The sequence below is a fragment of the Rhodococcus opacus B4 genome (genome assembly GCF_000010805.1).
Taxonomy (GTDB): Bacteria; Actinomycetota; Actinomycetes; order Mycobacteriales; family Mycobacteriaceae; genus Rhodococcus_F; species Rhodococcus_F opacus_C.
In genome coordinates this window covers 5,265,065-5,322,735 of the sequence record NC_012522.1, presented here as the reverse complement: position 1 = coordinate 5,322,735, position 57,671 = coordinate 5,265,065, and the positions used below count along the sequence as shown (strand labels likewise).

Genomic DNA, 57,671 nt, shown 5'->3' with positions numbered 1-57,671 from the left:
CGTGACGATGCTGCGGAACGGCTTCGAACCGACCAGTTCCGAAGAACTCGCGATCGCGACCGCATCCCACGAGGGCGAGTCGGACCACGTCGAACTCGTCGAGCGGCTGCTCGCCCGGTACGGCCTCGACGAGGATCAGCTCCGCTGCCCCGCGGACCTGCCCTCCAACGAGCTCGCGCGCGCCGAACTGCTGGCCGCCGGTGAACTCCCCCGCCCGGTGTACATGAACTGCTCGGGCAAGCACGCCGCGATGCTGGCCACGTGCCTGACCGCCGACTGGCCGCTGGACAGCTACCTGGAGCCGACGCATCCCCTGCAGCTCGCCGTGGTCGAGACGCTCGGCTCGATCAGCGGCGACGTCGACGCCGAACTCGGCATCGACGGGTGCGGGCTGCCGATCGTCCCGCTGTCGCTGACACATCTGGCGCGGGCGTTCGCGCGGCTCGTCACCGCCGAGCCCGGCTCCCCCGAGCTCGCCGTCGCCGACGCCGTCCGCGAGCACCCGTATCTCGTCTCGGGTACCGGCAAGGACGACGCGCGCCTGATGCCGGTGGTCCCCGGGCTGATGACGAAGGCCGGCGCCGACGGGGTCTACGCGGGCGCGCTCCCCGACGGCTCGGCGTTCGCGCTGAAGATCGACGACGGTCACGAACGGGCCCGGTTGCCCCTCGCCGCAGCGCTTCTCCACCGGATGGGCGCCGAGTGGACCGAGGACCTGGCGGCCCTCGCATCGCAGCCCGTGCTCGGCGGCGGCGTCCGGGTGGGGACGGTCCGGGCAATTCCGGGAGTGTTCTGAAGGAGAAATACCGGCATCGGGGCAGCTCGCGACCTCGATGAGACTAAACAGACACCGGTTCGGGGTGTGGATGGAAGCGCGAGGGACTTTTCCACGCTAGAGTGTGGGGCAGGAACTTACACACTCAAACGGGGCCGCCAAATTCCCCAGGCCGCCCCGCGAAAGCGCGAGGGGGTCAGCCATGGGCCGCGGCCGGGCTAAGGCAAAGCAGACCAAGGTTGCACGCGAGCTGAAGTACAGCGTACCGACCACGGATTTTGACAGCCTGCAACGAGAGCTCTCAGGTGGGTCGTCCAACTCGCATCGGGACGAGGTCTTCGCTGACCAGCGTGCCGACAGGGAGGGTCACTCCCGGGAGGACGACGACGACTGGCGGCGCTGAGATCTGAAGACACAGAAATGAGGGGGAGCCGGTACCGGCTCCCCCTCATTTCCACATCTTCAGCCGGTCGGGGCCACTAGCTCGCCCCGTTCCGACAACAGCTTCCGACCCTAGAACCTCGGGTGATCGCCGGCGAGAATCGCGCGCTCGGCCGACACGTCGTGCGACTTCTTGATGCTTCCCAGCGTCCAGCAGTCGATGTGCCGCGCCGTCAGGACGGCCAGCGCACGATCGACGTCCTCGGGTGCCACGATCGCGACCATGCCGACGCCCATGTTGAACGTCTGCTCCATCTCGGCGCGCTCCACGCGTCCGCGCTGCGCGATCATCGCGAAGATCGGAGCGGGGCTCCACGTGCCGCGGTCGAGTTCGGCGACCAGGCCCTTGGGCATGACCCGCGCGAGGTTGTTGGCCAGTCCGCCGCCGGTGACGTGGCAGAACGTGCGCACGTCGGTCTCGGCGGCGAGCGCCAGACAGTCCTTGGCGTAGATCTTCGTGGGCTCGAGCATCTCCTCGCCCAGGGTGCGGCCGAATTCGTCGACGTGCGCCGTCAGGCTCATGTGATCGATCTCGAGCAGCACCTTGCGGGCCAGCGAGTAACCGTTGGAATGCAGTCCGGACGAACCCATCGCGATCACGACGTCGCCGGGACGGACCCGGTCGGGGCCCAGCACCTGATCGGCCTCGACCACGCCGACACCGGTCGCGGACAGGTCGTAGTCGCCGTCCGCCATCACACCGGGGTGCTCGGCCGTCTCGCCACCGAGCAGCGCGCAACCGGCCTGGATGCAGCCTTCGGCGATGCCGCTGACCAGTTCGGCGACCCGCTCCGGGACGACTCGCCCGACGGCGATGTAGTCCTGCAGGAACAGCGGCTCGGCGCCGCAGACGACGAGGTCGTCGACGACCATCGCGACCAGGTCGAGGCCCACGGTGTCGTGCTTGTCGAGTGCCTGGGCGACGGCGAGCTTGGTGCCCACGCCGTCGGTGGACGCCGCCAGCAGCGGCTCCTTGTAGTCACCCTTGAGCGAGAACAGTCCCGCGAATCCACCGAGACCACCGAGAACCTCGGGACGGCTGGCACGCTTGGCCAAGGGAGCGAAGAGTTCCACCGCCCGATCGCCTGCGGCGATGTCCACTCCTGCGGCGGCGTAGGACGCGCCAGGGCGACTTGTCGGATCCTCGGTCATGTGGTTGTTACTCCAGCCTTCTGTTGCTCGTCAAAATCGTGTCGGTCGGGCAATCGAGTGCTGTGATTGCGTCCTTACGGTACCGGAGTACGTTCTCCGGCCGGCTCCCGATGTACCGGCCTACGGCCGACTGAGGGCGTTCGCGTTGTCGTTCTCCCGCGTCGCGGGACCACCTGCCGCGCTCTCGAGCATTCCCTCGAGAACGTTCTTCCCGATCGACGTCTCCGTGGGGAGCGCGATGGGGTACGTGCCGTCGAAGCAGGCCGCGCACAGTCGCGACGCCGGCTGCTCGGTGGCCGCGATCATGCCGTCCGTGGAGATGTAGCCGAGGGTGTCGGCGCCGATGGAGCGGCGCACCCCTTCGAGCATCTCGTCGAAGCTGCCGGGTTCGCCGCTGCCGCCCGCACCGTTGGCGATCAGCTCGGCCGGGGAGGCGAAGTCGATGCCGTAGAAGCAGGGCCACTTGACCGGCGGCGACGCGATCCGGACATGGATCTCCAAGGCGCCGGCCTCGCGGAGCATCCGGATGAGCGCGCGCTGAGTGTTGCCGCGGACGATCGAGTCGTCCACCACCACGAGACGCTTGCCGCGGATGACTTCCTTCAGCGGGTTGAGTTTGAGGCGGATACCGAGCTGGCGGATCGTCTGCGAAGGCTGGATGAACGTGCGGCCCACGTACGCGTTCTTCATCAGACCCTGGCCGTACGGGATGCCCGACCCCTGCGCGTACCCGACCGCGGCGGGAGTGCCCGACTCGGGGACCGGGATGACGAGGTCGCCCTCGGCGGGATGCTCGGTGGCGAGGCGACGGCCGATCTCGACGCGGGTGGAGTGCACCGACCGTCCGCCGATGACGCTGTCCGGACGAGCCAGATACACGTACTCGAACACGCAGCCCTTGGGCTCGGGGTTCGCGAAGCGAGACGAGCGGACGCCGTCGGCGTCGATGGCAAGCAGTTCGCCGGGCTCGATGTCGCGGACGAACGACGCGCCGACGATGTCGAGTGCGGCCGTCTCGCTGGCCACGACCCAGCCGCGGTCCAGTCGTCCGAGGCACAGCGGGCGGATGCCGTGCGGGTCACGCGCCGCGTAGAGCGTGTGCTCGTCCATGAACGTGAGGCAGAACGCGCCGCGCAGCGTCGGCAGCAGCCTCATGGCCGCCTGCTCGATGGTGCTGTCCGCGGCGGCGTGCGCGAGGAGGGCGCCGACGACGTCCGAGTCGGACGTGGCGCCGCCGGGACGCTTGTCGTTGACGAGACCCGCCGCACGGGCGCGCTGCGCCAGTTCCGCCGTGTTGACGAGGTTGCCGTTGTGCCCGAGGGCGATGCCGCTGCCCGCGGCGGTGGTGCGGAAGATCGGCTGCGCGTTCTCCCAGGTGGTCGAGCCCGTGGTGGAGTACCGACAGTGCCCGACGGCGACGTGGCCCGGCATCGCTGCCAGGGTCTGCTCGTCGAACACCTGGCTGACCAACCCGAGGTCCTTGAACACCAGCACCTGCGAACCGTCGGCGACGGCGATGCCCGCCGCTTCCTGACCACGGTGTTGCAGAGCATAAAGCCCGTAGTAGGTGAGTTTCGCCACATCCTCTCCCGGCGCCCAGACGCCGAAGACTCCGCATTCTTCGCGGGGCTCGTTCTCGTCCTCGTCGGACGGGTTCGAGGTGAGGAGATTAGGACTGTGGACCGACAGATCGGCTCTGGTCACCGGGGTGCTCCCTGGGGATGGGCGTGTGAGGGGCAAGGTCAGTCTACGTGCCCGGCGCCGCTGCTTCGCCCACGGTGCCCTTCGAACCGGCCCGGCTCCCGGACGACGGGCCGGAAACAGATCAGTTTCGGAATCGGTCAGCACCCTCGAACCACAGGATCGAGCGGCCTGCGCGGCTGAGGCGACTACACGCGCAGCAGCGGCAGCCAGTGGGCGATCTCCCCGGCGCGGCTCCCCGACACCGACACCCCGCCGCCGGAGGTCGCGCCGTCGAAATCCAGCAGTCCCGTCACCAGCAGCAGCCACGTCCGGGGATCGGTCTCCACGACGTTGGGCGGGGTGCCGCGGGTGTGCCGGGGACCCTCGATGCACTGGACCGCGACAAACGGAGGCACCCGCACCTCCACACTCGACCCGGGTGCCACCTGCTCGAGCGTGCGCGCGCTGAGCCGGACCGCCGCGGCCAGCTGGGTGCGGGACGGCTTCTCCTCGGTGTCGCCGCGCAACCACGGACCGACCTCGAGTACGGCGGCCCTCAGTTCGGCGGGATCTACGGCTCGACGCGACGGCATCCGCTCAATCTACTGGGCGGGACCGCGCAGCTTCGGCGGCCAGCACCCCGCCGACGTTGACCGAAAGATGCAGCAGAGCGGGGGCTACGACGCTGCCACTGCGGCGTCGCAACCATTCGAACAGCCACGCGGAGGCACCGGTGAGCAGCACACTCGCGACGATCGGGTCGCGGGCGATCCGGGCCGCGCGCACGTGCCACAGCCCGAACGTCGCGGCGTGCAGGACGTCCGCCGCGGTGGGCGTCCAGCCGCGGCGGAGCATCGCGGACAGGACGCTGCGGAACAGCAGTTCCTCGTGCGCGACGGTCCCCACCGGGATCCGGAACCCGACCCAGCCCGCGACATCGCCGACGCGGTCGCCGGTCGGAACCTGCCTGCGCGCGGCGGGCACACCCAGCGCGATCGCGTATCCGGCGAGCGGGACCACCGACGCCGCGGCGCCGTACCGCAACCCGGACCGCACCGCCGACGCGGACAGACCGAGTTCGTCGACGCCGTACCCCGCGGTGCGGGCGGCTCCCACGACCGACAGTCCGAGCGCGCCGCCCGCGACGGCCCGCCCGTACGGGCCGAGCCCCGAACCGGGCAGCACCACGTTGTTCCACAGCACGGCCGCCGCCGCACCGGCCACGGAGGCGAGCCTGCTCACTTCTCCGGACCCTCTGTCCCGGCGAGGGATTCGAGGGTGGACCGGACGCGCTCGGTGTCGGCGGGCGTCCACCCCTCGGGCTGGGCCACCGTGATCCAGCCGTCGAGAACGAGCGTCCCGTAGTTGTGACCGTGCCCGTCCGGGACCCCGGCCGCGTTGGTGAGATCGGCGGACACCTGCCAGAACGTCACGAACGGAAACCACTTCATGGACGGTGACCGATCGTCGCCCGGTGGTTCCTTCAGCCAGTCGGGCCGGGTGAACGCGAGGTCGGGCGACCACCACACGACCGGATCGGACGGGTGCTGGACGTACAGGATGCGCGGCGACAACCACTCGCCGGTGTCTTCGACCATGTCGGCGGAGTCGTCGGCGAACCGCACCACCAGACCCGCCGCGTACTCGGGGTCCACCTCGGGAGTGCCGGGGTCGCGGCGCTGGATCAGCTGACCCCACAGCCGGTTCGAGTTGGGCGGGCCGACCCACAGCACGCCGTCGACGGTCTGCCGGATGTCGCTCAGTGTGTCGAAGGCGCCCTCCCCTGCCTGGGTGCCGAGGCTTTCGCCGTAGACGAGCAGCTTGGGGCGGGTAGCCTCGGGTTCCTGCAGCCACCGTTCGTGCACGCGGTCGATCAGCATCTTCCCCGCCTCCGCGGCCTTCTCCCGGTCGGCGAGGAACGAGATCCAGCTCGGCAGGAACGAGTACTGGCCGGCGACCAGCGCCGTGTCACCGTTGTGGACCAGCTCGATCGCCTGCGCCGCAGTGGGATTGACCCAGCCCGTGCCCGTGGTGGGGATGACGACGAGGACCTTGCGGGTGAACGCGCCGGTCCGCTCGAGTTCGTCGATGACGACGTCCATGCGTTCGTCCGGGTCCTCGGCCGTCTCGAGTCCGGCGTACACCCGGATCGGGTCCTTGGCCGGGGTGCCGTTGGCCGCCGTGAGTTCGTCGGCGTCGAGGCCACGGGACACGAAGTTCCGGCCCTCGTACCCGAGGGTGTCCCAGGGCGCCAGCGACTCCGGGCTGCCCGACTTCTCGGGATCGAGCGGCTGCTCGACGCCGTCGCGGGTGGTCGAATTCTGCAGGCTGAACACCGCATTCGTCGCGGCGTAGAGGCCGCGCATCAGGACACCGTCGACGAGCAGGAAGAACAGCACCGTCACGATGAGGATGCCGACGGTGGTGGCCGTCGGGATCGCGAGGTGCCACCGCCGGATGAGTCGCCCCGCGATCCACCGCACCAGTTCGCGCAGCAGCCGCCACACCGAGATGACCGAGGCGCCGACGAGCAGGCTCAGACCACCGGTGCGGATGTAGCCGGTGGTGGTGGTGCCCTCCGCACCCATCAGCGCGGCGAGTTCACGCTGCCACGCCGCGGAGTACGCGAGCATCACGAGACTGACCGACGCGCACGTCACCGTCACGAGTACGCGCAGGCCGGTGGACCACGGTTCCGGCAGCGGCCACCACGACCGGTCCCGCAATAGGTAGCGGCGCACCAGCCAGCCGATCGCGGTACCCACCGCGTAGCCGATCGCGGCGTTGATGCCGCCGATCAGCCCCTGGAACAGCCAGTCGCGGGGCAGCAGCGACGGCGTCAGCGACCAGCAGAAGAACAGCGTCGCGAACGCGATACCGGTGAAGTCGAGGCGAAGGAAACGCCAGGTCCGATCGAGTCGGGGACCGTGGAGGAGTGCAGGATCGACCAGCCGCGAGAGTTCCCGCGGCCCCCTGTCAACCCTCTCCAATGCCCCCGATTCGACCATTCATCACCCGAACAATGCCGGCAGAGTTCCCTCGAACGTCGTGCGCAGTTCGGCGAGCGAGACCGAGAACTGGCCCTGGACCTCGACGGAATCGGACCCTTCGTCGACCACACCGATGCGCACCCACGGGAGATTACGGGCCGTGCACATACCCGTAAAGCGAGTTTCCTCGGTGCGCGGGACCGCGACGAGCACACGGCCGGAAGACTCCGAGAACAGGGTGACGAACGGATCGGCGTCGTCGGGAAGCAGGATGCGGCAGCCGGTCTCCCCGGCCAGCGCGGCCTCGACGACGGCCTGCGCGAGACCACCCTCGGACAGGTCGTGCGCCGCGGAGACGAGGCCGTCGCGGGATGCCGCGAGCAGGATGTCTGCGAGCAACTGCTCCCGCTCGAGGTCGACCTTCGGCGGGACACCACCGAGGTGGCCGTGCTCGACCTGCGACCAGATGGACCCGTCGAACTCGTCGTTCGTGTCGCCGAGCAGGATCAAGGTCTCGCCCGGTTCCAGTCCGAGACCGGTGGGGATGCGCCGGTGCACGTCGTCGATGACGCCGAGCACGGCGACCACCGGGGTGGGGAGGATCGCGGTCGAGCCGGTCTGGTTGTAGAAGCTGACGTTGCCGCCGGTGACGGGGATGCCGAGCGTCGCGCAGCCGTCCGCCAGACCGCGCACGGCCTGCTGGAACTGCCACATGACGCCCGGGTCCTCGGGGGATCCGAAGTTCAGGCAGTTGCTGACGGCCTTGGGGGTGGCGCCGGTGACGGCGACGTTGCGGAACGCCTCGGCGAGGGCGAGCTGCGCACCCGCGTACGGGTCGAGCGCGGTGTAGCGGCCGGACGCGTCGGTGGCCAGCGCGATGCCGCGGCCCGTCTTCTCGTCGACGCGGATCACGCCGGAGTCGGCGTTCTCGGCGAGGACGGTGTTGCCGCGCACGTAGCGGTCGTACTGCTCGGTGATCCACTTGCGGCTGCACAGCGCCGGCGAGGCGATCATCTTCAGCAGCGTCGCCTTCAGCTCGTCGGCGGACTCGGGGCGCTTCAGGCCGGCGGTGGTGTTCGCGACCAGGGCGTCCTGGCTCGCGGGACGCTGCACGGGGCGCTCGTACACGGGGCCCTCGTGGGCGACGGTGCGCGGCGGCACGTCGACGACGGTCTCGCCGTGCCAGGAGATGGTGAGCCGGTCGCCGTCGGTGACCTCACCGATGTCGGTGGCGAGGACGTCCCACTTCTTGCAGACCGCCATGAACGCATCGACGTTCTCGGGGGTGACGACCGCGCACATGCGCTCCTGCGACTCGCTGGAGAGCACCTCGGCCGCGGTCATGCCGGTGGCCCGCATCGGGACCTGCTCGAGGTTGATGTGCATGCCGCCGTCGCCGGCGGCGGCCAGCTCGGACGTGGCGCAGGACAGACCGGCGCCGCCGAGGTCCTGGATGCCGACCACGAGCTTCGCGGCGTACAGCTCGAGACAGCACTCGATGAGCACCTTCTCGGTGAACGGATCGCCCACCTGCACTGCCGGCAGCTTCTTCCGTCCGGTGCCGGATTCGTCGCCGTCGAACGTCTCCGACGCCAGCACGGACACGCCGCCGATGCCGTCGAGGCCGGTGCGCGCACCGAACAGGATGATCTTGTTGCCGGCGCCGGACGCGAACGCGAGGTGCAGGTCCTCGACGCGCATCGTTCCGGCACACAGGGCGTTGACCAGGGGGTTACCGGCGTAGGACTCGTCGAACACGGTCTCGCCGCCGATGTTGGGCAGGCCGAGGGAGTTGCCGTAGCCGCCGACGCCGCGCACGACACCGTCGACGACGCGGCGGGTGTCGGGGGCGTCCGCCGCACCGAACCGCAGCTGGTCCATGACGGCGATCGGGCGGGCGCCCATGGCCATGATGTCGCGGACGATGCCGCCGACGCCGGTGGCCGCGCCCTGGTAGGGCTCCACGTAGGACGGGTGGTTGTGGCTCTCGACCTTGAACGTGACCGCCCAGCCGTCGCCGATGTCGACGACGCCGGCATTCTCGCCGATGCCCGCGAGCATCGAGGACCGCATCTCGTCGGTCGTGGTCTCACCGAAGTACCGCAGGTGCACCTTGGACGACTTGTAGGAGCAGTGCTCACTCCACATCACCGAGTACATCGCGAGCTCGGCCTCGGTGGGGCGCCGGCCCAGGATCTCCTTGATGCGGGCGTACTCGTCGTCCTTGAGACCCAGCTCCTTGAAAGGCTGTGCGACGTCGGGGGTCGCGGTGGCGGCGGTGACGGTATCGACCGGGTGTGCTGACACTGGAGGTGGGGTCCCTTCCCTACGGGAGTCAAGAGAGGCAAGCCGGGAGTCACGGTCGGCGCAAGCCGGGTGGCGACGAGCCGTACGTCAGTCTATCCGGCGGCTCGTTCCGGCACCGACCTGGCGCTCCCCGCCCCTCCCCGTCACGCCGTCGGTGTGAGGAAGGCCGCAAGGGCGTCGGAATAGGCCCGCACGTCACGCGCACCCATCAACTCCCGCGAGGAATGCATTCCCAGCTGCGCGGCGCCGACGTCGACGGTGCTCAGCCCCGTCCTGGACGCGGTGATCGGGCCGATGGTCGAACCGCACGGCAGATCGGCCCGGTGCACATACCGCTGGAGCGGCACACCGGCCTGATCGCAGGCGAGCGCGAACGCGCCCGCCCCGGCCGCGTCGGTGGCGTAGCGCAGGTTCTGGTTGACCTTGAGCACCGGTCCCCCGTTGACGGCGATGTGGTGGGCGGGCTCGTGCCGGTCCGGGTAGTTGGGGTGGGTCGCGTGCGCCATGTCGCCGGACGCGCAGATCGAGCCGGCCATGGTCTGCAGGAATTCCTCGCGCCCGCCGCCGCGGCCGAGGACGATCCGCTCGAGCACGGTGCTCAGCAGATCGGAGAACGCGCCCCGATCCGACATGCTCCCCACCTCCTCGTGGTCGAACAGTGCGAGCACCGGCACCTGGTCGCCGGGACGCTCGACCGCCGACAGCAGCGCCTGCGTACCCGCGTAGCAGGTGCCCTGGTTGTCGAGCCGCGGCGCGCTGACGAGATCCTGTTCGGTTCCGACCAGGGCGCTGGGCGCGAGATCGTGCGTCATCAGTTCCCACCCGAGCACCGCGTCGGCAGGCACCTCCGCCCGCTCGGCGACGAAGTCGATGAACGACCGGCGGTCGGCACCCACGCCCCACACACCGTTGAGGTGGCGCTGCGGGTCGAGGTGCACACCCTTGCGGTCCTCGGACAGGTGGATGGCCAGTTGCGGCACGCGCAGGATCGGTTCGTCGACGCGGACGAGCTTCTCCTCCACCGTGTTGCCGGCCCGCACGCTCAGCCGTCCGGAGATGCCCAGGTCGCGGTCGAGCCACGAGTTGAGCCACGCTCCGCCGTACGGTTCGAGCCCGACCAGCTGCCACCCTGCCGACGAGAGGTCGGGGTGCTGCTTGACGCGCAGGTTCGGGCTGTCGGTGTGCCCGCCGACGATGCGGAACGGCGCCGTCCGGCCCACCCCCTCGGTGCTCCAGGCGATGAGGGATCCGCCGCGCACCAGGAAGTACCGGCCGGGCTCGCCGGGCCACGAGTCGGTCTCGTGCAACTCGGTGAAACCGTTGCCGGTCAGCAACATCGACACCGTCGCGCACACATGGAACGGCGACGGTGACGCATCGACGAAGGTACAGAGTCCCTGGGCGTCGGCCCACGTGGTGGAAGGCATGGGGTCAATCATGCAGGACCCCCTGTCACGTGTGTGGACCCGAGACGCAGAACTGATTGCCGTCGGGATCGGTGAGCGTGACCCATCGGAAACCGCCCATCTCGTGCTGCGCGACCTCCGTTGCGCCGTCGGCACTCAGCCTGCGCACCTCACCGTCGAGGTCTTCGGACGCCAGGTCGAGGTGGATGCGGTTCTTGCCGGGAGTGGGATCTTCGACCTTCTGGAACGCCAGCTTCTGCGCGGAATCCGGCAGGGCGACGACGTAGAACCAGCCGTCGTTCTCCTGCTCGACCGTGCCCGCCGTCTGCTTCGCCCACCACTTCGCGAGCGGCCCCGGGTCGGTGGTGTCGAACGTGATCATGCCGAGTGTGAGTGCCATGCCCGCAGAGTAGACGTGACCACCGACACGTTCCGCGGATTCACAGGAACTCCTCGATGACCCGCACGGCGGCGTCCACGCCACCGGCAGAACGTAACTCGGCAGCGAGCTCGGAGCTGCGGCGACGGACCGGCTCGGCGTCGACCCGTTCGAGCGCGTCCCGGAGTTCGTCCGCGGTCACGTCCGAACTGTCCACGCGCACCGCCACTCCCGCGGCGACGAGCGCGTCGGCGTTCTCGAACTGGTCGGTGGCCTGCGGCGCGGCGATCATCGGGGTCCCCGTGAACATGCCCTCACTGGACCCGCCCATGCCGGCGTGGGTGAGGAACGCGTCGGCCTGCCCCAGGATGTCGAACTGCGGCACCCAGCGGTGGACCTCGACGTTGCCGGGCACCGTGCCGAGGTCGTCGACGTCGACGCGCTGCCCGATCTGCAGGACGACGTGCCAGCCGTCGAGGTCGCCGAACGCCTCGAGGCAGCGGCGGTAGAAGTCGGGGTGATCGGTGAACGCGGTGCCGAGCGAGACGAGCAGCACCTTGCCCGCGCCTGCCGGGCGCTCCCACCGGCCGTCGGCAGGCCGCCGGGTGGGCAGCGCCGGTCCGACGAACGTGTAGACGTCCTCGTTCACGCGGTCGGCGTTGGGCTGCATCGATTTCGCGATCAGCACCACCGCCCGGGCCGGGCGCCCGTAGAACTCGTCCGGGTCGGTCTCGACCCCGTTGTCCCGCAGCAGCTTTCCTTGCCGCTCGTACAGTGCCGCCCCGCGCGGGTCCGCCCGCATGGTGTCCACGAACGACTTCATGTCGTTCTCGTACCCGTCCCAGGCCACGTACGTCGGCGACAGTTGCACGATCGGCACGCCCCATTCCTCGGCGAGGACGCGGGCGGGACCTCCGGCGATGTCGTAGAGGAACAGGTCTGGGCGGTCGCCCTCGTACAGTCTGCGCAGTTGCGGCAGCATCGACTCGTACTCGGCCTGGAACAGCGTGAGGTGATCGATGGTGTCGCCGTCCCACGACTGCCCGGACTCGTCCGTCGCCCCCGCGGTGTTCACGCGCGGCAACGTCGAGGCGTACTCCTTGAATTCCGCCCCGGTGCTCTCGACGACGTCCTTCACGGCGGCGTCGTTGACATACGTCACGCGGTGCCCGCGCGCGACGAGTTCGCGGAGAATCTCCAGACTGGGGTTGACGTGCCCGGGCGCCGGAATGCTGACCATGGCGATGTGAGAGCGGGTCATCTTCATCCTTTCCGAGACGGAACGGTCCGTCTCGTTTCAGGATGGCACCCGACAAGGTACGAGTCAAGACGATACGTCTCGTCTGATCTAGGATCCGTTCATGCCGTCCACCGACAATCCCCGCCGATCCGAACGGTCCCGCGCCGCGATCCTGCAGGCCACACAGGAGCTGATCCGCGAACAGCCCTACGCGAAGATCAGCATCGAAGGCATCGCCGCGCGCGCGAAGGTCGGGAAGCAGACGATCTACCGCTGGTGGCGGTCCAAGGGCGCGCTCGTCGTGGACGCCCTGCACGAACAGAACGCGGCCGGCGCCCAGGAGGTCCTCGCCCTGCCCGACACCGGCGACCTCGCCGCCGACATGCGACTGGTCCTGCGCGCGACCGTCGACGAGTTCACCTCCCCCGACTTCGAACCGCTGTTCCGGGCGCTGTCCATCGAATCGCTGCAGGATTCGGCCCTGCAGGAACAGATCGTCGAACGGATCTACCGGCCGCAGTTCGAGTTCGTCGCCACGCGGTTCCGCTCGGCGCAGGACGCCGGGCAGATGCGGTCCGACATCGACCTCGCACTCGCCTTCGAGTTGTTCATGGCGCCGATGTTCTACCGCTGGCAGAGCGGAGCGCATCCCCTCACCCACGACCACGCGGACGCCGTCGTCGACCTGGCGATGCGCGCTCTCGCCCCCTGACGTCCGGGATCAGCGGGCGTCGTCGAGGAACCCGAAATCGCCGTCCGCCAGGTCCTCGACGTGGACGGCACGCCCGGACGCGTCCGCGAGGGGAATCTTCCAGTTCGAATACTGGGTCTCGTCGGTGCCCGGCTGATTCTGGACGCGGTGCTCCCCCACCAGATCGGCGAGTGCGACACCCGACAGCAGCGAGGGACTCCGGGCGATCAGCCGGTACAGCGCCTTGACGGTGTCGGGGATCGACGCGTCGTCCGCCAGCAATCCGCGGTCGCGCGCCAGTTGCAGTACGGCCTCGCGCTGGTGCGCGTCGTGTTCCTTCTCGAGTTCGAGGTCGCGTTCGAGGAGCCCGAGCCGCGACCGCAATTCGATGTGCTCGCCGGCGAGGTATCCGGCGGTCGGCGGAAGATCGTGCGTGGTCACCGATGTCAGGCACAGCGTCCGGTACTCCTCGGGCGGCGTCGGCCGCTCGCCGTCGTGCTCGAACCACAGGATCGAGGTCCCGAGGATGCCGCGCTCGGCGAGGTAGTCCTGCACCGCGGGTTCGAACACCCCGAGGTCCTCGCCGATCACCACGGCGCCCGCGCGCTCCGCCTCGAGCGCGAGGATCCCGATCAGCGCCTCGTGGTCGTACGTGACGTACGTTCCGTCTGCCGGCGTCTCCGCGTCGGCGGGGATCCACCACAGCCGGAACAGCCCCAGGATGTGATCGACCCGCAGCCCACCCGCATGCTTCAGCACGGTGCGCAGCATGTCGCGGTACGGGGCGTATCCCAGTTCGGCCAGCCGATCCGGCCGCCACGGCGGCTGATTCCATTGCTGACCCTGCTGATTGAAGTCGTCGGGAGGAGCGCCGACGGTAATACCCTCTGCCAGAGCCGTTCCCAGCGACCACGCGTCCGCACCCCCGCGCTGGACGCCGACGGCCAGATCGTGCACGATCCCGATGTCCATGCCCGCCGCGCGTGCCGCAGCCTGGGCGTCGGAAAGCTGCTCGTCGCATACCCATTGCAGCCACGAGTAGAACTCGATGCGCGGCGCGAGCTTACGCCGCTGCGCCTGCACCCAGTCGCTGTCGGGCGCACCGGCCTTCGTCGTCCATCGCGGGTCGTCGGGCGGTAGTTTCTCGGTGAGCGCGCACCAGGTCGCGAAGTCCCGCAGTCCGTCGCCCTCGACGCGGCAGAATTCCTCGAACGCGTGCTGCCTGCTCGGGCTGCGCTCGATCCGGAAGACCCGTTCGAGTACCCGGAGTTTGGCGCGGTACGACGGGTTGCGGGCGATCCGGTCGGGCCGGTCGTTCGCCCGCTCGAATCGCGCTGCGGCGTCGCGCATCCTCGCATGACGTCGGGTCGGGAGGTACGCCGTCTCCGGGATGTCCTCGACGCGGACGTACAGCGGGTTGACGTAGCGCCGGGTGGTCGGCAGGTACGGCGACGCCTCGATCGGCGGCCGGGGCTGCGCCGCATGCAACGGATTGACGAGAACGTAGTCGGCGCCGTGGACGGAACCGAAGATCGACGCGAGATCGGCGAGATCGCCGAAATCCCCCACACCCCAGGACCGGCGCGACCGGATCGAGTACAGCTGCGTGAGCACACCCCAGCGCCGGCGGTCGCGCAGATGGTCGGACGTGGACAACCGCGCCGGTGTCACCACGAGGGTGCACGACGAGGAGGTGGCCGAGGTCGACGCCCGCACCGTGTGCCATCCGCACGGGACCCCGGGCGGAACGGCGAACGTGGCACGGCCGATCAGCTTTCCGTCGACCTCGCGTGGATCGACCCACACCTGGAGTTGGCGGGCCCGGACGGTCCCGCCCGACTCCGTGTCGATGGTGACGTCCACGTCCGCGCCGTGTGGGACGTGGACCACGAAACGGGCCTCGGATCCGTCCGTTCCGACGACGACGGGCGGCAGCATCGACCGCCACGGCGCCACGTCGCACTCGAACAGGGCGCGCCGCACCTCGTCGTCCGTTGCAGCGGGAACGTCGAGCGCTGCGAGGACGCTGCGCAGGGTGTCGTCGCGGACGTCGTGCCGCCGCTGATCCCAGCCCCGGTACGACGTCGCCACCCCGTGCCGGGCCGCGAGATCACGCAACTGCTCGGTGTACGTCACCCGTCGATCGTGCCAGTTCGCTTCGGGTTCCGCGCGTCTTCCGGGCCGTCGCCGCGGCGGCCGGACCCGCCGGCGTGATTGGCGCCGCAGCGAGTGGGGTAACTGTTCGGTAATCAGACGCACGGCGTCCACGGTGAGCGCCCGGTGGCACTCCACCGGCGTACGCGGATGCGCCCGGCAACCGAGGAGTCTTCGATGCTGCTACGTCTTCCCGGAGTCTATCGCCCGCAACACGATACGCAGTTGCTGGCGGGTGTCCTGGCGGCGGAGCCACTCGGTCCCCACTCGCGGGTGCTCGATCTGTGCGCGGGAACCGGCGCACTGAGCGTGGCCGCCGCGGCGGCCGGTGCGGGCCGGGTCACCGCGGTGGACGTGTCGAGGCGGGCGGCGATCAGCATCAGGCTCAATGCGCTCGCCCGCGGGCACCGGATCCGGGTGATCCGCGGAGACCTCACCGAACACGTCCGCGAGAACCGGTTCGACGTCGTCGTGTCGAACCCGCCGTACGTCCCGGCACCTGTCGACACGGTGCCCGACCGCGGTCCGGCGCGCGCGTGGGACGCGGGAAAGAACGGACGGGCACTACTCGATCGAATCTGCTGCGAGGCACCCGAGGTTCTCGTTCCGGGTGGCGTCCTGCTGCTCGCGCAGTCCGTTCTCAGTGGGGTCGAGAAGACGCTGACGATGCTCGAGGAACAGAACATGTGCGTCGACGTCGCCGCGACGGCCGAAATCCCGTTCGGCCCGGTCCTCGTCGAACGGCGGGAGATGCTCGAACGGAGAGGGCTCATCGAGGCCGGTCAGACCCTCGAGGAAATCGTGGTGATACGCGCCGTCAAGTAGGCGCACCGTGGCGGCGCCGTGCGTTGCCTCAGGCTCGCACGGCGCCGATCGGATCAGGCGGAGATGACGCTGTCGAGCACGGAATAGAACATGCCGAGTCCATCGTCGCTCGGGCCGGTGAGGGCCTCGGTGGCGTGCTCGGGGTGCGGCATGAGGCCCACGACGCGGCCGTTGGCCGAAGAGATGCCCGCGATGCCGCGCTGCGAACCGTTCGGGTTGTCGCCGGCGTAACGGAACACCACGCGGCCCTCACCCTCGAGTTCGTCGAGGACGTTCGCCGAAGCCTGGAAGCGACCCTCGCCGGACTTGAGCGGGACGAGGATCTCGGCGCCCGTCTCGTAGCGGGACGTCCACGCCGTCGACGTGGCCTCGACCTTCAGCCACTCGTCGCGGCAGATGAAGTGCAGGCCCTCGTTGCGGGTGAGAGCGCCGGGCAGCAGCCCCGCTTCGCACAGCACCTGGAAGCCGTTGCAGATACCGAGGACCGGCATGCCGCCCTGCGCGGCCTGGACGACCTTGCCCATGACGGGCGCGAACCGCGCGATGGCGCCGCACCGCAGGTAGTCGCCGTAGGAGAAGCCGCCGGGGACGATGACGGCGTCGACACCCTTGAGGTCAGCGTCGCCGTGCCAGAGGCTGACGGCCTCGCCGCCGGCGAGGGTCACCGCGCGGGCGGCGTCGACGTCGTCGAGGGTGCCGGGGAAAGTGATGACTCCGACGCGGGCGCTCATGCTTCGACGCGCCTCACGGTCCAGTCCTCGATCACCGTGTTGGCCAGCAGGGCCTCGGCGATCTTCTCGAGCTGAGCGTCGTCGACACTGCCGTCGACCTCGAGCTCGAAACGCTTGCCCTGACGGACATCGGACACTCCAGCGAAGCCGAGCCGCGGCAGCGCTCCGACAATGGCCTGCCCCTGGGGGTCGAGAATCTCGGCCTTGGGCATGACTTCGACGACGACACGGGCCACGTGCTGCTCCTTGTTGTAGTGCGCGAGCCCAGAGTGGAACACCGGGCACCCCGAAGTTTACCGGGCTACCTGCCTGCGGTTCGCATCGGACGAAGGGGACGGGCCATGCATGCAGGCGCATACTCGAATTCATGCGATTGACTCACTTCGGCCACAGCTGCGTCCTCGTCGAGTTGAACGGTTCCACCATCCTCTTCGATCCGGGCAACTTCTCCCACGGATTCGAGGGCATCACCGGACTCGACGCCATCCTGGTGACCCATCAGCACCCCGACCACGTCGACCAGCAACGACTGCCCGCCCTCGTCGAGGCGAACCCCGGCGCGGCGCTGTACTCGGACCCGCAGACCGCGGCGCAACTCGGCGGCGCCTGGACGGGGGTGCACGCCGGCGACGAGTTCGACATCGGCGACGTGCACGTCACCGGCACCGGCGGGCGGCACGCGGTGATCCACCCCGACATCCCGGTGATCGACAACACGGCGTTCCTCCTCGGCGACGCCGCGAACCCGGCCCGGCTGATGCACCCCGGCGACTCCCTGTTCGTCCCGGAACAGAAGGTCGACGTGCTGGCCCTGCCCGCCGCGGCACCGTGGCTGAAGATCTCCGAGGCCGTCGACTACCTGCGCGCCGTCGCACCGCGGGTCGCGGTGCCGATCCACCAGGCGATCATCGCTAACGAGGCCACCGGCATCTTCTACGGCCGGTACACGGACATGGCGCCCGAGGGCACCGAGTTCCGCACGTTGCCCGGCGAGTCGAGCGTCGAGGTGGCCTGACGGCCCCGTGGGTCAGGCCGCACCGATCTGCGAAATCCGCCGCTCCCAGCGGTACACGTCGGGCCGCGCGTCGTGGTAGAGCGCGAGGTCGACGGCGTCGAGCATCGCCTGCCGCGGTCCCGACGTGCCCAGCTGCTTGGCGGTGACGGCGAGTCGCACCACTCCCCCGCGTCTGGCGGTGCGTCCGGAGCCGAGGACGAGGGCCCGGCACCACCACGGTTCGGCTCGGAATCCCTCCCCGATCCCCAGCACCCGGGACCGCACCGACGTCCCGCGTTCGAGGTCGTGGATGGCGGTCATGCCGGCGAGCAGCCGGAACCCGGCGGACGGCAGCGCCGCGACCGCGCCCTGCGACGCCAGCCAGCGCGGCGGGGCGAAGAGCCTGGTGCGCAGCCCGGTCTGTTCCATCACCCGGTCGGCCGCGAGCAGTCGCAGCCGCGCCTCGTGCTCGGGGAGCGAGGCGAACTCGGCCCGACGGCGCTTGGTGGCGGCCTGGTCGTATCCGTGCAGGACGACGGCGTCGCCCCGGGATCGGCGCGCGCGGAGCCAGTCCTGCGTCGCGGGGTCGTTGACCAGTCGATACTTGTCTTTCAGGCGTGGGGCGACGAGCAGCGACAGCGGCACGCCGCGTGCATCCATTTCCTCGGCGAACGCGGCCGCGGAGTCGCGCGTCTCGTCCTTGATCCCCGACACCGACACGATCAGCTGTCCGGTCATGAGCCCAGCGTGGCAGGTGAACGTGAACACGAGGCAAAGCTCGTGCGCCTTTCCGGTTGTGGGAGCTACCTGAAAGGCGCACGAGCGGCGGAGCCGCCTACTTCGGCAGGATCGCCTCGATGGCCTCGACGACCTCGGGGGCGTCGGGTTCGGTGCGGGGCCGGAACCGCTTGACGACGGTGCCGTCGGGTGCGACGAGGAACTTCTCGAAGTTCCACTGGATGTCGCCCGCGGCGCCTTCGGCGTCGGTGGTCTTGGCCAGTTCCTCGTAGAGCGGGTGCCGGTTCTCCCCGTTCACCTCGATCTTCTCGAGCAACGGGAACGTGACGCCGTAGGTGGTGGAGCAGAAGGTTTCGATCTCTTCGGCGGTGCCGGGTTCCTGGCCCATGAACTGGTTGCACGGGACACCGAGGACGGTCAGGCCGCGGTCGGCGTAGTCGGTGGCGAGCTTCTCGAGGCCCTTGTACTGCGGGGTGAGTCCACACTTCGAGGCGACGTTCACCACGAGGACGGCCCGGCCGTCGTACTCGCCGAGGGAGGTCGGCGTGCCGCCGAGTGTGTTGATACCGATGTTCTGAACAGGAGTCGTCATGCGCACCAACGTAGCCAACAAACCTCTGTGCGCCCAGGCTTCGAATCGCCCGGGCGCACAGCGGTTCACTTCGGAGGGGTGTCAGCTCTTCACGAGTACCCGCGGTTCTTCGGCGGCAGAGCTCTCGGTGACCTGCTCTTCGGCGGCGTCGCCGTGGCCGTCGTCGACCATCGTGGACTCGTCGAACGGGAGCTTGCCGTCGAGGACGGTGCGGACGCGCTCGTTGTCGATCGTGTTGGTCCAGGACCCGACGAGCAGGGTGGCGACGGCGTTGCCGGAGAAGTTCGTGACCGCGCGGGCCTCGGACATGAACCGGTCGATACCGACGATGAGGCCGACGCCGTCGAGCAGTTCGGGACGGTGGCTCTGCAGGCCGCCCGCGAGGGTGGCGAGCCCGGCGCCGCTGACTCCGGCAGCACCCTTGGACGCGATGATCATGAACACCAGCAGCGACAGCTGCTCGGGGAAGGACAGCGGCTGGCCCATTGCGTCGGCGATGAAGATCGACGCCATGGTCAGGTAGATCGCCGTGCCGTCGAGGTTGAACGAGTAGCCGGTGGGGACGACGACACCGACGGTGGTGCGCTCGACGCCGACGTGTTCCATTTTCGCGATCAGGCGGGGCAGGGCGGACTCGGACGAGGACGTGGCGAAGATCAGCAGGTACTCACGGGCCAGGTACCGGACCAGCTTGAAGATGGAGACGCCGGCGACCACGCGGAGCACGGATCCGAGGACACCGAACACGAAGATCAAGCAGGTGAGGTAGAAGCCGAGCATGAGAGTGGCGAGCTGGACGACGGCGCCGAGACCGGTCTGGCCGACGACGTTCGCGATGGCGCCGAAGGCACCGATCGGTGCGAGCCACAGGATCATCGACAGGATCTTGAAGACGAGCTTCTGCACGGAGGCGACACCGCGCAGGATCGGCTCACCCTGCTTGCCGAGGGCCTGCAGTCCGAAGCCGACGAGCAGCGCGACGAACAGGGTCTGCAGCACGCTGCCCTCGGTCAGCGCCGACATCAGCGACGTGGGGATGATCGACTGGAGGAAGTCCATGGTGCCGCCGGCGCCGTGGGCCTTCTCGGCGAGCGCCGCTCCGGTGCCCGCGGTGTCGGCGCTGATGTTCAGGCCGGAGCCCGGGTTGAGCAGGTTACCCACCACCAGACCGATTCCGAGCGCGACCGTCGACATGCCGATGAAGTAGGTGAGGGCGAGTCCGCCGACCTTGCCGACCTTCGCGGCGGCCTTCACCGATCCGATGCCGAGCACGATCGTGCAGAAGATGACCGGGCTGATCATCATCTTGATCAGGTCGACGAACATCGTGCCGAGCACGCCGAGCGACTTGCCGACTCCCGGAGCCAGCCATCCGACGAGGACGCCCGCGACGACGGCGACGATGACCCCCATGTACAACCAGTGTGTCCGGTCGCGCTTCTTGGTCTTCCCTGTCGCAGTACTCATGGGATTGTCCTCCAATTCGAGTGGCAAGCTGATCGGTGAGGCCGGCTAGTGACCGCGATCACGTCTTGGAAGAATCTTCTAAGCGATCGCTTGGCTGGTGAAGTTTGTGTTCATTACGTTCAGGAGAAATGCATTGCCGCACCATTCGCCGAGACGGCCCATGAGCGTCGCGAGGCAGCTCTTTCTCCTGCAGCTCGTGGTGTTGGTGCTGGTCATCGCGGCCGGGACGGCGCTGGCCATCGTCGACCAGCGCCGCGACAGCGACGAGACCACCCGACGGGCCGTCACCGCTGTCGCCACCACGCTCGCGCTGTCGGACGGCACGGTGGAGGCGTTGCGCTCCCCCGACCCGACGGCGGTGCTCCAGCCGCAGACCGAGCGGATCCGCACCGCGACGGGCACCGATTTCATCGTCGTGATGACGCCCGCCGGCATTCGGTTCACCCACACCAACCCGGAGCTGATCGGCGGCGTGTTCTCCGGGAACATCGAGCGCGCTCTCCGCGGGGAGACGTTCACGGAGACGTACGCCGGCTCGCTGGGACCCTCGATCCGGGCCGTGGCCCCGGTGTACGACGGCGACCGGGTCGCGGGCCTGGTGTCCGTCGGCGTCACGCGTGAGAAGATCGGCGACCAGTTCGCCGCCAGCCTGCCGACCATCTTCGCGGTCGCCGCGATCGGTCTGGCGGTGTCGGCGGCCGGCTCGTTCCTGCTGAGTCGGCGCCTGCGCCGTCAGACACTGGGGATGGCGCCGGACGAGCTGCGGCAGATGTACGAGCATCACGACGCCGTCCTGCACTCGATCGGCGAGGGCCTGGTGGTGCTCGGCCGCGACAGCGGTGACACCGCGAAGGCCGAAGTGGTGAATGACGAAGCGCGCCGCCTCCTCGATCTCTCGGAGGGCCCCGTCCCGGTGACCGCGCTTCCGGAGTCGCTGCGACAATCGCAGGACGACGATTCGCGGGACGAGGTGCACGTGACCCCCGACCGTGTGCTGCTGGTCAGCCGGGAGCCCGTGAAGTGGGAGGGGCAGCGCCTCGGGACGGTGCTGACATTGCGTGATCGCACCGAAATGCAAAGCATCATGGGCGAACTCGACTCGGTTCGCGGATTCGCGGAATCGCTGCGGTCACAGGCTCACGAATCGGCGAACCGTCTGCACACGATCATCACGATGGTCGAACTGGGCCGCTACGACGACGCGATCGCGTTCGCCACCGAGGATCTGCGGTTGTCGCAGGAACTGATCGACCGCCTGATGGCGGCGGTGCACGAACCGGCGCTGGCCGCACTGCTGCTCGGCAAGGTGGGGGTGGCCGCGGAGCGCGGAGTCGACCTGACCGTCACCGAGGACACCGCCCTCGGTCCCGTGGCGCCGCTCAGTGCGCGTGAACTCGTCACGCTGGTGGGTAATCTCGTGGACAATGCGATCGACGCCGCCCGCGGCGCGGCAGGATCCCCCGGAGAGGACGCGTGGGTGGAAGTGACGGTCCGTCAGGAGGATTCGACGATGGTGGTGCAGGTGGCCGACAGCGGGCCCGGCATTCCCGCCGACGAACTCGACAAGGCGGTCACGCGCGGCTATTCCACCAAGTCGGGTCAGCGCGGGCTGGGACTGGCGCTGGTCGCGCAGGTGGTGGCCCGGCACGGCGGGACGATCCACACGGAGCCGTCGCTCGGATCGATGCTCGTCGTCGAGATCCCGATCGAGGGAGCCGCCACGTGATCCGGGTGATGATCGTCGAGGACGAACCGCTCATCGCCGAGGCGCATCGCGCCTATGTGGAACGCGTGCCCGGCTTTTCGGTCCACACCGTCGTCCACGACGGCAGCGGGGCAATGCGCGCGGTCGCCGCCGCGAACGCCGGTGACGACCCCATCGATCTGGTGCTGCTCGATATCGGCCTGCCGGACGCGAGCGGACTCGACGTGGCCGCGGCGCTCAGCGGCGTGCGGCCGAGTCCCGACGTGATCGCCGTGACCTCGGCCCGCGACCTCGAGATGGTCCGGACCGCCGTGGCGCGCGGAATCGCGCTGTATCTCCTGAAGCCGTTCACGTTCGCGGCGTTCCGCGACAAACTGGAGCGGTACCGGGAATTCCGCGACGCGCTGCCCGCCGGAAGCAACGCGCTGAGCCAGCACGACATCGACCGGGCGATGTCTGCCCTGCGCACCTCTGACGAGCGCGCGGCGTCCCCGAAAGGCGTTGCACCCCAGACCCTCGATCACGTCGCCGCCTGCGTCCGTGAGGCGGCCGGGCCGTTGACGGCGGCCGAGGTGGCGGCCGGGATCGGGGTCTCCCGGGTCACGGCGTGGCGGTATCTCGAACGGCTCGCCGACGACGGGGTGCTCACCCGGCACACCGAGTACGGCCGGGCGGGGCGTCCCCAGGTTCGCTACGCGCTGCGCTGACTCCCGCGCCGACCCGAGAAAACCCGCCCCCGACGGTTGTGACCTGCATCACATCGGTGGACGATTGAGGAGAGTCACCTCCGGCTCGTAGTCACTCAGTCAAGGACCGTCACAATGTCTAGCAGAATTGCCACCACACTCGCCGCGATCGCATTGACCCTGTCACTCGGCACCCTCGCTGCCCCCGCAGCCGTCGCCGCACCCGCAGCCCCGTCACCGACACCGGCGGTCGGTTCCATCGCGGTCTGCCTCAACCTGCCCCTGGGGTCGGCCAGCATCAGCTTCTGCATCTGAGCCCGGCGAGACGGAAAGCGGCCTGACAAGCCGACTTCCGCTCCACCCGCCGACGCGAACCACACGCCGAGATCGGACCTCGGCGCGGGTGGCGCAGTACCTAGTTGCCGATCGTGTCGAGCACCCAGGCGAATTCGAACGCTACTTCTTTCCACTTCTCGTAGCGTCCGCTGACGCCGCCGTGCCCGGCGCTCATCTCCGTCTTGAGGAGAAGCGGCGAGTCACCGGTCTTGGTGGCCCGCAGTTTGGCGACCCACTTCGCCGGTTCGACGTACAGCACCCTCGTGTCGTTGATGCTGGTGATCGCCAGGATCGCCGGGTAGTCCTTGGCCTCGACGTTCTCGTACGGGCTGTACGAGCGCATGTATTCGTAGACCTCGGCGTTCTCCAGCGGGTTGCCCCATTCGTCCCACTCGATGACGGTCAGCGGCAGCGACGGGTCGAGGATCGACGTCAGCGGGTCCACGAAGGGCACGTTGGCGAGGATTCCGGCGAAGAGTTCCGGAGCCAGGTTGGCCACGGCACCCATCAGCAGGCCGCCCGCGCTGCCGCCGTCGGCGACCAACTGCTGCGGAGTTGTGCGTCCGGTGTCGATCAAATGCCGTGCGCTCGAGACGAAATCGGTGAAGGTGTTCTTCTTCGTGAGCGTCTTGCCGGTCTCGTACCAGTGTCTGCCCATCTCCCCGCCGCCGCGCACGTGAGCGACCACGAACACCACGCCGCGATCGAGCAGCGACAGCCGGGCGACCGAGAACGCCGGGTCCATGCTGGCCTCGTACGAGCCGTACCCGTAGAGGAGCGTGGGGGCGGGCACGTCGGTGCCGTTCGTCTTGCGCCGGACGATCGAGAGCGGGATGCGCGTCCCGTCGTCGGCGACCGCCCAGTCGCGCTGCTGCTCGTAGTTGTCCGCGTCGAAGTCGCCGAGCACCGGTTGCGACTTGCGCAGGGCGAGTTCCCCCGTCGACAGCACGTAGTCGTACACCTGGCCGGGCGTGATGAACGACGTGAACGCCATCCGCAGTGTCGGCTGCCGCCATTCCGGATTGGCGCCGAGCCCGACGCTGAAGAGTTCCTCGTCGAATTCGATCTCCGTGAACTCGCCGTAGCCGTCGTCGCCGAGCGGCCAGACGGCCAGCCGGGTCAGCGCTTCCCGGCGGTAGCCGAGCACCAGGTGATCGGCGAACGCGTCGACCTCCTCCAACCGCACGTCGGAGCGGTGCGGGATGAGGATGGTCAGCGACGACGGGTCGGACACCGGCGCCTCGGCGAGCACGAAGTTCTCGGCCTTCTCACCGTCGACGACGTCGTTGTGCATGATCAGGAAGCGGTCTTCGCCGGCGACGACAGCGTGCTCGACGCCGTACTCGACGCCCTCGCGCCGCGGCAGCACCACCCGGAACTCGCCCTCGGGATTCTCCGATTCGAGCACCCAGCCTTCGCTGGTGATCTTCGACCCCACCCAGATCATGAGGTACTTCTCGCTGCGGGTGGACCCGACCGACACCCAGAACCGCTCGTCGGGTTCGTGAAACACGGTGACGTCCTGCGCGCGGTCGGTGCCGAGCTTGTGCCGCCACACGGTGTCGGGGCGCCAGGATTCGTCGACGGTGAGATAGAAGACGTGGCTGTGGTCGATGGCCCAGGTTGCGCCGGGCGCGGTGTCGGGGATCTCGTCAGGCAGCAGTTCCCCGGTCTCGAGGTTCTTGAAGCGCAGCGTGTAGCGCTCGTCGCCGACCACGTCGGTCGAGTACGCGAGGAGCGTGCCGTCGTGACTGAGGGAGAAGGCGCCGACGGAGAAGAAGTCGTGACCCTCGGCCTCGGCGTTGCCGTCGAGCAGAATCTGCTCACCGGGAAGTTCGACGCCCGGGGTCAATTCCGGCGGAGTCCAGTCGTCGGCGCCCGCGATCGGGGAACGGCACTGGACGCCGTACTGCTTGCCCTCGATGGTGCGGGCGTAGTACCACCAGTCGCCCATCCGGGTGGGAACCGACATGTCGGTTTCCTGCGTGCGGGACTTGATCTCCTGGAAGATCTGGTCCCGCAGCGGCGCCAGATGCGCGGTCTGCTGCTCGGTGTACGCGTTCTCGGCCTCGAGGTACGCGACGACCTCGGCGTCTTCCTTGGCGCGCAGCCACTCGTACTCGTCGACGAACGTGTGTCCGTGGTGGACCCGTTCGGTGGCGACCTTCTTCGCGACCGGCGGGGTGAGCTTCGCGCCTTCGGTGGTCATGGTTCAGCCCACCCAGTCCGCGAACGACAGACCCGAGATCCGCTCGTACGCCTCGATGTACCGCGCGCGGGTCGCCTCCACGATCTCCGCGGGCAACGGCGGCGGCGGGGTGTCGGAGGCCCGGTCCCAGCCCGATTCGGGGCCGGTGAGCCAGTTGCGGACGAACTGCTTGTCGAAGCTCGGCTGCACCTTCCCGGCCTCGTAGCCGTCGGCGGGCCAGTACCGGGACGAATCGGGGGTGAGGACCTCGTCCGCGAGAATCAGGTTGTTCTGCGCGTCCAATCCGAATTCGAGTTTGGTGTCGGCGAGGATGATGCCCCGGTCCGCGGCGAAGTTCGATGCCCGGCCGTAGACGTCGAGGGTGTCGTCGCGCAGCTTCACGGCCAGGTCCTGACCGACCTTCTCGACGACGGCCTCGAAGCTGATGTTCTCGTCGTGCTCGCCGAGTTCGGCCTTGCGGGCGGGCGTGAAGATCGGGTCGGGAAGCTGGCTCGCCTCCACCAGGCCCTCGGGCAGGGCGACCCCGCAGACCGCGCCGGTCTCGTTGTAGTCGATCAGCCCCGAGCCCGTGAGGTAGCCGCGGGCGACGCACTCGACAGGGACCATGTTCAGCTTCCGGACCACCAGCGCGCGGCCGAGGACCTCTTCGGGGATCCGGCTGTCGTCGGGTTCGCCGGCGAGATGGTTGTTGCCGCCGAGGACGCCGAAGAAGAAGACGCTCATCGCGGTGAGCACCCGCCCCTTGTCCGGGATCGGGGTGCTGAGGACGTGGTCGTAGGCGGAGATCCGGTCGCTCGCGACCAACAGGAGGTGCTCGTCGTCGATCGTGTAGAGGTCGCGGACCTTGCCACCGGCCAGATGGGCGTATGAATCGAGTGAGGGGCGCACGGTGATCCAGCCTATCGGTCGGGCCGGACAGAGCGGGACGGGCACCGATCGGGGCCCGGAATAGCACCGCGACCCATGTCGTTAGCCTTGAAAGAGACTTCTGTGATCTGTAAGGCGACGGCGACGGGTGGGTAATGGCGACGGACACGACCCCGGTCGACGTCGGGTTCCGTTCGGAACGCGGACCGATCCTCGTGTCGCTGATGCTGACGACGTCGCTGGTCGCGCTCGACGCGACCATCATCTCCACCGCGGTGTTCACCATCGTCGGGGATCTCGGTGGATTCACACAGTTCCCGTGGCTGTTCTCGATCTACCTGCTCACCCAGGCCGTGTCGGTACCGATCTACGGCAAACTGGCCGACATCTTCGGACGGAAACCGGTGATGCTCCTCGGCATCGCCCTGTTCGGCATCGGCTCGGTGCTCTGTGGGATCGCGTGGAGCATGCCCGCGCTCATCGCGTTCCGCGCGGTACAGGGACTCGGCGCCGGAGCGGTTCAGCCGATGAGCATGACCATCGCCGGCGACATCTACACCCTCGCCGAACGCGCCAAGGCGCAGGGCTACCTGGCCAGCGTCTGGGGAATGTCGGCGGTGGTCGGCCCGACCCTCGGCGGCCTGTTCTCCGAGTACCTGTCGTGGCGGTGGATCTTCTTCGTCAACATTCCCCTGTGCCTGCTCGCGGCCGTGATGCTGATCCGCAACTTCGACGAGCAGCGGGTGCGCACCCGGCGGTCCGTCGACTACGCGGGCGCCGGCGTCCTGGCGGTCGGGGCGACGCTGCTCATCCTGGGCCTCCTCGAAGGCGGGCAGGCCTGGGCGTGGAGTTCGCCGATCAGCCTCGGAATCTTCGCCGCGGGATTCGTGCTCCTCATCGCCTTCGTCCTCGTCGAACGGCGCGCCGCCGAACCGGTGCTGCCGCTGTGGGTGTTCACCCGCAGGGTTCTCGCGGCCAGCAATCTCGTGTCGCTGCTGGTCGGGGCGATCGTCCTCGGCCTGACCACCTACGTCCCCACGTTCACCCAGGGTGTGCTCGGGACGGGCGCACTCGTGGCCGGGTTCGCGCTGGCCACTCTGACCATCGGCTGGCCGATCGCCGCGTCGCAGTCGGGTCGGGTGTACCTGCGCTTCGGCTTCCGCGTCACGGCCACCGCGGGCAGCCTGCTGGTCGTCGCGGGCACCGCCCTCACCCTGGCCCTGTCCATCGAGTCGGCTGTGTGGCACGTGGCGATATGCTGTTTCGTCATCGGCGGCGGCATGGGTCTCGTCGCGAGCCCGACGCTCATCGCCGCGCAGTCGAGCGTCGACTGGTCGGAGCGCGGCGTCGTCACGTCGACGAACATGTTCGCCCGGTCCATCGGCAGCGCCGTGGGAGTCGCCCTGTTCGGCGCCCTCGTCAACGCGCGACTGGGCGGCGACGACGATCCCGCACCTGCCGATCTGGCCGGCGCCCTACACCTGGTGTTCCTGGCCGCTCTCGGCGCAGCAGTCGTCCTCGTGCTCGCCGCGGCGGCGATGCCGAAGTCTGCCTCCGCAGCGGAGGCCGAGCCGAGCGCGCAGTCGGCGGTGAAGGAGTGACCGTGCCCGATCCGTGCCTCGACGTGCTCATCGCGTCGTATCTCGAGCCCGACCTCGTCGACAGGATCGCGGCCGCGGACCCACGGATTCGAGTGTCGTACGCCCCCGAACTGCTGCCCCGGCCGCGGTGGCACAGCGACCACGTCGGGGAGCCGCGCGAACTGACGGCCGGTGAGCACGACCGGTGGACGTCGATGCTGCAGACCGCCGACGTCATGTTCGATTTCGACTGGCGCCACCCCGAGCGCACGCTCGAACAGTCGCCGAATCTGCAGTGGATCCAGGCGACGTCCGCGGGTGCCGGTCAGCTGATCGAGAGGTTCGGGCTGTCGGACGCCCCGCTGACGGTGACGACCGCCGCGGGAGTGCACGCCGACCCCTTGGCGGAGTTCGCGCTCGCCGGCATCCTGCATTTCGCCCGCGGGCTGCCCCGGCTGATCGCGGACCGGCGCGACCGGACGTGGCGCAAGCAGCAGACGACCGAACTCGCGGGCCGTCACACCCTGATCGTCGGGGCGGGCAAGATCGGCTCGCGCACAGCGGAACTGCTCCGCTGCTTCGCCGTCACCTCGACCGGGGTGGCACGCACCCCTCGACCCGCCCCCGAACCGTTCGACACGACGACCACCACCGACCGGATCGCCGAGCATCTGCCCACCGCAGACATACTCGTCATCTCCTGCGCCCTCACCGAACACACGCGCGGACTGATCGGACCGCGGGAACTCTCCGCCCTCCCCGACGGCGCACTGATCGTCAACCTCGGCCGCGGCCCGATCATCGACGAAGATGCTCTCGCGGAAGCACTGTCGACGGGACGGCTGGGCGGCGCGGTCCTGGACGTCACGGCCACCGAACCCCTCCGGGACGACTCACCACTGTGGACGGCCGACAACGTCCTCCTCAGCCCGCACAGCGCCGCCAACGTGCCGTCGGAGAACGGGAAGATCGTCGACCTGTTCGTCGAAAACCTCGGACGCTACCTGTCCGGTGACACCCCGCTGATCAACGAATTCGACTTCGACGCGGGTTACTGACGGTCGCCGACCGGTACCGCGTCACGCACACTCGAGCCCCCGAATGCCAACCGGCGGAGCCGGACCCAGTCCACCGGCCGGGCCGGCGGGCGGACGCCTGGACGGTTCCGCGGGACCACCACCCGCAGCGCCCCGGGAGTGACGGTGCATCGTACGGGTGTGGGAATCACCAGCGCCTCGCCGTCGATGCCTGCGGGGATCTCGGGCACGTCCGCGTCGATGACGACCTCGCGCGCGGCTCGCTGGATCAGACCGGTCTGACGCGCACGACGCAGTAGTCCGACGGCCTGGCGCGTGCTGCTCACCGAAATCGTCACCACGCCGAGGGTGCCCCGATCGATACGGGGCCGACGTCCGAGACCGGCCAGATCCTGCATCTCGTACGGACCGTTGCTCACCAGCACGGCCTGGGGCCCGTCGACCGTCCTGTCGTCGAAACGCGCGAGGAGTCGTCCGCCGCGTTGCCCCGCGATCAGATCCGGGAGCATCCGCAGAGTCGTGCCGGTCTTGTCGTCGCGATAGGCGGGGCTCTGCACCACCTCGGCGTAGGCGCCGAACGAGGCGTTGTTGACGAAGGTTCGTTCGCCGACCTTGCCGAGGTCGATCCGGAGTTCGATACCGTCCGACAGTGCGTCGAGACACCGGGACGGATCGTCGCGATCCAATCCGAGATCCAGAGCGAAATGGTTGCGCGTACCCGCGCTGATCACCAGGAACGGAAGGTCGTGCTCGGCGGCGATACCTGCGACCAGGGCCTGCGTGCCGTCGCCGCCGGCCACCCCGAGCAGGTCGGCACCGCGTGCCACGGCGTCCCGGGCCAGCGCTTCGACATCGACCGTCCCCGGACCTTCGAGCAGGACCACCTCGGCCCCGAGTTCCTCGGCCCGCCGCTTCAGGTCGAACTTCCCGACCTTCCCGCCGCCGGAGTGGGGATTCATCACCAGGAAGGCACGTTTCGGTGGTGCGGACGGATGCTCGGGCATCGCCCAGTCGGCGCGATGACGGCCCAGGGCGGCGCGGGCACAGACGACGGCGAGCACGGCGAGCCCCGCGGCGAGCAGCACCACCCACAACAGCTGGGCGCGAACGAGAAGCACGAGCACGACGATCGGTGTCAGAATCAGCACGGCCAGCGATGTCCAGCGAAGCACGCCGCGGCTCGTGAGGAACCAGAACAACGCCGCGACCTCCACCACCGCGGCGCCCACGGCAACGAACAGCAGCGTCAGGGTGTGCAGCCCGGCGAACACCACCAGCACGGCAACCGAGGCGAAGATCGCCAGGAACGCGGCCCGGGCCAGCCAGCGCCGGCGGGCGCTCTCGGAGTCCGCAGAGCTCGTCTCGTGGAGTGCCATGCCGCCACCTCGCCGTCCTCGGGTGTCCCTCCTTCAGTATTCACCCGCCGCACCGCCGACCGGGGGTGATTCGGAGTCGGTGGCGCTGCGCGCACATCACCGTCGGTCGGCCGTAGATTCACACGGATCCCGGACGCGACTGTGATTCAAAGCGTTTCCCAGGCGGTCGGTGTTCGCGCCGCATACTTGCGCGCCTCGTCCATGAGCGTGCGCGCAGGCGGCGTGAGGTGGCTCCGGCGGCAGACGGCGGCGACGTGGAGGTAGGACTCGGGGACGATGCGGTGCACGGTGGCGCCGGCCTGACGCGCGGAGGGCGCCCAGGACGACGGCATGACGGCCTGCCCGAATCCGCTCAGCACCATCGGCAGGATCGAGGTCCGGTGGGCCACCTCGGCGACGATGGTGGCTGCGACACCACTGGCGAGGACCTCGTCGACGAGGGTCCGCATCAACGATCCACGCTGCGACACGATCAACCGGAATCCGGACAGTTCCGATCTCCGGATCTCCGGCCGATCCGGTGTGTCGGCACCCGGCCCCGAGAGGAGGATCAGCGGCTGGCTTTCGAGCGCGACGACGTCGAGTTCGGGGGCACGCACGGCAGCGGGTGAACCCAGGATCCCGACCTCGCAGACGCCGGAGCGCACGGCATGCAGCACCTCCTCGGGAGTGAACGCGGCCTCGGCGTTGACGGTGACGGCGGGATAGGTGCGGCCGAAGCTGGTGAGGATCGTGGTGAGTGGTTCGATGCCGGGTGACGGCATCGTGATCAGGTCCACCCGACCGGCACGCAGCCCCTTCAGCGCATCGACGGACGCCTTCGCATCCTCGAGATCGCGCAGCACCACACGGGCGGGACCGACGAGCGTCTCGCCGGCGTCACTGAGCACCAGCCGGCGTCCGACGCGGTGGAAGAGCGGGACCCCGAGTTCCCGTTCGAGCGCTGATATCGACTGGGAGAGCGAGGGCTGCGCGATCAGCAGTGTTTCCGCTGCACGGTTGATGCCTCCCTGATCGACCACAGCCAGGAAGTACCGCAGTTGACGCGCGTCCATCCGGATCCTCGCTTCCCTGGGTTCGCGCCGAACCTGAGGCCGGTCGCGCGGAGCACTCATCCTACCTGCGGAAAGGCACTTCGATTAGGTGAAACCTATAAGCCGGATCGAGTCTTGGTCATGGACGCCCCTCTGCCTGTGCCGGGTTAATGGATGCATCACACACTGTGATCCGCACAACACGATGGAGGCAACGACATGGCACCGCAGACGTTCAAGATTGCATCGATCCCCGCCGACGGCGTCGGCAAGGAGGTCGTCGCTGCCGGACGGCGAGTGCTCGACGTCCTCGCAGAACAGTCCGGTGGGCGCTTCGCCTTCGAGTGGGAAGAATTCCCGTGGGGATGCGGGTACTACGAGCAGACCGGGAAGATGATGGCCGACGACGGCCTCGACACCCTGAAGGCGTTCGACGCCATCTACTTCGGCGCGGTCGGCTGGGAGAACGTCCCCGACCACATCAGCCTCTGGGGGCTGCGGCTCAACATCACCCAGAACTTCGACCAGTGGGCCAACGTGCGGCCCGTGAAGTTCCTCCCCGGCGTGCAGTCCCCGCTGCGCAAGGCCGACGACACCGAACTCGACTGGGTCGTCGTCCGGGAGAACAGCGAAGGCGAGTACGCCGGCCTCGGCGGACGTAACCTCAGCGGCCGCGGTCCGGGCAACGAGGTCGCGCTGCAGACAGCGCTGTTCACCGAGAAGGGCTGCGAGCGCATCATGCGGTTCGCCTTCGACCTGGCCCGCACCCGCACGGTGAAGAAGGTGTCCAGCGTCACCAAGTCCAACGCCCAGCAGTACGGCATGGTCCTGTGGGACGAGGTCTTCAACCGCGTCGCGCTCGACTACCCCGACGTCGCGACCGAAAGCGTCCTCGTCGACGCCATGAGCGCGAAGTTCATCCTGCACCCGGAAGACCTGTCCGTGGTGGTGGCGTCGAACCTCAACGCCGACATTCTCTCCGACCTCGGCTCCGCGCTCGCGGGAAGCCTCGGTGTCGCGGCGAGCGCGAACCTCAACCCGGAGCGCCGCTTCCCGAGCATGTTCGAACCCGTTCACGGTTCCGCCCCCGACATCGCCGGGCAGGGCATCAGCAACCCGATCGGCGCGATCGCCAGCGCCGCCCTGATGCTCGACCACTTCGGGCTGCACGACGAGGCACGCCGCGTCGACACCGCCATCGAAACCGCCACCGCGAGCGGAGCACTGACCCGCGACATCGGCGGCTCGTCGGACACCGACGCCGTCACCGAGGCGATCGTGCACGCTCTGCAGACGGCTCTGACCCCCGCCTGATCACGCACCACCGGCGCAGCCGGCCCGGCTCGGCAGAATCGCCGGGTCGGGCCCCCACCCCTCGAACGGTCGGTAACTCTCGGCCGCCCCGTCTTCATACCTGAACACTCTCACCGAGGTGAATGTCATGGAAACACCCAGCAGCGCAGCGAGTTACCGACCGGCCACCGTGAAGAAACCCTGGTACAGGCAACTGTACTTCTGGGTTCTCATCGCGATCGTGCTCGGCATCCTGGTCGGGTGGCTCTGGCCGGACACCGGCGAGGCCATGGAGCCGATCGGCACCACGTTCATCACGGCGATGAAGATGCTGATCTGCCCGATCGTGTTCCTGACGATCGTCGGCGGCATCGCCAGTGTCGCCGACCTGAAAAAGGTCGGGCTGACCGGAATCAAGGCGCTCACCTACTTCCAGATCGGGACGATCCTCGCGCTGCTCACCGGACTCGTCGCGATCAACCTCTTCCGCCTCGGAGACGGAGTGAATGCCGACGCATCGTCCCTCGAGACCACCGATTCCGCGAGCAAACTCATCCAGGCCGGCGAAGAGAAGCAGTGGTGGGAATTCATCACCCACCTGGTCCCCGACAGCGTGTTCGGACCGTTCGTCGAGGGCGACATCCTGCAGGTCATCTTCCTCGCCGTCATCTTCGGAGTCGCCGTCAACGCGGTGGGACAGATCGCCGCGCCGATCCGGGACGCCGTCGAACGCCTCACCGCCGTGGTCTTCAAGGTGCTGAGCTTCATCATGAAACTCGCGCCGCTCGGCGCTTTCGGGGCCATGGCCTTCGCCATCGGCAAGTACGGTGTCTCCACCCTGACCAGTCTCGGCAGCTTGATCCTGCTCTTCTACGCCACGTCCGCGTTCTTCGTGTTCGTGGTTCTCGGATCGGTCATGGCGTATCTGCGGCTCAACATCTTCCGCATGCTCGGCTTCTTCAAGGAAGAGCTTCTGCTCATTCTCGGCACGTCCACCGCCGAGCCCGCACTGCCGGGGTTGATGCGGAAGCTGGAGTACGCGGGAGTCAAGAAGACCACGGTCGGTCTCGTCGTGCCCACCGGCTACAGTTTCAACCTCGACGGGGCCGCCATCTACCTCTCCCTCGCCGCGCTGTACATCGCGCAGGCCACCAACACCGACCTGTCCATTCCGCAGCAACTCGGCCTGCTCGGGGTCATGCTGTTGACGTCGAAGGGCGCCGCCGGTGTCGCCGGAGGCGGATTCATCGCACTGACAGCAACATTGAGCACGCTCGGCACCATCCCCGCGGCCGGCATCATGCTGATCTTCGGCATCGACAAGTTCATGTCCGAATGCCGCGCCCTGGTGAACTTCATCGGCAACGCCGTCGCCACCCTGTTCGTCGCCAAATGGAACCGCGAACTCGACGTCGACCGAGCCCGCCGCGTCTTCTCCGGCGAAGCACTTCCTCCGGTCGAGGATGAGGTCGAGAACGACTTCGACCTGGAGATCCTGGAACAGCAACCGCAGGTGTCACGCATCGATCACGAACGGCTCGACGCTGCGACGACGCCCGCGCACGCCACCGGGCGCTGACCGCGACCCGGCCGTTGCACACGAATTCGCCAGATGCCGAAGCAATTGCGTCGGCATCTGGCGATTCGGTCGGCAAACGTCGCCGGGCCCCCGGTTAGACGCGTGCGGCCCCGTCGAGCAGGTGCGGTCGGGTGGCCCCGACCGGGTTGAGCTGCTCGTAGGCCCGCGCGACGTCGAGCAGGAACAGGTCGTTGCCGGGGGCGGCGACGATCTGCACGCCGACCGGCAGACCGTCGGCGCTGAACCCGGCGGGGACGGAGATCGCGGGGCACCCCAGCACCGTCACGGTCAGCGCCGACGTCATCCAGTCGAGGTAGTCGTCGCAGCGGCGGCCGTCGACCGCGGCCGGGTACTCGAGTTCGGCGTCGAACGGCAGCACCTGGGACACGGGCAGCACCAGAACGTCGTGGCGGGAGAAGAATTCGACGGCGCGAGCCTGGATCTCCGCCTGCGCCACCATGGCCTTCGCGATGTCGTCGGCGGACAGCCGGTCGGCCTGCCGGATGTTGTCGAGCAGCGACGGCTTCAACATGCCGGGGGTCGCGTCCGCCTGCGCGCCGAGGTCGATCTTGAACCGCCATGCCCGCAGGGTGCGGAACACCCACTCGGCGTCGGGAATCGACGGCGCGTCCTCGGCCACCACCGCACCCGCGGCGGCGAAGATCGACGACTGCCGGTCGTGGATGTCGCGGACCGGCGCGTCCAGGGGGAAGAGGCCGTTCAGGTCCGCGGACACCGCGACGCGCAGACCCTGCAGGCCGGCGACACCGAGCCGGGGCGCGAGCGCGTCGGCGCTGAACGAGCTGCGGATCCGCGCGTCGGGTCCGGAGATCACCGACAGCAGCAGTTCCAGGTCGTCGACGTTGCGGGCCATCGGCCCCTGTGTCACGAGCGAGTCCCACGGCGCACTGTTGGGCCAGCACGGCACGCGGCCCGGGGTGGGACGCAGACCGACGACGTTGCAGAACGACGCCGGGTTGCGCAGCGAGCCGCCCATGTCGCTGCCGTCGGCGAGCGGCACCAGCCCCGCAGCGAGCGCCGCCGCGGCACCGCCACTCGACCCGCCCGCACTCTTCGTGGCGTCGTACGGGTTGGTGGTGGTCCCGAAGACGGTGTTGAACGTGTGCGAACCCGCAGCGAATTCGGGGACGTTCGACTTGCCGATCGTGACGGCCCCGGCCCCGGTGACCCGTTCGGCGATCAGTTCACTGGTCTCCGCCACGTTGTCGACGAGCAGCGGCGAACCGGCGATCGTGGGGAACCCGGCGACGTCGTGAGTGTCCTTGAACGCGAACGGCAGTCCGTGCAGCGGACCCACCGGGGCGCCGGCGGCCGTCTGCTCGTCGGCGTCCGCGGCGGCGGCGTGCGCGCGCTCGAGGTCGAGGCTGACGAGCGCGTTGACCGTCGGATTCACCTGCGCGATCCGGTCCGTGTGCAGGCCGAGCAGCTCACGGGCCGAGATCTCCCTGCTGCGGAGTGCGGCGAGCATCTCTCGCGCGGTCGAGTAGTGGTCGATGGTCATTTCGAGGTCTCCAGGATCGGGGTGGTGGCGGTACGGTCGTCCGCCGGTGCGTGGGCCGGGGTGCGGGGACGGGTGGCGCGGACGACGGCCTCCACGACGGCGATCACCGCGAGGTTGAGGACGAGGCCGCAGATACCGGCGTCGATGTTGGCGAGGTTCAGTTCGAAGACGGTCATCACGATGACGGTGAGCATGCCTACGACGAGTCCGGCGAACACGGACTGCTTGGCGAGCAGCGGCTTCTCCGGCAGGGCCAGCGCCAGACCCGGAGCGAGCTGGCTGAGACCGCCGAACGTGAGCAGCAGCAGATTGGCCAGCAGGTCGGGGCGGGTCAGGCCGAGCACCAGGGCCATGGTGGCGGCGGCGATCACGACGAGGTGGTTGAACCGGAGTTTCGTGCGCTCGCTCTCGATCTTCACCAGGTTGTGCGACGCCAGGGTGGAGATGCCGATGCAGATGGCGCCGGCGGGCAGCATCGCGGCAGAGGCTGCGGCGATCGCGATCAGTCCGAGCGCCCAGTTCGGCAGCGCTCCCCCGGCCAGCGTGAGCAGGACCGCGTTGCTGCTGGTGTTCGGGTTCAGTGCGAGGATCCCGACGAAACCCAGCATGATCGGGAGGATCATGACGACCTGGTACATGGGAAGAAAAGTGTTGTTGGAGCGGATCACTCGACCGTTCTTCGCGGCGAGCAGCGGCGGCCACAGGTGCGGGGTGGTGAGGAAGCCGCAGCCGATCGCGGAGATCAGCAGGCTGGTGGTCCACCAGACCTTGTCGTAGGCGCCGGGGTTCACGGTGAGCATCTCGCTGTGGGTCTGCGCGATCTGGCCGAACACGTCACCGATGCCACCGGCGAAGTGCAGCGGGATCACGATGGACAGCACCACGACGGCGAGCAGGATCAGGACGTCCTTGACGTAGGCGGTGCGCGCCAGGCCGTGGATGCCGGCCCACAGCACGAACCCGACGACGAGGACGGTCGCGACGATCATGCTGAGCGTGCCCGAACTCGCGCTGCCCGTGACGAGGCGGACGATGAGGCCGAGGCCGGTGATCTGCAACTGCAGGTACGGCAGCAGGAAGATGATGCCGCACAACGCGACCAGCCGGCCGAGGAGGGGGCTGCGGTAGCGGTCGGCGAAGAAGTCGGCCTGGGTGATGTACCCGCGATCCTTGCTGAGCTTCCAGATCCGCGGTCCGATGAAGTACAGCGCCACGTAGCCGAGCGGGATGTACGGGATGGCGTAGGTGGCGCCGATGCCCGCGGTGAACGCGATACCGGCGACGCCGAGGAACGTGAACGTGGTGAACGATTCACCGGCCTGCAGGAAGAAGCTGGTCACCACACCGAAATTCCGCTTGCCGACCGTCCACTCGCTCAGGTTCTGAGCGCGCTTGCGGCGCCCGCCGACGGCGATCACGGCGAGACCGATCATGCCGGCCAGGGTGATCCACAGAGCAGAGTTCGTCATCGCGGGCTCGCTTCCTCGAGGCGGAGGCCGTCCTCGAACGGCCGGACCAGTCCGAACTCCACCGCCGCCAGCGCGGGCAGCAGCAGGAGCACCCACGCCGAGCACCAGACGAGCAGCCGGGGCATCCCCAGCCACAGATCGGCCGTGTTCACAAACGGCAGCCACACGGCGGTGACGAGCGCGAGCACCGGGGCGACCGGGACGAGCAGCAGCCAGCGGCGCTGCGGTGAATCCTCGATCGCCCCGAGAATGGCTTCTCGTTGCATGCTGTTCCTTCTTCCATCCAGGGAGTAGAGGAAGCATGCGTGGTCCGGATCACAGCACTCAACCGCTCAGGGAGGTTCGGCGAAATCGGCCACCGGACTGTCGGAGATCGCAATCAGACGCGCCGGAGGGACAGTCTGATGTCGAAATCCGTCACATCACCCGACCGCTGCGCTTGACCGCCTGCACCACCATGTTGGTTTCCAGCGCCAGCGCGTCCGCCACCCACGGGGCGGTCGTGATGTAGTCGTAGAGCACCGACTCGTCGGGCGCGGCGATGTTGGCGACCACCTGGTACTCGCCCGCCGTGCCCGCGGCGTACCGCACGTAGGGCATCTCGAGCATCCCCCGCACCAGTGGTTCGATCCGGTTGCGCTGGGTCTTGATGAACAGCATCGCCTCGGCCCGCAGCCCGAACATCGCCGGATCCACCACCACGCGGAGACTGATCGCCCCCTCGGTGAGCAGTGACTGGACGCGCCGCCGGGCCGTCGCCTCGGACACCCCCGCGGTCCGGGCGAGCGCCGTGGTGCCCACCCTTCCGTTCTGCATGAGTTCACGGATGATGGTGCGATCGACGGGATCCCGGGTGCCGCGGTCCAGATCGGTGAGGAAGGACGCTGGAGGCGCCACCCCGCCGATCGATTCCTTCTCGGCGGGGGTCAGCACCCCGGCCTCCCATTCGCGGACCGTGCGGAAGTACCGCAGCACGGGGTCGGTCCAGCTCCGGACGACGCCCATCGTCGCGGGCAGTTCGTCCATGACGAGTTTCGGGAGGCGGTCCCGGGACACGTGGATCTCCGCCACACAGTCGGCGGTGCCGGTGAGGATGTACACGAAGATGCAGTCGCTGCGCTGGGCGAGGGCGCTCGCCGCCACCCGCACCGTTCCCGGGGAGCACTGGAGGCGGACGATCGCGGTGCCGCCGCTGTTCGCGACGGCGGTGACAGCCACCCGGCCGGACTCGAGGAGCGCGATCCCGTGCCGGGTGACGTTCCGCTCGGGTTCGCCGAGCGCCTGCGCGATCCGGCTCCACGAGCACCGCCCGTCGACCTGGAGGGCAGCGACGATCCGCTGATCGAGCGAGAACCTGCGTTCGGTCATTTGCAGAAGCCTGCCCTCCATGCCACGTGTGCATGCGATGTTAGGCCACGGGCGTCGGCGTCCGGCTCTCGTCCAGTCGGCGCAGCGTCGGCAGAATCGCCCAGAGCAGCACCGTCGCCACCAACCCGGTGGCGCCGTAGACGGTCAGCGCCAGGTGCACCGGGACCACGGCCGCGACCACGCCCGCGACGAACGCGCCGACCGACGCGCCGGCGGTGACCTGCGCGGTCCACACCCCGGCGATCCGCCCGTGGTACTCGTCCGGCGTGTACTTCTGCACCGTCGCGAAGCGGAGGATGTCGGCCACCGCCTCCCCGAAGCCGTGTGCGAGCAGCCCGGCCACGGCGACGATCACCGACCCGACAGCGCCTGCCCCCACCAGTCCGGCCGCGGAGATCAGCATCGCGGCGAACACGGCGAGTCCGGACCGTCGCACCGTCCCCGTCCAGCCGCTGGTGAGGGAACCGACGACGGCGCCGATCGCGGGCGCCGCATACAGCAGACCCATGGCAGCGGGGCCGACGCCGAGTACCTCGGCGGCGTATTCGGGAATGAGGACGGCCCAGCCGGCGAGGAGCATCGATACGAACCCGGCGAGCAGCAGTCCGCCGATCACCCGGTCGCCGATCGCGAACCGGAATCCCCCGGCCACCGACCGCAGCGGCGACTCGGACACCTCGTTGGGCGGTGGGAGCGAGGGCAGCCGGGTGATGCAGAACGTCGTGATCGCGGTGGTGATCGCGGCCAGCGTGTAGTTGGCGCCGACCCCGCCGAGCGCGATCACGACACCGCCGAGCGCGGGACCGATCATCGATCCGAGATCCGCGGTCAGGGCCATGAGCGCCCCCGCCGCGGCCAGCTTGTCCCGCGGAATGAGGCTGGGGGTCACGGCCATCAGCGCCGTCGCCGAGATGCCGCCGCACGCCCCGTCCACGACGGCGCACAGGTAGATCACCCACACCTGCGGTTCGGGAAGGAACGCGTTGACGGCCAGCACGGCGAAGAACACCCCGGCCGTGCCGCGGGCGATCGCGATGACCCGTCGGCGATCACACCGATCGGCGAGTGCGCCGCCGACGAACGTGGCACCGAACGTGGTGAGTCCCAGCACCGTTGCGACGGCCGCCACGTGTGCGGTGGAGCGGGTGAGCTCGTACATCTGCAGGGGGATCGCCACGACGAGGAAGCCGAGCCCGAAGATCGACACCACCCGGGCGACGAAGATGTACCGGAACTCGCGGCTGGTCCGCAGCGGGTCGATGTCGATGACCAGTTTGTCGAGGATCTGCACGATGATCGAGCCCCGATTCACTTCGCCACGAGCTCGTCGACCCAGTTGTCGAGAACCGGTGTGCTGGCCAGCGTCACGAAGTCGACATCCGCTCCGGCGTTGCGCCATTCCTCGACGAGCGCCATCAGGCGCACGGAGTCGAGGCCCTGATCGATCAGGCTCACGTCGGCCACCAGTTCGTCCAGTTCGACGTCGAGGACGCGCGCCGTGTCGGCGAAGATCTGCGCCCGGTCGAGCGTTCCGTTGTTGTCGGTCATGCCATCTCCCTTGTCGTCCATCTGAATAGTGTTCGGTTACTTCAGTTCCGATGAGACCGCGACCAGCGCGGTCACCGCCTGCACCCACCGGTCCGCGAGGGCGCGGGTCGAGTCGGCGGTGAGAACACCGTCCGCTGCGGCGAATTCGCAATCCAGCACCGGACCGTCGTCGGTGTCCTCGGTGATCGCGTCCACCTGCAGCACGTGGTCGAGGGGGGTGGCCGGGTCGACCGAGCCGCCGAGTGCCACGCCCTCGGGCGCTCCCGACCACGCCGAGCCGGCGGACTCGCCGAGCGTCATGCGGCCCAGGTAGTTGAACACGACCGCGGGCGCCCGGTACCCGTCGAAGCGGTCCGCGAACTCCGGGTTGAGGCGACGGAGCAGGCCGAAGCCGATTCCGTTGTCCGGCACGGACCGCAGCGACCGGGACACCTCGTCGAGCGCGTCCGCGGCCGCCGGTCCCCCGGCGATCGCGTCGGCGACGTCGATCCCGCCGAGGTCGAGCGCGACCGGGAACATCGACGTGAACCAGCCGATGGTGCGGGAGATGTCGGCGCCCGGCACCACCTGTTCCTCGCGGCCGTGGCCCTCCAGATCGACGCGGACCACGTCGCCGCCGCGCTCGGACGCCACCGCCAGGGCGAGCGCCGCGAGCAGGACGTCGTTGACGGATCCCGCCGCGAGCACGCGTTCCGTGACGTCCGTCGGCACGCGGACCGAGATCGAGCAGGTGGACGACACCGTGTCCAGGGCCGGGTCGAGCGGGCGCACGCCGAGTTGCGGCTCGTCCGCAAGGGCCGCGTGCTGCCAGTGCGACCATCCCGCGGTGATCCTCTCGGTGGTCGCGGCCTCCGCGAGCCCGGCGGCCCAGGCCCGGAACGACGTTCCCGCCGAGTGCAGCGACACCTGTTCCCCCGCGGTGACCTGCGTGACGGCGAGAGCGAGGTCCGGCACCAGGATCCGCCACGACACGCCGTCGACCACCAGGTGATGCACGGCCACGAAGACGCGTCCGCGCTTGCCGGGACCGAAGTCGAAGAACACCACCTGGAGCATCACCCCGGCCGCCGGGTCCAGCGCGGCGTACGCGCGCTCCCGTTCGGTGGTGAACAGTGCCTGCCAGCCGTCGGCGGGCAGCGCGGAGACGTCCACGCGCCGCACGAGCGGTGCGACCGCACCGACCGTCTCGGGCACCACCCAGTCCGGTTCGCCGCCGGTGACCACGAACCGCGACCGCAGCAGGTGATGGGTCCGGAGCAGCCCCTCGACGGCCCGCTCCAGCACCGGAACGTCCAGGCCGAGCGGTGCCACCAGAAGCCGGGCCTGCGAGAAGCGGCTGATGTCGCCGCCCCATTCGAGCGGCTCCCACACGATCGGGGTGAGCGGGACGTCGCCGACGGCGTCCGCCTCGGTGGCCCCGACGGTCACTCCCGGCACCTCGGCGATGCCGGCGAGCGCGGCGAGCCCCGCAGCCGTGCGGAGTTCGAACACCTGCCGGGCGCTGACCTGCAGGCCGGCGGCCCGCAGCCGGGACACCAGCTGGATCGACACGATGGAATCGCCACCGAGAGCGAAGAAGTCGTCCTCGACACCCACCCGGTCGAGGCCGAGCACGTCCGCGAACACCGCGCACAGCGTCGCCTCCGTGTCGTTCCGCGGCTCACCCGATCCGACGAGGGCGCCGAAGTCCGGTTCGGGCAGCGCCTTCCGATCGACCTTGCCGTTGGCGTTGACGGGGAACGCTCCCACGACGACGATCGCCGCGGGCACCATGTAGTCGGGCAGACGTTCCGCGACCACCGACCGCACCACGGCCGGGTCGAGCGCGCCGTCCACGGTGACATAGCCGACGAGGCGGCGCACACCCCGATCGTCGGTGTGCGCGATCACCACGGCGTCGCGGACACCCGCCACGGCGGCGAGCGCCGATTCCACCTCGCCGAGTTCGACGCGGAACCCGCGGATCTTCACCTGGTCGTCGGCGCGCCCGACGTATTCGAGACCGGAACCGGTTGACGCCCACCGCACCACGTCACCCGTGCGGTACATCCGCTCCCCCGCGCCACCGAACGGGTCCGGAACGAAACGACCCGACGTGAGGTCGGGCCTGCCGAGGTAGCCGCGGGCCACACCGTTGCCCGCGAGGTACAGCTCACCGGCGACGCCGGCGGGCACCGGTCGCAGCAGCCGGTCCAGAACGTAGGCGGTGCCGCCGTGGACGGCCCGCCCGAGCAGCGGCTCCTCGGCGTCGGCGGCCTTCGCGATCAGCGCGTCGACGGTGCACTCGGTGGGCCCGTACAGGTTGAACGCCCGGCCCTCCGCGATTTCGCGCAGCGTCCGCCAGAGCGCGGGGTTGACCGCTTCGCCGCCGAAACCGACGGTGGCCGGGACGTGTTCGTGCTCGTACAGTCCGGCGGCGACCATCCGGTCGAGGAACGACGGGGTGACCTCCAGGAAGTCGAGGCGGTGCTCCCGCGTCTGCCGGACCATCAGGTCCGGGTCACGCATCGTCTCCTCGTCGAACACGTGCACCGTGTGACCGTCGAGCAGCCACAGCGTCGGCTGCCAGGACGCGTCGAAGCTGAACGACCACGCGTGCCCCACGCCGATGCTGTCGCGACCGGACGCGGCCGCCGTCGGCAGGTACAGGGACTGCCGGTGGCTGTGGAACAGGTTGAGCAGGTTCGCATGAGTGATCGACACCCCCTTCGGAACGCCGGTGGACCCGGACGTGTAGATCACGTACACGGTGTTGGCGCCGCGCAGCGGGGCACGCCGATCGGTGTCCGTGACGGGTGTGCCCGGCAGTGCGGCGAGGCGCCCCTGCACGGCGGGATCGTCCAGCACCAGCAAGCTCGCCCCGGAGTCCGAGAGAATCTCGCCGAGATTCCCGGCGACGGTCGCGGTGCTCACGACCACGGTGGGCCGCGCATCCGACACCATGTGCGCGAGCCGGTCCGCCGGGTACGACGGGTCCATCGGCACGTACGCACCGCCGGCGGAGACGACCGCGAAGATGGCCACGACCATGTCGGTCGTCCGCGGCAGCGCGAGGCCCACCTTCGACTCCGGGCCCACGCCCGCGTCGATCAGCGCGCGGGCGAGTCGCGCTACCCGTACGCCGAGTTCCGCGAACGTCAGCGTGTCGTCGCCGCAGACCACCGCTGTCGTGTCCGGTGTGCGATCGACCTGCGCGGCGAACAACTCTGCGACGGTCGAGAATCCTGATGCTGCCGCGGATTCCGTGACCGCCCATTCGCCGAGCACCTGCGCCCGCTCGGACTGCGACAGCACGTCGATGCGCGCGGTCGGCAACGTCCGGTCCGCGACGAGCTGTTCGAGGATGCGCACGAGCCGTTCACCCAGCAGGGTGGCCTCGTCGTTCGTGAACAGGGCGGGCTGGTACTCGAGCATCAGGTCGAGTTCGCCCTCGAGCCCGGCGACGAGGACGAGCGGGAAGTTGGTGGCGTCCTGCCCCTCCGAGTGCGACACCCGGATCCCGCCGGCCCGCTGCGCCGCCTCCAGCGCCTCCGTGTCCACCGGGTAGCTCTCGAACACGATGAGACTGTCGAACATTTCGCCGATGCCGACGCTGCGCTGGATGTCGGACAACCCCACGTACTGGTGGTCCATCACCTTGTTCTGTTCGCCCTGCACCCGTCGCAGGAACTCGTCGACCGTCTCCTGCGGGCGGACGCCGACGCGCACCGGCACCGTGTTGATGAACAGCCCGACCATTGTCTCGATGCCGGCCACGTCCGGCACCCGGCCGGAGACGATGGCGCCGAACACCACGTCGGGGCGGTTCAGCACCGAGCCGAGCAGCAGACCCCACGCGGCCTGCACCGCGGTGTTGACGGTGATGCCGAGGCTCCGGCTGAGGTCGAGCAGCCCGCCCGACAGTCCCTCGGGCACGGAAACACTGATTTCGCCGGGGATCTGCGGGTCGAGTGAGGATCCGGCGGCGGCCAGCAGGGTGGGCTCCTCGACCCCGGCGAGGGCCTCGGTCCACACCGCCAGGCCACGCTCGGTGTCCTGCTGCTTCAGCCACGTCAGGTAGTCGGAGTAGGGGCGGACCGGCCGCAGCACCGACGGATCGGCGGCCGCACCATACAGCTGGATCAGCTCCTGGATCAGCAGGGGCGTCGACCACCCGTCGAGCAGGAGGTGGTGCGCGGTGAACACCAGCCGGTACCGGCTCTCCCCCACCCGGACGAGCGTGAAGCGCAGCAGCGGCGCCGTGTTCGGGTCGAACCGCAGGTTCCGGTCGTCGTCGAGCAGGGCCGACCACTCCGCGGCGGCGTCGCCGGAAGGCAGCCGGTGCAGGTCCGTCTCCCGCCACGGCAGGATCGCGTCACCCAGGACGACACCGATCGGTTCACCGGCCGCGCTGATCCGGAAACCGGTGCGCAGATTGGCGTGCCGGGCCACGAGTGCCTCCGCCGACCGACGCAGGACCGCAGTGTCCAGCGCTCCCTCGATGTCCAGGACGGTGCGCATCGTGTAGACGTCCACACCGGTGGTGTCGAGTCCGGACAGGAAGAACATGCCCTGCTGCAGCGGTGTCAGCGGGACGACGTCCTCGACTGCCGCGCCGACGTTCTCGCGGGCCTCGTGCTCGAGGGCGACGAGTTCGGTCAGCGGCAGCGTGTCGTGGGTGAGGTCGGACGGGGACAGCCCGCCCGCGTCCGGATCCTCTGCGTGCCGGGCGAGCGCGGTGAGCGCCTCGACCCACACCTCGGCGATGCGGGACGTGTCCTCGGCGTCCAGCATGTCCGCCGCGGTGAACACACAGCTGAGGACGGGACCGTCCGCGGTGTCCTCGGTGATCGCATTGACGTCGAGGACGTGGTCGAGTGGCGTGCCGGGGTCGACGGTCCCGCCGAGCGCATCCGCCTCGGGGGCGCCGGACCAGGCGCCGTCGGTGTTCTCTCCCAGCGTCATTCGACCGAGGTAGTTGAACATCACGGACGGCGGCCGGTAGCCGTCGAAGCGGGCGGTGTACTCCGGATTCAGCCGGGACAGCAGCCCGAATCCGATGCCGTTGTCCGGCACGGACCGCAGGGATTCCTTCACCCGGCGGAGCGCGAGTCCGGCGGCCGGACCGCCCGTGAGGACGTCGGCCGGGTCGAGGGACGACAGATCGAGTGCCACCGGGTACAGCGACGTGAACCATCCCACGGTGCGGGAGATGTCGGCGCCCGGCACAACCTGTTCCTCACGGCCGTGCCCCTCGAGGTCCACGCGGACGACGTCGCCGCCGCGCACCGACACGACCGCCACGGCCAGCGCGGTGAGCAGGACATCGTTGACGCCGGCCCGGAACGCGGCCGGAACGGAGGTGAGCACGTGCGCGGTGACGTCCACGGGGACGTGCACCTCGACCGACCGTGCGGACGCGACGGTGTCACGGGTGCGGTCGAGCGGCCGGTGTCCCAGCGCGGGTTCATCGGCGTTCACCGCCACCTCCCACACCGGCCAGCCCGCCGTGACCCGGTCCGATGCCGCCGCCTCGACGAGGCCCGTCGCCCAGCCCCGGAACGACGTGCCGGCGGGTTCGAGCGCCACCGGGCGGCCCGCCGTGATCTGCTCGACCGCCGACGCGAGGTCCGGCACCAGAATCCGCCACGACACCCCGTCGACCACCAGGTGGTGGACGGCGGCGAACACTCTGCCCGCCCGGTCCGGTCCGAAGTCGAAGAACACCACCTGCAGCATCACCCCGGCCGCCGGGTCCAGCGCGGCGTAGGCCCGCTCCCGCTCGGCCTCGAACACGGTCTGCCACGCGTCGGCGTCCGACACCGTCACGCGGCGCACCGGATTCGGCCCCTCATCGACCGAATTCGGCACCGTCCACTGCGGCGTCCCGTCCGTCACGGCGAACCGCGACCGCAGCAGGGGGTGCGTTGCCAGCAGCGCCCGCACGGCCTCGGCGAGGACGGGTTCGGTCAGTCCGACCGGCGCGAGCAGCAACCGGGCCTGCGCGAAGCGGTCGAGATCGCCGCCCTGGCGCAGGGCTTCCCACACGATCGGGGTGACCGGTACGTCGCCCTCGGCGGGCACCTCCACGGTGTCCGGGATCTCGGCGCCGGACTCGGCGTCCACGGCCGCGGCGAGCCGCTCGGCCGTCCGCAGCTCGAACACCTGCCGCGCCGTCACGCGGATGTCGTCGCGGCGCGCACGCGACACGAGTTGGATGGACACGATGGAATCGCCGCCGAGCGCGAAGAAGTCGTCCTCGACGCCGACCCGGTCGAGTCCGAGCACCTCGGCGAACACCGCGCACAGGGCGGCTTCGGTGGCGGTGCGCGGCTCGCCCGAACCGGCCAGCGCACCGAAGTCCGGCTCCGGCAGCGCCTTCCGGTCGACCTTCCCGTTCGCGGTCACCGGAAGCGTGTCCAGGACGATGACGACGGCGGGAACCATGTAGTCCGGCAGTCGTTCCCCGGCCGCGGAGCGCACCGCCACCGCCGACGGCGACCCGTCGACGGTGACGTAGCCGACGAGACGGCGTACGTCCCGGTCGTCGGTGTGCGCGAGCACCACCGCGTCCCGCACCCCCTCGACGGCCGCGAGTGCCGTTTCCACCTCACCGAGTTCCACCCGGAAGCCGCGGATCTTGACCTGATCGTCGCCGCGGCCCACGTACTCGAGCACCCCGGACCCGGTCCACCGCACCACGTCCCCGGTGCGGTACATGCGTTGCCCCGGGGCGCTGAACGGGTCGGGGAGGAACCGTCCCGACGTCAGATCGGGCCGACCGAGATATCCGCGGGCCACACCGGCTCCGGCGACGTAGAGTTCACCGGCGACGCCGGGCGGGACCGGGCGCAGCCATCCGTCGAGCACGTACACGGACGTGCCGGGCGTCGGTTCGCCGATGGCCACGGTGCCGCCGGAGATCCGGGCGAACGCCGCGTCGACGGTGCATTCGGTCGGCCCGTAGAAGTTGTAGGCCTCGACGCCGCCGGTGCCCGCCAGCCGCTCCCACAGAGCGGGGGTGACCGCCTCGCCGCCCACCGTGACCTTCGCCGGCCGGTGGGACGCCCCCGCGTCGAGGAGTCCCTCGTCGAGGAGTTGATTCATCAGTACCGGCACGCTGTCGACGTAGTCGATGCGGTTGGCCCGCACGTACTCCACGACGAACGCGGTGTCCGATCGCCGCTCCTCCGGCAGGATGTGGAGCGCGTGACCCTCGAACAGCCACGTCAGCGCGGCGACGGAGGAGTCGAACGCGAACGGGTACGTCAGCAGCACCCGCCACGGGTCGTCGGCCGGGGTGCGGCCTGCGGCCGGCCGCATCGTCGTCGCACGCTGCGCGCCGTGGAGGTCGAGCAGGTTGGCGTGGCTGACGGTGACGCCCTTGGGCAGTCCCGTCGAACCCGACGTGTAGATGACGTAGGCCGCGTTGTCGGTGTGCAGGCGGGTGCGGCGTTCGGCGTCGGTCACCGGTCCCGTGGGCAGTGCGGCGAGTTCCGCCGCGACCGCCGGGTCGTCGAGCTTCACGACGGAAACGCCGTCCAGCACCGCGGCGAACTTCTGCGACACGGCTTCGGTGGTCACCACCACGGTCGGCGCCGAGTCGGACACCATGTGCGCGAGCCGGTCCGCCGGGTACGACGGGTCCAGCGGCAGGTAGGCGCCGCCTGCGGTGAGGACGGCGGCGATCGCGACGACCGTCTCGGCGGACCGCGGCAGCGCCAGACCCACGCGCGATTCGGGTCCGACGCCGGCGGCGATCAGCAGACGCGCGAGGCGCGCGGAGTCGGACGCCAGTTCGGCGAAGGTCAGGGAGGTGTCGCCGTACACGACGGCCGTGCCGTGCGGGGTCCGCGACATCTGCTCGGACAGCAGGTCGGCGACGGTCGGGAAACCGGATTCGACCGCGGGTTTCGCGACCGCCCATTCGGCGAGGACGAGTTCGCGCTCGGACGCGGTCAGCGCCGCGACGGACGCGGCGCGGGCGCTGCCGCCTGCGGCGAGGGTGTCCAGGATGTGCAGCAGCCGGGCGCCGATCCGTTCGGCGTCGGCGTCGCTCAGCAGCGTCGGCCGGTAGTCGATGATCAGCTTCAGCGTCTCGGCGACACCGGCGGTGAGGACGAGCGGGTAGTTGGTGCCGTCGTGGCCGTCGACACCGGCGATGGACACGCCGCCGTCCCGCTGGGCGCGTTCGAGGGCGTCGCGGTCGACGGGATAGCTCTCGAAGATGGTCAGGGTGTCGAACAGCTCACCGAGTCCGGTGTCGCGCTGGATGTCCGAGAGCCCGACGTACTGGTGGTCGAGGGTGCGGGCCTGCCCCTGTTGCACGCGCTGCAGCAGGTCGCGCACCGTTTCGGCGGCGTCGAGCCGCACCCGCACGGGCACGGTGTTGATGAACAGCCCGACCATCGACTCGACGCCCGCCAACTCGGGCGGACGGCCGGACACGGTGGCGCCGAACACCACGTCGCCACGGCCGAGCAGCCCGGACAGCAGCAGCGCCCAGCCGGTCTGCAGCACGGTGTTGAGCGTGACCCCGCTCGTGCGGGCGACCTCGGCGAGCGAGTCGCCGAGACCGGCCGGGACGTCGAGTTCGAGGGCCCGGGAGTCGGTGGTGACGCGGGTCGAGCCCGGCGGGGTGAGCAGGCACGGCTCGTCCAGCCCCGACAGGGTCTCCTGCCACAGCGCCCGGGCGCGGTCGTGATCCTGCCGCCCGAGCCAGGCGAGGTAGTCGCTGTACTTGCGCACGGCGGGAAGACCGTTCGCGGTGCCGCCCGCCGCGTAGATCTCGAGCAGTTCCCGCACCAGGATCGGCGTGGACCAGCCGTCCACCACGATGTGGTGCGCGGTGAAGAGAAGCCGGACGCTGTCGGGGGCGAGCCGCACGAGCAGCCACCGGACCAGCGGCGGCTGCGCCAGATCGAACCAGGTGCGGAGGTCGTCGACGAGGAGATCGGCGATCCGCCGTTCCTGTTCCGCCGGGTCGTATTCGGTGAGGTCGACGGTCCGCCAGGGCACCTCCACCGCGCGGACGACGAGTCCCGCGTGGCGCCCGTCCTTGCGGGGCCGGAAGCACGTGCGCATCACCGCGTGCCGGTCGAGGAGGGCCTGCGCGGAGGCGCGCATCCGGTCGTCGTCGACCGGTCCGTCCAGCCGGATCACCGATTGCACCGTGTACACGTCGGGTTCCGCACTCCCCGTGTCGTCCCCGTCGTCTGGTGCGGCGACCGTGCTGAGGAACAGCAGGCCCTGCTGGAGCGGCGAGAGCGGAACGATGTCTTCGAGCGCAGAAGTGCGGGTCATCTCAGTTTTCCGGTTCGGGTGGACCGCCGCGAGCGGACGGGCGGGGAGTATCGGAGACGGTTCGGCCCCCGGGCCCGATGGACCCGGGGGCCGAACCCGACTGTTTTACTGCTTGTTGGCGGGCAGCTTCGACAGTCCCTCGTCGATGGAATCGAGTGCGAGGAGCGCGGTCTGGTAGGTGGCGGCCAGAGCGTGCTGGACGGGCACGACGTTGCCGGCCTGCACGGCGGGCAGCGACTTCCACAGCGGCGAGTCCATCAGGGCCTGCAGTTCGGGGCTGACCTTACCGTCGGGGCCGACGCCGTAGACGATGACGTCGACGTTGCCGAGGCTTGCCGCGATCTGCTCGGTCGACACGAACTCACCGTGAACGTCCGCCGGATCGGCGGGCTGACCGGGGAATTGGAGCCCGAGGTCGTCGAACAGGTTGGTGGTGTAGGACGAGGTGAACTCACGGTAGAACTCGCCCGGGTCACCGGCGCAGGAGTCGCAGACCCCGCCGAACGTCAGCGTGCCCAGCGAATCCTTGTACTTCGCGGCGATCTGCGCGGCCTTGTCGTCGTACTGCTGCTTGAACTCGCCGTAATTGTCGGAGACACCGGCGGCGTCGGCGAACTGCTCGCCGAGCGTGCGCCACTCTCCGGGAGCCTTCGGCCCGAGGAAGACGACCGGGGCCAGCGATTGCAGCTTGGCCATGTCGACCATCGACTGCGCACGGGCGGGGACGCCCATGATGATCAGGTCGGGTTCCGCGGCCGAGACGCCCTCGTAGTTGAGGGTCGAAATGTCCGCGTCCTGGGCAACCTTCGGCAACGCGTCGTACGCGGCCTTCGTCTCGGCGTCCATGTTGTCGACCTCGCGGGTCCACTCGCACACCGCGGACAGGTTCGCCTTCGCCTGGATCAGCGGAAGGACCGCGTATCCGCAGGCAACGATGCTCTGCGGCTCGGCCGGGATCTCGATCGCGCCGTTCTGCGCCTCGAAAGTCCTCTTCTCGGAGCTCGCGGCCGCCGAGGAGGTGGCGCCGGAGTCGCTGCCGGCGCTGTCGTCGGAGCTGCTACAGCCCACGACTCCGACGGCCAAGATTGCCGTCGCACCCAAAACCACCGCCTGGCGCAACCGCGACAGTTCCTTTAACTGCATGACCCACTCCGCATCTCGAATTGCCGGACAGTTGCCCGGGCTCGGTTGGTTAGGCTATCCGAAGCAGCCATCCCCGCCAATACCTACGATTTACCAACTCTTGGTTACTGGAACTCGAGCTCGAATTCATCGATCTCCGACTGATCCAATTCGCCCAGAGTGAGATCCGACGGCGTGTACCCGCCCGCGGTCTCCAGACCTGCATGCCCGGCGAGCGCCGTCAGCGCGGCGACCCAGCCCTCGGCCAGTTCGGTGACGAGTGTCTCCGACAGGACGGACGGGCTGTACCCCCAGGTGGCGCGCAGCACCGGGCCGCCGTCCGACTCCTCCGTCAGCGCACCGATCTCCATGGCGTGGCTGACCGGCATGGCCGCGTCGGTGGCCCCGCCGAGCGCTGCCCCTTCCGGTGCCGTCGACCAGTCACCGCCGTCGGTCTCACCGAGCGTGAAACGACCCAGGTAGTTGAACCCGATCTCGGGTGCCGTCGACCCTCCGGCCCCTGCCGCCCCGTCCGGGTGCAGGTACTTCAGCATGCCGAATCCGATTCCGCTGTCCGGTATCTCGCGCAGCTGTTCCTTGACCCGCTTGAGTGCGTCACCGGCCGCTGCGCCGCCGGCGTACGCGTCGTCGAGATCGATCCCCTGCGCGTCGAGGAGCACCGGGTACAGGGTCGTGAACCAGCCGACGGTGCGGGCGAGATCCGCGCCGGGGACGGCCTGTTCCTCGCGTCCGTGACCCTCGAGGTCGACCGGGACCGCACCGCCGCCGTGCCGGGCGGCGGTCAACGCGAGTGCGGTGAGCAGCACGTCGTCGACCTTCGCGTGGAAGCGTTCCGGCACCGTCGTCAGCAGGGCCTCGGTGACCTTCGGCGGCACCTCGACCTGGATCCGGGCGGTCGCGTCGATGGTGTCGCGCCGCGGATCGAGTGGGCCGGAGGCGAGCCGGGCCCGGTGCGCGCCGTCCGCGGTCGCGCGCTGCCACAACGGCCGCTCCCCCGCGCGGCCCGCGGCCGCCTCGGTGAGCCCCGCCGACCACAGCCGGAACGGCGTGCCTGCCCGCGAAATCGGTTCCCCCGCACAGGCCGCCGCGAGGTCCGGCACCAGGATGCGCCACGAAACCCCGTCCACGACCAGGTGGTGGATCACCATCAGGACGCGGCCACCGGCGCCGCCGCCCGCGTCGAAGAACACCACCCGGACCATGGCCCCGGTCTCGGGATCGAGGGCCGCGTAGGCACGTTCGGTGGCCTCGGCGACGACGCGCTCCCGCTCGGCGGATCCGAGACCGGCGACGTCCACCCGCGAGACGACGTCGGCGGCCCGGACGGCGCCGACCGGGGGCACGTCGAACTCCGTGCCGTCGAACCGGGCTCGCAGCATGTCGTGGACGTCGAGCACCCGCTGCGCCGCGGCCGCCAGCGCCTCCGCCGTGAGCCCTGCCGGGGCGGTCAGCAGCCGGGACTGCGCGAACCTCGTGTACGGTCCGCCGCGCTCGAGCAGGTCGTGCACGATCGGGGTGGCCGGAATCCGGCCCACCGCCGACGCTTCCAGCCCGGCCTCGTCCACCTCGGCCGCGTCGATCTCCAGCACCCGCACCAGTCCGGCGACGGTCTTGTGCTCGAACACGTCCCGCGCGGTGAACCGCAAGCCGGCGGCCCGCGCCTTCGACACCAGCTGGATCGAGACGATGCTGTCGCCGCCGAGCACGAAGAAGTCGTCGTCGGGTCCCACCGTGTCCAGTCGCAGGATTTCCGCGACGACGGCACACAGCCGGCGTTCGAGGTCCGTGGCGGCTTCCCTCGACGTGCCCAGTGCCGAGAAGTCCGGCGCGGGCAGCGCCTTCCGGTCCACCTTGCCGTTCGGGGTCACCGGCAGCTCGTCCAGCAGGACGGTCGCGGCGGGCACCATGTAGTCGGGCAGTGCGGCCGCGACGTGCGCGCGCAACACCTCCGCGTCGAGGCCGCGCCCCACGGCGTACGCCACGAGGCGTTTGCGGCCCGGATCGTCCTCCCGGGCCACGACCACGGCCGCGTCCACCCCCGGATGCAGGGCCAGGACCTGCTCGATCTCACCGAGTTCGACGCGGAATCCGCGGATCTTCACCTGGTCGTCGGCGCGGCCCAGGTACTCGAGCGTCCGGTCCGCGGACCACCGCACCAGATCCCCGGTCCGGTACAGGCGCTCCCCCGGGCCGCCGTACGGATCGGCGACGTAACGCGATGCGCTCAGGCCCGGACGCCGGAGGTAGCCGCGGGTCACCCCCGGTCCCCCGACGTACAGTTCGCCGGGCACGCCGGGCGGCACCGCACGCAGTCGCCGGTCGAGGACGTACGCGCGGCCGCCGGTGACGGGGGTGCCGATGGTGGGGCGGGCGCCCGGCAGGATGTCGGCGACCGCGGCGTCGACCGTGGCCTCGGTGGGGCCGTACATGTTCCGCGACCGGATGCCGTGCGCCGCCGCGTCGCCGAGCGCCGTCCACAGGTCCGCGGGTACGGCCTCGCCGCCGACGGCGAGCACTCTGGGACGGTGGTGGGCCGGGTCGATGAGCCCATCCGCGAGGAGTTCGCTCATCAGCAGCGGCACGCAGTCCACCGCGTCGATGCGGTGACGCCGCACGTAGTCGACGATGCCCGCCGAGTCCGCGAGCAGTTCCGACTCCAGCAGGTGGAGGGTGTGACCACCGAGCATCGACAGCAGCGGATCGACGGACGAGTCGAACGCCGGCGAATAGGTGAGCAGCACGCGCAGTCGCTCGACCGACGCGTCCCCGACGGTGCGTTCGTGCTGCGTGGCGAGCAGTGCCGCGACGCCGCGGTGCGGGACGACGACGCCCTTCGGCTGACCGGTCGAACCGGACGTGTAGATCAGGTACGCGGCGTTGTCCGCGATGGCGGAGCCGCGACGTTCGTGCGGCGCGATCGGTGCGTCGCCCACCTCGCTCGCCGCCCACGCGTCGAATGTCGCCTGGTCCAGCACGACTGCGGGTTTCGCGTCGTCCCGCATGTAGGCGAGCCGCTCGGCCGGGTAGTCGGGGTCGAGTGGCAGATACGCGCCGCCGGCCTTCCAGACGGCCAGGATCGAGACGATCACCGGGATCCCGCGGGGCAGCATCAGCGCGACGACGGACTCCGGTCCGACGCCGCCGTCGATCAGGTGCCGCGCGATCCGGTTGGCGCGGCGATCCAGTTCCGCGAACGTCAGTTCCCGTTCCGCGCCGACCAGGGCGGGAGCGTCCGGGGTGCGCGCCACCTGGCGGGCGAACAGCACGTCGAGGGTGACGGCGCCGTCCCCGGCCACCACCGTCAGCCCCTGGGCGACCTCCGGCCCAGCCGTGTCGGTGCCGCCCCGGCGAAGCCACGACCGCTCCTGCGCGGACAGCAGTTCCACCGCGGACATCCGGACACCCGGATCCGCGGCGAGCGCCTCGAACACGCGGACCGTGCGCGCCGCGAGCGCGTCGGCGGTCGCCGCGTCGAACAGGTCGCGGGCGTAGTCGACACGGACGCGCATGGATCCGTCCGGCTCGTCGATCACGTCGAAGGTCAGGTCGAACATCGCCGTGTCGTTCGAAACGAACGACACCTCCGGCGAGAACTCCTCGAACAGGCTGATCGGCGGCGGCGCCTGGTGTTGCACTAGCACCTGGAACAGCGGGTGCCGGGCGGCACTGCGCTCCGGGTTGAGGGCCTCCACCAGCCGGTCGAACGACACGTCCTGATGCGCGTACGCCGCGAGGTCCGTCGCCCGGACGCGGCCGAGCAGCTCGGCGAGGGTCGGGTCGCCCGACAGGTCGGTGCGCAGCACCACCATGTTGACGAAGAACCCGACCAGTTCGTCGAGTTCGGTGCTCGGCCTGCCGGCGGTGGGGGTGCCGATCGGAATGTCCTCGCCCGCACCACTACCGGACAACGCCACCGCGACGGCGGTGTGCACGAGCATGAACATCGTCGCGCCGGCCTCGCGGGCACGGGCCCGGAGCGCGGTGACGGTGCCGAGCGACAGGGTGTGCTCGACATGCGCGCCCGCGAACGTCGCAACCGGGGCGCGGCTCCGGTCCACCGGGAGCGTCAGCTCCTCGGGCAGCCCGGCGAGCCGGTCACTCCAGTACCCGATCTGCCGGGCGGACAGGCTGTCCGGGTCGGCGGGGTCGCCGAGCAGGTTTCGCTGCCAGACCGCGAAGTCGGCGTACTGGACCGGCAGCGGTGCGGGCGGGGCCGTTCGCCCTCCGGTGCGCGTCTCGTAGGCCGCGCCCAGGTCGCGCAACAGAATCGGCGTGGACAGTTCGTCGCTCGCGATGTGGTGCACGAGCAGCAGCAGCACCGATTCCTCCGGCGACACGCGCAGCAACCGCAGCCGGATCGGGATCTCGGTCTCGAGGTCGAAGCCGTGCCGGGCGGCGGCAACGAGCCTGCCGTCGAGTTCCGCGGCCGTCACGTCCTCCACGACCAGCGGCGCGGCGACGTCGGCCAGCACGCGCTGGCGACCCACGCCGTCGACGTCCGTCAGGACGGTGCGCAGCGTCTCGTGCCGGGCGAGGAGGTCGGCGAGGGCGCCGCGGAGGGCGGTGTCGTCGACCGTGCCGTGCAACCGCATCGTCACCGGGACGTTGTAGGTGGGACTGGGCCCCTCCAACCGGAATTGGAACCACAGCCGCTGCTGCCCGAACGACAGCGGCATCATCTCGGTGCGCGCCACCGGCACCAGCAGGGGGCGACCCGGCCCGGCCGCATCCTGGGCGCACTGGGCCGCCATCGCGACCACGGTCGGGTTGTCGAAGACGGTCCGGATGCTCAGTTCCACCCCGAGCCGGTCCCGGGCCCGCGCGATCACCTTCGCCGCGGACAGCGAGTGCCCACCGAGCAGGAAGAAGTCGTCGTCGATGCCGACGGACGGCAGACCCAGCACCCCGGCGACGACGTCGCACAGTCCGGCCTCGAGTTCGGTGGACGGCGGACGGGACGTGACCAGCGATCCGAAGTCGGGGTCCGGCAAAGCCTTCCGGTCCAGTTTGCCGTTGGATGTGAGCGGCAGCGCATCGAGAACGGTGAACGCGGACGGCACCATGTACGCCGGCAGCCACTGCCCGACCTGCGCCCGCGCCGCCGCGACGTCGAACACCGCGGCCTCCGCATCCTCGTCGACCAGCAGGTACGCGACCAGCTGCGACACGCCGCTGCTGTCGGTGCGGGCCACCGCGACGGCGCGCGTCACGCCCGGCAGCCGGGTCAGCGCGGATTCGACCTCGCCGAGTTCCACCCGGAAGCCGCGGATCTTCACCTGATTGTCGCCGCGCCCGCGGTACACGATCTGCGCGGAGTTCCCGTCCGCGTCGGGCACCCACCGGACGACGTCCCCGGTCCGGTACATTCGGGACTCCCCGCCCGGGAACGGATTCGCGACGAACCGTCCCGCCGTGAGTCCGGGGGCTCCGAGGTAGCCGCGCACCACACCCGGTCCGGTGACGTACAGTTCGCCGTCCACCCCCGGCGGCACCGGCGCGAGACCGTGGTCGAGCACGTAGGCGCGAAGATTGGCGACGGGTCGCCCGATCACCGGTGTCGCGCTGTCGGCGACGGCGGCGACGAGCACGTCGACGGTGCCCTCGGTGGGGCCGTAGAAGTTGAACGCCTCGCCGTGCCTGCTGCGCAGTTGTTCCCACAGCCGGCCGGTGACGGCGTCGCCGCCGAACCCGACCGTCGGGACGGTGCCGGCGGGGAACAGGTCGGCGTCGATCACCTGCTCGAGCTGCGACGGGGACAGTTCCACGAAGTCCCAGCCCTCGGCGAGGGCGAGGACCGCGAGCTGATCCGGATCGCGTTGGGTCACTTCGTCGACGATGCGCAGGGAGTGCCCGCCCAGCATCCACAGGTGCGGGCCCCAGGACGCGTCGAACGAGAACGACCACACGTGGCCGACGCGCAGCCGAGACTTGCCCGCCGCGGTGCACGCCCGGGAGAAGACGTGGTGGCGGTGACTGTGGAACAGGTTGACCGCACCGCGATGCGGCACCTCCACGCCCTTCGGCCGCCCGGTCGAACCGGAGGTGTGGATGATGTACGCGGTCTCGAGGTCGTGTATCCGGCGTCCGCGTTCGAGGTCGGACAGGCGGTGTCCCGGAAGCGCGGCCAGCGTCGCGGTCAGGGCGGCGTCGTCCAGCACGACCGGCGCGGGCAGCCCGGCCGCCGCGGCGATTCCGGCGATGCGCGACGTGGCGTCGCCGCCGGTGAGGATGCATCCCGGTGCCGTCTCGGCGAGCACGTGGCCGAGGCGTTCGGCGGGATGGTCGGGGTCGAGGGGGATGCAGGTCGCGCCGGCCTCGAGCGCGCCGAACAGCGCCACGATCGTGTCGACCGACCGGGGCAGCGCGACGGCCACCCGCCGGTGCCTGCCCAGCCCGTGCGACAGCAGGTGCCGGGCCAGCCGCCCGACCCGCGCCTCCAGTTCGCCGTACGTGAGCGTGGTGTCCGCGTCGACGACGGCCTGCGCGTCCGGGTCACGGTCCACGACGGCGTGGAACAGGTCGACGAGCGTCAGTCCCGGCGGGACCGGCAGGTCGGATGCGTTCCAGTCGTGCAGTACCCGCTGCAGTTCCGCGTCGGAGAGGATCGGGAGACGGGCGAGCGGGATCGCGGGGTCGCCGTCGGGGAGGGCCGCCACCGCCGCGAAGAGCCGGCGCAGACGGTCCGTGTGGACGCCGAGGTCGGACTCGGTGAACGTGTCGGCGTCCGCGTCGACCCACACCTCGAGACCGCCGACGGCGTCGAGTGGCCGCACCGTCACCATGAAGTCCTGCAGCGGGCCGCGCGCCACCGAGTGCACGCCACCGCGAATGTCGCCGAACAGCAGCCGGTCTCCGAACGGTTTGACGTTGATCGACGGCCCGATCACCCCGCGGGAACCGGCGGGGAGCCGCAGGTCACGCTGAATGTCCTCGCCGCGGTACCGGTAATGCGCCCGGCACTCGGCCACCGCCGAGCGGACGTCGCCGATCAGGTCGCCGAGCGTGTGCGCGGCCGTCGGCTGCAGTCGCAGCGGAACGACATTCACCGCGGACATGGGCACACCCATCGAGG

40 protein-coding genes (2 of these 40 running past the window's edge) are annotated in these 57,671 nt (G+C 69.6%); 12 read left to right on the top strand and 28 right to left on the bottom strand.

Annotation, left to right across the window (positions count from 1 at the left end; translation table 11 throughout):
- Both ROP_RS24440 and ROP_RS24435 read left to right on the top strand, forming a co-directional pair.
- Positions 1-796, top strand: the 3' portion of a protein-coding gene (locus ROP_RS24440) for an asparaginase (RefSeq protein WP_015888682.1). 158 nt of this gene lie to the left of the window's left edge; the window shows 796 of its 954 coding nt (coding positions 159-954); its start codon lies off the left edge, out of view; it ends in the stop codon at positions 794-796.
- 181 nt (positions 797-977) lie between these two features.
- Complete coding sequence (locus ROP_RS24435) at positions 978-1,178, top strand: DUF3073 domain-containing protein (RefSeq protein WP_005244376.1); 201 nt, start codon at positions 978-980, stop codon at positions 1,176-1,178.
- Between the two features lie 110 nt (positions 1,179-1,288).
- Here ROP_RS24435 and purM read toward each other — a convergent pair whose 3' ends face one another.
- From purM to ROP_RS24390, 9 genes are all read right to left on the bottom strand, one after another.
- The gene (gene purM, locus ROP_RS24430) at positions 1,289-2,368 is read right to left on the bottom strand and encodes a phosphoribosylformylglycinamidine cyclo-ligase (protein ID WP_005244377.1); all 1,080 of its coding nucleotides are present in this window, start codon (positions 2,366-2,368) and stop codon (positions 1,289-1,291) included.
- 120 nt (positions 2,369-2,488) lie between these two features.
- Positions 2,489-4,072: an amidophosphoribosyltransferase gene (gene purF, locus ROP_RS24425; protein WP_015888681.1), complete on the bottom strand. Its 1,584-nt coding sequence runs from the start codon at positions 4,070-4,072 to the stop codon at positions 2,489-2,491.
- A 185-nt stretch (positions 4,073-4,257) separates the two neighbouring features.
- Positions 4,258-4,644: a sterol carrier family protein gene (locus ROP_RS24420; protein WP_015888680.1), complete on the bottom strand. Its 387-nt coding sequence runs from the start codon at positions 4,642-4,644 to the stop codon at positions 4,258-4,260.
- Between the two features lie 4 nt (positions 4,645-4,648).
- The gene (locus ROP_RS24415) at positions 4,649-5,293 is read right to left on the bottom strand and encodes a CPBP family intramembrane glutamic endopeptidase (protein WP_015888679.1); all 645 of its coding nucleotides are present in this window, start codon (positions 5,291-5,293) and stop codon (positions 4,649-4,651) included.
- Positions 5,290-7,059: an alpha/beta hydrolase gene (locus ROP_RS24410; RefSeq protein ID WP_015888678.1), complete on the bottom strand. Its 1,770-nt coding sequence runs from the start codon at positions 7,057-7,059 to the stop codon at positions 5,290-5,292. The genes ROP_RS24415 and ROP_RS24410 overlap by 4 nt, the downstream gene beginning before the upstream one ends.
- A 3-nt stretch (positions 7,060-7,062) precedes the next feature.
- Positions 7,063-9,348, bottom strand: coding sequence for a phosphoribosylformylglycinamidine synthase subunit PurL (gene purL, locus ROP_RS24405; RefSeq protein WP_015888677.1), 2,286 nt, complete (start codon positions 9,346-9,348; stop codon positions 7,063-7,065).
- A gap of 143 nt (positions 9,349-9,491) precedes the next feature.
- Positions 9,492-10,775, bottom strand: coding sequence for a M18 family aminopeptidase (locus tag ROP_RS24400; RefSeq protein ID WP_015888676.1), 1,284 nt, complete (start codon positions 10,773-10,775; stop codon positions 9,492-9,494).
- A gap of 25 nt (positions 10,776-10,800) precedes the next feature.
- On the bottom strand, positions 10,801-11,154 hold the full coding sequence (locus ROP_RS24395) for a VOC family protein (RefSeq protein WP_015888675.1): 354 nt from the start codon (positions 11,152-11,154) through the stop codon (positions 10,801-10,803).
- A 40-nt stretch (positions 11,155-11,194) separates the two neighbouring features.
- The gene (locus ROP_RS24390) at positions 11,195-12,400 is read right to left on the bottom strand and encodes a macrolide family glycosyltransferase (RefSeq protein WP_015888674.1); all 1,206 of its coding nucleotides are present in this window, start codon (positions 12,398-12,400) and stop codon (positions 11,195-11,197) included.
- 94 nt (positions 12,401-12,494) lie between these two features.
- On the opposite strand from ROP_RS24390, the gene ROP_RS24385 reads away from it, so the two are divergent.
- A complete protein-coding gene (locus ROP_RS24385; protein WP_015888673.1) occupies positions 12,495-13,085 on the top strand; it encodes a TetR/AcrR family transcriptional regulator in 591 nt (196 codons plus the stop codon).
- 9 nt (positions 13,086-13,094) lie between these two features.
- Here the strand turns inward: ROP_RS24385 and malQ are convergent, their stop codons facing one another.
- Complete coding sequence (gene malQ / locus ROP_RS24380) at positions 13,095-15,200, bottom strand: 4-alpha-glucanotransferase (protein ID WP_015888672.1); 2,106 nt, start codon at positions 15,198-15,200, stop codon at positions 13,095-13,097.
- Between the two features lie 195 nt (positions 15,201-15,395).
- Here malQ and ROP_RS24375 point away from each other — a divergent pair, with 195 nt between their 5' ends.
- The gene (locus tag ROP_RS24375) at positions 15,396-16,043 is read left to right on the top strand and encodes a HemK2/MTQ2 family protein methyltransferase (RefSeq protein ID WP_015888671.1); all 648 of its coding nucleotides are present in this window, start codon (positions 15,396-15,398) and stop codon (positions 16,041-16,043) included.
- A gap of 53 nt (positions 16,044-16,096) precedes the next feature.
- Here ROP_RS24375 and purQ read toward each other — a convergent pair whose 3' ends face one another.
- Both purQ and purS read right to left on the bottom strand, forming a co-directional pair.
- The gene (gene purQ, locus ROP_RS24370; RefSeq protein WP_015888670.1) at positions 16,097-16,774 is read right to left on the bottom strand and encodes a phosphoribosylformylglycinamidine synthase subunit PurQ; all 678 of its coding nucleotides are present in this window, start codon (positions 16,772-16,774) and stop codon (positions 16,097-16,099) included.
- On the bottom strand, positions 16,771-17,010 hold the full coding sequence (gene purS, locus ROP_RS24365) for a phosphoribosylformylglycinamidine synthase subunit PurS (protein ID WP_005244409.1): 240 nt from the start codon (positions 17,008-17,010) through the stop codon (positions 16,771-16,773). The genes purQ and purS overlap by 4 nt, the downstream gene beginning before the upstream one ends.
- 131 nt (positions 17,011-17,141) lie before the next feature.
- Here purS and ROP_RS24360 point away from each other — a divergent pair, with 131 nt between their 5' ends.
- On the top strand, positions 17,142-17,789 hold the full coding sequence (locus ROP_RS24360) for an MBL fold metallo-hydrolase (protein WP_015888669.1): 648 nt from the start codon (positions 17,142-17,144) through the stop codon (positions 17,787-17,789).
- Between the two features lie 12 nt (positions 17,790-17,801).
- Here ROP_RS24360 and ROP_RS24355 read toward each other — a convergent pair whose 3' ends face one another.
- From ROP_RS24355 to ROP_RS24345, 3 genes are all read right to left on the bottom strand, one after another.
- Positions 17,802-18,506: a DUF2334 domain-containing protein gene (locus ROP_RS24355; protein WP_015888668.1), complete on the bottom strand. Its 705-nt coding sequence runs from the start codon at positions 18,504-18,506 to the stop codon at positions 17,802-17,804.
- Positions 18,507-18,603: 97 nt separating this feature from the next.
- Positions 18,604-19,098: a glutathione peroxidase gene (locus ROP_RS24350; protein WP_015888667.1), complete on the bottom strand. Its 495-nt coding sequence runs from the start codon at positions 19,096-19,098 to the stop codon at positions 18,604-18,606.
- Between the two features lie 81 nt (positions 19,099-19,179).
- On the bottom strand, positions 19,180-20,565 hold the full coding sequence (locus ROP_RS24345; protein ID WP_015888666.1) for a C4-dicarboxylate transporter DctA: 1,386 nt from the start codon (positions 20,563-20,565) through the stop codon (positions 19,180-19,182).
- Between the two features lie 160 nt (positions 20,566-20,725).
- On the opposite strand from ROP_RS24345, the gene ROP_RS24340 reads away from it, so the two are divergent.
- The 3 genes from ROP_RS24340 (at position 20,726) to ROP_RS41415 (ending at position 23,271) form a co-directional block, all read left to right on the top strand.
- On the top strand, positions 20,726-22,291 hold the full coding sequence (locus ROP_RS24340) for a sensor histidine kinase (RefSeq protein WP_015888665.1): 1,566 nt from the start codon (positions 20,726-20,728) through the stop codon (positions 22,289-22,291).
- Positions 22,288-22,977, top strand: coding sequence for a response regulator (locus tag ROP_RS24335; RefSeq protein ID WP_015888664.1), 690 nt, complete (start codon positions 22,288-22,290; stop codon positions 22,975-22,977). The genes ROP_RS24340 and ROP_RS24335 overlap by 4 nt, the downstream gene beginning before the upstream one ends.
- Before the next feature lie 114 nt (positions 22,978-23,091).
- The gene (locus ROP_RS41415; protein ID WP_015888663.1) at positions 23,092-23,271 is read left to right on the top strand and encodes a hypothetical protein; all 180 of its coding nucleotides are present in this window, start codon (positions 23,092-23,094) and stop codon (positions 23,269-23,271) included.
- Positions 23,272-23,371: 100 nt separating this feature from the next.
- On the opposite strand, the gene ROP_RS24325 is transcribed toward ROP_RS41415, so the two are convergent.
- Positions 23,372-25,501, bottom strand: coding sequence for a S9 family peptidase (locus ROP_RS24325; RefSeq protein WP_015888662.1), 2,130 nt, complete (start codon positions 25,499-25,501; stop codon positions 23,372-23,374).
- A gap of 3 nt (positions 25,502-25,504) precedes the next feature.
- Positions 25,505-26,389 (bottom strand): phosphoribosylaminoimidazolesuccinocarboxamide synthase, encoded by an 885-nt coding sequence (locus ROP_RS24320; RefSeq protein WP_015888661.1) that lies wholly within the window; start codon positions 26,387-26,389, stop codon positions 25,505-25,507.
- A 134-nt stretch (positions 26,390-26,523) separates the two neighbouring features.
- Between ROP_RS24320 and ROP_RS24315 the strand changes: the two genes are divergently transcribed.
- Both ROP_RS24315 and ROP_RS24310 read left to right on the top strand, forming a co-directional pair.
- Positions 26,524-27,969, top strand: a complete 1,446-nt coding sequence (locus ROP_RS24315; protein WP_015888660.1) for an MDR family MFS transporter — start codon at positions 26,524-26,526, stop codon at positions 27,967-27,969.
- On the top strand, positions 27,966-29,006 hold the full coding sequence (locus ROP_RS24310; RefSeq protein ID WP_043825249.1) for a D-2-hydroxyacid dehydrogenase: 1,041 nt from the start codon (positions 27,966-27,968) through the stop codon (positions 29,004-29,006). Before ROP_RS24315 ends, ROP_RS24310 begins: the two co-directional genes overlap by 4 nt.
- Here the strand turns inward: ROP_RS24310 and ROP_RS24305 are convergent.
- On the bottom strand, positions 29,000-30,361 hold the full coding sequence (locus tag ROP_RS24305) for a diacylglycerol/lipid kinase family protein (RefSeq protein ID WP_015888658.1): 1,362 nt from the start codon (positions 30,359-30,361) through the stop codon (positions 29,000-29,002). The genes ROP_RS24310 and ROP_RS24305 overlap by 7 nt on opposite strands.
- A 146-nt stretch (positions 30,362-30,507) precedes the next feature.
- The gene (locus ROP_RS24300; protein WP_015888657.1) at positions 30,508-31,416 is read right to left on the bottom strand and encodes a LysR family transcriptional regulator; all 909 of its coding nucleotides are present in this window, start codon (positions 31,414-31,416) and stop codon (positions 30,508-30,510) included.
- 198 nt (positions 31,417-31,614) lie between these two features.
- On the opposite strand from ROP_RS24300, the gene ROP_RS24295 reads away from it, so the two are divergent.
- Positions 31,615-32,709, top strand: coding sequence for a tartrate dehydrogenase (locus tag ROP_RS24295; protein ID WP_015888656.1), 1,095 nt, complete (start codon positions 31,615-31,617; stop codon positions 32,707-32,709).
- Positions 32,710-32,836: 127 nt separating this feature from the next.
- The gene (gene dctA, locus ROP_RS24290) at positions 32,837-34,267 is read left to right on the top strand and encodes a C4-dicarboxylate transporter DctA (RefSeq protein WP_043825247.1); all 1,431 of its coding nucleotides are present in this window, start codon (positions 32,837-32,839) and stop codon (positions 34,265-34,267) included.
- Positions 34,268-34,361: 94 nt separating this feature from the next.
- Here the strand turns inward: dctA and ROP_RS24285 are convergent, their stop codons facing one another.
- The 9 genes from ROP_RS24285 to ROP_RS24245 all read right to left on the bottom strand — a co-directional run.
- Complete coding sequence (locus ROP_RS24285; RefSeq protein WP_015888654.1) at positions 34,362-35,789, bottom strand: amidase family protein; 1,428 nt, start codon at positions 35,787-35,789, stop codon at positions 34,362-34,364.
- Positions 35,786-37,258: a sodium:solute symporter family protein gene (locus tag ROP_RS24280; RefSeq protein WP_015888653.1), complete on the bottom strand. Its 1,473-nt coding sequence runs from the start codon at positions 37,256-37,258 to the stop codon at positions 35,786-35,788. The genes ROP_RS24285 and ROP_RS24280 overlap by 4 nt, the downstream gene beginning before the upstream one ends.
- Positions 37,255-37,524: a hypothetical protein gene (locus ROP_RS24275; RefSeq protein WP_015888652.1), complete on the bottom strand. Its 270-nt coding sequence runs from the start codon at positions 37,522-37,524 to the stop codon at positions 37,255-37,257. Before ROP_RS24275 ends, ROP_RS24280 begins: the two co-directional genes overlap by 4 nt.
- 151 nt (positions 37,525-37,675) lie before the next feature.
- Positions 37,676-38,626 (bottom strand): Lrp/AsnC family transcriptional regulator, encoded by a 951-nt coding sequence (locus ROP_RS24270; RefSeq protein ID WP_043825244.1) that lies wholly within the window; start codon positions 38,624-38,626, stop codon positions 37,676-37,678.
- Positions 38,627-38,666: 40 nt separating this feature from the next.
- Entirely contained in the window at positions 38,667-39,938 is a 1,272-nt protein-coding gene (gene entS, locus ROP_RS24265) for an enterobactin transporter EntS (RefSeq protein ID WP_015888650.1), read from the bottom strand.
- A complete protein-coding gene (locus ROP_RS24260; protein WP_015888649.1) occupies positions 39,935-40,174 on the bottom strand; it encodes a phosphopantetheine-binding protein in 240 nt (79 codons plus the stop codon). Before ROP_RS24260 ends, entS begins: the two co-directional genes overlap by 4 nt.
- A 36-nt stretch (positions 40,175-40,210) precedes the next feature.
- Complete coding sequence (locus ROP_RS24255; protein WP_015888648.1) at positions 40,211-49,456, bottom strand: non-ribosomal peptide synthetase; 9,246 nt, start codon at positions 49,454-49,456, stop codon at positions 40,211-40,213.
- Between the two features lie 105 nt (positions 49,457-49,561).
- A complete protein-coding gene (locus ROP_RS24250) occupies positions 49,562-50,599 on the bottom strand; it encodes an ABC transporter substrate-binding protein (RefSeq protein WP_015888647.1) in 1,038 nt (345 codons plus the stop codon).
- Between the two features lie 104 nt (positions 50,600-50,703).
- Positions 50,704-57,671: the 3' portion of a non-ribosomal peptide synthetase gene (locus tag ROP_RS24245; RefSeq protein ID WP_015888646.1), read on the bottom strand. The gene runs 862 nt beyond the window's last position; the window shows 6,968 of its 7,830 coding nt (coding positions 863-7,830); its start codon lies off the right edge, out of view; its stop codon occupies positions 50,704-50,706.

Excerpts from the sequence above, each read along its gene's own strand:
- ROP_RS24435 (WP_005244376.1), top strand. The coding sequence starts at position 978 with ATGGGCCGCGGCCGGGCTAAGGCAAAGCAGACCAAGGTTGCACGCGAG.
- purM (WP_005244377.1), bottom strand. The coding sequence starts at position 2,368 with ATGACCGAGGATCCGACAAGTCGCCCTGGCGCGTCCTACGCCGCCGCA.
- ROP_RS24420 (WP_015888680.1), bottom strand. The coding sequence starts at position 4,644 with ATGCCGTCGCGTCGAGCCGTAGATCCCGCCGAACTGAGGGCCGCCGTA.
- ROP_RS24410 (WP_015888678.1), bottom strand. The coding sequence starts at position 7,059 with ATGGTCGAATCGGGGGCATTGGAGAGGGTTGACAGGGGGCCGCGGGAA.
- ROP_RS24400 (WP_015888676.1), bottom strand. The coding sequence starts at position 10,775 with ATGCCTTCCACCACGTGGGCCGACGCCCAGGGACTCTGTACCTTCGTC.
- ROP_RS24395 (WP_015888675.1), bottom strand. The coding sequence starts at position 11,154 with ATGGCACTCACACTCGGCATGATCACGTTCGACACCACCGACCCGGGG.
- ROP_RS24390 (WP_015888674.1), bottom strand. The coding sequence starts at position 12,400 with ATGAAGATGACCCGCTCTCACATCGCCATGGTCAGCATTCCGGCGCCC.
- ROP_RS24385 (WP_015888673.1), top strand. The coding sequence starts at position 12,495 with ATGCCGTCCACCGACAATCCCCGCCGATCCGAACGGTCCCGCGCCGCG.
- ROP_RS24375 (WP_015888671.1), top strand. The coding sequence starts at position 15,396 with ATGCTGCTACGTCTTCCCGGAGTCTATCGCCCGCAACACGATACGCAG.
- purQ (WP_015888670.1), bottom strand. The coding sequence starts at position 16,774 with ATGAGCGCCCGCGTCGGAGTCATCACTTTCCCCGGCACCCTCGACGAC.
- ROP_RS24360 (WP_015888669.1), top strand. The coding sequence starts at position 17,142 with ATGCGATTGACTCACTTCGGCCACAGCTGCGTCCTCGTCGAGTTGAAC.
- ROP_RS24355 (WP_015888668.1), bottom strand. The coding sequence starts at position 18,506 with ATGACCGGACAGCTGATCGTGTCGGTGTCGGGGATCAAGGACGAGACG.
- ROP_RS24350 (WP_015888667.1), bottom strand. The coding sequence starts at position 19,098 with ATGACGACTCCTGTTCAGAACATCGGTATCAACACACTCGGCGGCACG.
- ROP_RS24345 (WP_015888666.1), bottom strand. The coding sequence starts at position 20,565 with ATGAGTACTGCGACAGGGAAGACCAAGAAGCGCGACCGGACACACTGG.
- ROP_RS24340 (WP_015888665.1), top strand. The coding sequence starts at position 20,726 with ATGAGCGTCGCGAGGCAGCTCTTTCTCCTGCAGCTCGTGGTGTTGGTG.
- ROP_RS41415 (WP_015888663.1), top strand. The coding sequence starts at position 23,092 with ATGTCTAGCAGAATTGCCACCACACTCGCCGCGATCGCATTGACCCTG.
- ROP_RS24325 (WP_015888662.1), bottom strand. The coding sequence starts at position 25,501 with ATGACCACCGAAGGCGCGAAGCTCACCCCGCCGGTCGCGAAGAAGGTC.
- ROP_RS24315 (WP_015888660.1), top strand. The coding sequence starts at position 26,524 with ATGGCGACGGACACGACCCCGGTCGACGTCGGGTTCCGTTCGGAACGC.
- ROP_RS24305 (WP_015888658.1), bottom strand. The coding sequence starts at position 30,361 with ATGGCACTCCACGAGACGAGCTCTGCGGACTCCGAGAGCGCCCGCCGG.
- ROP_RS24300 (WP_015888657.1), bottom strand. The coding sequence starts at position 31,416 with ATGGACGCGCGTCAACTGCGGTACTTCCTGGCTGTGGTCGATCAGGGA.
- ROP_RS24295 (WP_015888656.1), top strand. The coding sequence starts at position 31,615 with ATGGCACCGCAGACGTTCAAGATTGCATCGATCCCCGCCGACGGCGTC.
- dctA (WP_043825247.1), top strand. The coding sequence starts at position 32,837 with ATGGAAACACCCAGCAGCGCAGCGAGTTACCGACCGGCCACCGTGAAG.
- ROP_RS24285 (WP_015888654.1), bottom strand. The coding sequence starts at position 35,789 with ATGACCATCGACCACTACTCGACCGCGCGAGAGATGCTCGCCGCACTC.
- ROP_RS24280 (WP_015888653.1), bottom strand. The coding sequence starts at position 37,258 with ATGACGAACTCTGCTCTGTGGATCACCCTGGCCGGCATGATCGGTCTC.
- ROP_RS24275 (WP_015888652.1), bottom strand. The coding sequence starts at position 37,524 with ATGCAACGAGAAGCCATTCTCGGGGCGATCGAGGATTCACCGCAGCGC.
- ROP_RS24270 (WP_043825244.1), bottom strand. The coding sequence starts at position 38,626 with ATGACCGAACGCAGGTTCTCGCTCGATCAGCGGATCGTCGCTGCCCTC.
- ROP_RS24260 (WP_015888649.1), bottom strand. The coding sequence starts at position 40,174 with ATGACCGACAACAACGGAACGCTCGACCGGGCGCAGATCTTCGCCGAC.
- ROP_RS24255 (WP_015888648.1), bottom strand. The coding sequence starts at position 49,456 with ATGACCCGCACTTCTGCGCTCGAAGACATCGTTCCGCTCTCGCCGCTC.
- ROP_RS24250 (WP_015888647.1), bottom strand. The coding sequence starts at position 50,599 with ATGCAGTTAAAGGAACTGTCGCGGTTGCGCCAGGCGGTGGTTTTGGGT.